General features: G+C 47.6%; 52 protein-coding genes, 2 tRNA genes and 1 other RNA gene (2 of these 55 cut by a window edge). 27 read left to right on the top strand and 28 right to left on the bottom strand.

The genetic code is table 11. The features are described 5' to 3' along the window. Window positions 1-161, top strand: the end of a protein-coding gene (locus ACZOTW_RS02340; RefSeq protein WP_428040430.1) for a hypothetical protein. 412 nt of this gene lie to the left of the window's left edge; only the last 161 of its 573 coding nucleotides appear in the window; its start codon lies beyond the left edge, outside the window; the stop codon is at window positions 159-161. A gap of 27 nt (window positions 162-188) precedes the next feature. Continuing rightward, window positions 189-692, top strand: coding sequence for a hypothetical protein (locus tag ACZOTW_RS02335; RefSeq protein WP_177747628.1), 504 nt, complete (start codon window positions 189-191; stop codon window positions 690-692). A gap of 142 nt (window positions 693-834) precedes the next feature. On the opposite strand, the gene ACZOTW_RS02330 is transcribed toward ACZOTW_RS02335, so the two are convergent. Genes ACZOTW_RS02330 through ACZOTW_RS02315 form a run of 4 tightly spaced genes read right to left on the bottom strand, consistent with a single transcriptional unit; the run spans window position 835 to window position 4,002 of the window. Then, the gene (locus ACZOTW_RS02330; RefSeq protein ID WP_177747630.1) at window positions 835-1,854 is read right to left on the bottom strand and encodes an AI-2E family transporter; all 1,020 of its coding nucleotides are present in this window, start codon (window positions 1,852-1,854) and stop codon (window positions 835-837) included. Then, the gene (locus tag ACZOTW_RS02325; protein WP_428037469.1) at window positions 1,844-2,365 is read right to left on the bottom strand and encodes a hypothetical protein; all 522 of its coding nucleotides are present in this window, start codon (window positions 2,363-2,365) and stop codon (window positions 1,844-1,846) included. The genes ACZOTW_RS02330 and ACZOTW_RS02325 overlap by 11 nt, the downstream gene beginning before the upstream one ends. After that, window positions 2,362-3,114, bottom strand: a complete 753-nt coding sequence (locus ACZOTW_RS02320; RefSeq protein ID WP_177747636.1) for a sensor histidine kinase — start codon at window positions 3,112-3,114, stop codon at window positions 2,362-2,364. The genes ACZOTW_RS02325 and ACZOTW_RS02320 overlap by 4 nt, the downstream gene beginning before the upstream one ends. A gap of 9 nt (window positions 3,115-3,123) precedes the next feature. Continuing rightward, window positions 3,124-4,002, bottom strand: a complete 879-nt coding sequence (locus ACZOTW_RS02315) for a hypothetical protein (protein ID WP_483997387.1) — start codon at window positions 4,000-4,002, stop codon at window positions 3,124-3,126. An 83-nt stretch (window positions 4,003-4,085) separates the two neighbouring features. Here ACZOTW_RS02315 and ACZOTW_RS02310 point away from each other — a divergent pair, with 83 nt between their 5' ends. After that, a complete protein-coding gene (locus tag ACZOTW_RS02310) occupies window positions 4,086-5,300 on the top strand; it encodes a purple acid phosphatase family protein (protein WP_483997386.1) in 1,215 nt (404 codons plus the stop codon). 577 nt (window positions 5,301-5,877) lie between these two features. Then, window positions 5,878-6,513 (top strand): pilin, encoded by a 636-nt coding sequence (locus ACZOTW_RS02305; protein ID WP_428040171.1) that lies wholly within the window; start codon window positions 5,878-5,880, stop codon window positions 6,511-6,513. Between the two features lie 47 nt (window positions 6,514-6,560). Here the strand turns inward: ACZOTW_RS02305 and rlmB are convergent, their stop codons facing one another. The 3 genes from rlmB to ispH are packed head-to-tail and all read right to left on the bottom strand — an operon-like array spanning window position 6,561 to window position 10,128. Beyond that, a complete protein-coding gene (gene rlmB, locus ACZOTW_RS02300; protein ID WP_483997385.1) occupies window positions 6,561-7,310 on the bottom strand; it encodes a 23S rRNA (guanosine(2251)-2'-O)-methyltransferase RlmB in 750 nt (249 codons plus the stop codon). A 7-nt stretch (window positions 7,311-7,317) separates the two neighbouring features. Continuing rightward, entirely contained in the window at window positions 7,318-8,418 is a 1,101-nt protein-coding gene (locus tag ACZOTW_RS02295) for a 6-phosphofructokinase (RefSeq protein ID WP_177747651.1), read from the bottom strand. Between the two features lie 18 nt (window positions 8,419-8,436). Next, window positions 8,437-10,128 carry a 4-hydroxy-3-methylbut-2-enyl diphosphate reductase gene (ispH, locus tag ACZOTW_RS02290; protein WP_177747654.1) on the bottom strand — a complete coding sequence of 564 codons (1,692 nt, stop codon included), beginning with the start codon at window positions 10,126-10,128 and terminating at the stop codon, window positions 8,437-8,439. A 67-nt stretch (window positions 10,129-10,195) separates the two neighbouring features. Here ispH and ACZOTW_RS02285 point away from each other — a divergent pair, with 67 nt between their 5' ends. Beyond that, window positions 10,196-12,241 (top strand): M3 family metallopeptidase, encoded by a 2,046-nt coding sequence (locus tag ACZOTW_RS02285; protein ID WP_483997384.1) that lies wholly within the window; start codon window positions 10,196-10,198, stop codon window positions 12,239-12,241. 44 nt (window positions 12,242-12,285) lie between these two features. Here ACZOTW_RS02285 and ACZOTW_RS02280 read toward each other — a convergent pair whose 3' ends face one another. Together ACZOTW_RS02280 and ACZOTW_RS02275 are read right to left on the bottom strand one after the other, a co-directional pair. Then, window positions 12,286-13,140 carry a hypothetical protein gene (locus tag ACZOTW_RS02280; RefSeq protein WP_428037462.1) on the bottom strand — a complete coding sequence of 285 codons (855 nt, stop codon included), beginning with the start codon at window positions 13,138-13,140 and terminating at the stop codon, window positions 12,286-12,288. A gap of 74 nt (window positions 13,141-13,214) precedes the next feature. After that, complete coding sequence (locus ACZOTW_RS02275; protein WP_483997383.1) at window positions 13,215-15,575, bottom strand: sodium-translocating pyrophosphatase; 2,361 nt, start codon at window positions 15,573-15,575, stop codon at window positions 13,215-13,217. Window positions 15,576-15,732: 157 nt separating this feature from the next. Here ACZOTW_RS02275 and ACZOTW_RS02270 point away from each other — a divergent pair, with 157 nt between their 5' ends. Further along, entirely contained in the window at window positions 15,733-16,962 is a 1,230-nt protein-coding gene (locus tag ACZOTW_RS02270; protein WP_483997382.1) for a protein-glutamine glutaminase family protein, read from the top strand. Window positions 16,963-17,009: 47 nt separating this feature from the next. Here the strand turns inward: ACZOTW_RS02270 and ACZOTW_RS02265 are convergent, their stop codons facing one another. Together ACZOTW_RS02265 and ACZOTW_RS02260 are read right to left on the bottom strand one after the other, a co-directional pair. Next, on the bottom strand, window positions 17,010-17,534 hold the full coding sequence (locus ACZOTW_RS02265; RefSeq protein ID WP_428044380.1) for a ferritin-like domain-containing protein: 525 nt from the start codon (window positions 17,532-17,534) through the stop codon (window positions 17,010-17,012). A 101-nt stretch (window positions 17,535-17,635) separates the two neighbouring features. Further along, entirely contained in the window at window positions 17,636-18,928 is a 1,293-nt protein-coding gene (locus ACZOTW_RS02260) for a POTRA domain-containing protein (protein ID WP_483997381.1), read from the bottom strand. Window positions 18,929-19,019: 91 nt separating this feature from the next. On the opposite strand from ACZOTW_RS02260, the gene ACZOTW_RS02255 reads away from it, so the two are divergent. After that, window positions 19,020-19,508 carry a deoxycytidylate deaminase gene (locus tag ACZOTW_RS02255; protein WP_177747675.1) on the top strand — a complete coding sequence of 163 codons (489 nt, stop codon included), beginning with the start codon at window positions 19,020-19,022 and terminating at the stop codon, window positions 19,506-19,508. 261 nt (window positions 19,509-19,769) lie between these two features. Here ACZOTW_RS02255 and ACZOTW_RS02250 read toward each other — a convergent pair. The 3 genes from ACZOTW_RS02250 to ACZOTW_RS02240 all read right to left on the bottom strand — a co-directional run bounded on the left by ACZOTW_RS02250 (window position 19,770) and on the right by ACZOTW_RS02240 (window position 21,529). Next, window positions 19,770-19,844, bottom strand: a tRNA-Asp gene (locus ACZOTW_RS02250). 80 nt (window positions 19,845-19,924) lie between these two features. Next, window positions 19,925-20,824 (bottom strand): UDP-N-acetylmuramate dehydrogenase, encoded by a 900-nt coding sequence (gene murB / locus ACZOTW_RS02245; protein ID WP_440255322.1) that lies wholly within the window; start codon window positions 20,822-20,824, stop codon window positions 19,925-19,927. 6 nt (window positions 20,825-20,830) lie between these two features. After that, window positions 20,831-21,529 (bottom strand): outer membrane beta-barrel protein, encoded by a 699-nt coding sequence (locus ACZOTW_RS02240; protein WP_483997380.1) that lies wholly within the window; start codon window positions 21,527-21,529, stop codon window positions 20,831-20,833. A gap of 111 nt (window positions 21,530-21,640) precedes the next feature. Between ACZOTW_RS02240 and ACZOTW_RS02235 the strand changes: the two genes are divergently transcribed. Next, window positions 21,641-23,185 (top strand): phosphoglucomutase, alpha-D-glucose phosphate-specific, encoded by a 1,545-nt coding sequence (locus tag ACZOTW_RS02235; RefSeq protein WP_483997379.1) that lies wholly within the window; start codon window positions 21,641-21,643, stop codon window positions 23,183-23,185. Between the two features lie 65 nt (window positions 23,186-23,250). Further along, complete coding sequence (locus tag ACZOTW_RS02230; protein WP_483997378.1) at window positions 23,251-23,613, top strand: fluoride efflux transporter FluC; 363 nt, start codon at window positions 23,251-23,253, stop codon at window positions 23,611-23,613. 68 nt (window positions 23,614-23,681) lie between these two features. On the opposite strand, the gene ACZOTW_RS02225 is transcribed toward ACZOTW_RS02230, so the two are convergent. Beyond that, window positions 23,682-24,614, bottom strand: coding sequence for a GGDEF domain-containing response regulator (locus ACZOTW_RS02225; RefSeq protein ID WP_177747716.1), 933 nt, complete (start codon window positions 24,612-24,614; stop codon window positions 23,682-23,684). A 60-nt stretch (window positions 24,615-24,674) separates the two neighbouring features. Between ACZOTW_RS02225 and ACZOTW_RS02220 the strand changes: the two genes are divergently transcribed. Continuing rightward, window positions 24,675-25,928, top strand: a complete 1,254-nt coding sequence (locus ACZOTW_RS02220) for a cation:proton antiporter domain-containing protein (protein ID WP_483997377.1) — start codon at window positions 24,675-24,677, stop codon at window positions 25,926-25,928. A gap of 30 nt (window positions 25,929-25,958) precedes the next feature. Here ACZOTW_RS02220 and ACZOTW_RS02215 read toward each other — a convergent pair whose 3' ends face one another. Continuing rightward, the gene (locus ACZOTW_RS02215) at window positions 25,959-26,657 is read right to left on the bottom strand and encodes a purine nucleoside phosphorylase YfiH/LACC1 family protein (RefSeq protein WP_483997376.1); all 699 of its coding nucleotides are present in this window, start codon (window positions 26,655-26,657) and stop codon (window positions 25,959-25,961) included. After that, on the bottom strand, window positions 26,654-27,451 hold the full coding sequence (gene murI, locus ACZOTW_RS02210) for a glutamate racemase (protein WP_483997375.1): 798 nt from the start codon (window positions 27,449-27,451) through the stop codon (window positions 26,654-26,656). Before murI ends, ACZOTW_RS02215 begins: the two co-directional genes overlap by 4 nt. A gap of 64 nt (window positions 27,452-27,515) precedes the next feature. Here murI and ACZOTW_RS02205 point away from each other — a divergent pair, with 64 nt between their 5' ends. Next, complete coding sequence (locus tag ACZOTW_RS02205) at window positions 27,516-29,006, top strand: protein kinase domain-containing protein (protein ID WP_483997374.1); 1,491 nt, start codon at window positions 27,516-27,518, stop codon at window positions 29,004-29,006. Between the two features lie 67 nt (window positions 29,007-29,073). On the opposite strand, the gene ACZOTW_RS02200 is transcribed toward ACZOTW_RS02205, so the two are convergent. Further along, entirely contained in the window at window positions 29,074-29,820 is a 747-nt protein-coding gene (locus ACZOTW_RS02200; protein WP_428064489.1) for a nucleoside phosphorylase, read from the bottom strand. Window positions 29,821-29,889: 69 nt separating this feature from the next. Between ACZOTW_RS02200 and ACZOTW_RS02195 the strand changes: the two genes are divergently transcribed. After that, window positions 29,890-31,224 (top strand): alanine/glycine:cation symporter family protein, encoded by a 1,335-nt coding sequence (locus ACZOTW_RS02195; RefSeq protein WP_428045631.1) that lies wholly within the window; start codon window positions 29,890-29,892, stop codon window positions 31,222-31,224. Window positions 31,225-31,299: 75 nt separating this feature from the next. After that, entirely contained in the window at window positions 31,300-32,214 is a 915-nt protein-coding gene (locus ACZOTW_RS02190) for a magnesium transporter CorA family protein (protein ID WP_177747739.1), read from the top strand. A gap of 56 nt (window positions 32,215-32,270) precedes the next feature. On the opposite strand, the gene pssA is transcribed toward ACZOTW_RS02190, so the two are convergent. The 4 genes from pssA to ACZOTW_RS02170 all read right to left on the bottom strand — a co-directional run bounded on the left by pssA (window position 32,271) and on the right by ACZOTW_RS02170 (window position 34,343). Continuing rightward, entirely contained in the window at window positions 32,271-33,062 is a 792-nt protein-coding gene (gene pssA, locus ACZOTW_RS02185) for a CDP-diacylglycerol--serine O-phosphatidyltransferase (RefSeq protein WP_177747741.1), read from the bottom strand. A gap of 8 nt (window positions 33,063-33,070) precedes the next feature. Further along, complete coding sequence (locus tag ACZOTW_RS02180) at window positions 33,071-33,739, bottom strand: phosphatidylserine decarboxylase (protein ID WP_483997373.1); 669 nt, start codon at window positions 33,737-33,739, stop codon at window positions 33,071-33,073. A gap of 45 nt (window positions 33,740-33,784) precedes the next feature. Next, window positions 33,785-33,867 (bottom strand) — tRNA-Leu (locus ACZOTW_RS02175). Between the two features lie 65 nt (window positions 33,868-33,932). After that, window positions 33,933-34,343, bottom strand: coding sequence for an NYN domain-containing protein (locus tag ACZOTW_RS02170; RefSeq protein WP_428040408.1), 411 nt, complete (start codon window positions 34,341-34,343; stop codon window positions 33,933-33,935). Between the two features lie 97 nt (window positions 34,344-34,440). Here ACZOTW_RS02170 and ssrA point away from each other — a divergent pair. From ssrA to ACZOTW_RS02155, 3 genes are all read left to right on the top strand, one after another. Continuing rightward, window positions 34,441-34,787: a transfer-messenger RNA gene (ssrA, locus tag ACZOTW_RS02165) on the top strand. Between the two features lie 315 nt (window positions 34,788-35,102). Then, window positions 35,103-36,512 carry a phosphoglucomutase/phosphomannomutase family protein gene (locus tag ACZOTW_RS02160; protein WP_428039781.1) on the top strand — a complete coding sequence of 470 codons (1,410 nt, stop codon included), beginning with the start codon at window positions 35,103-35,105 and terminating at the stop codon, window positions 36,510-36,512. Between the two features lies 1 nt (window position 36,513). Continuing rightward, the gene (locus ACZOTW_RS02155; RefSeq protein WP_177747753.1) at window positions 36,514-36,876 is read left to right on the top strand and encodes a response regulator; all 363 of its coding nucleotides are present in this window, start codon (window positions 36,514-36,516) and stop codon (window positions 36,874-36,876) included. Window positions 36,877-36,946: 70 nt separating this feature from the next. Here the strand turns inward: ACZOTW_RS02155 and ACZOTW_RS02150 are convergent, their stop codons facing one another. The 3 genes from ACZOTW_RS02150 to ACZOTW_RS02140 form a co-directional block, all read right to left on the bottom strand. After that, on the bottom strand, window positions 36,947-37,444 hold the full coding sequence (locus ACZOTW_RS02150) for a type IV pilin protein (protein WP_483997399.1): 498 nt from the start codon (window positions 37,442-37,444) through the stop codon (window positions 36,947-36,949). Between the two features lie 340 nt (window positions 37,445-37,784). Then, window positions 37,785-38,891: an LptF/LptG family permease gene (locus tag ACZOTW_RS02145; RefSeq protein ID WP_428040406.1), complete on the bottom strand. Its 1,107-nt coding sequence runs from the start codon at window positions 38,889-38,891 to the stop codon at window positions 37,785-37,787. Beyond that, complete coding sequence (locus ACZOTW_RS02140; RefSeq protein WP_177747761.1) at window positions 38,867-39,961, bottom strand: LptF/LptG family permease; 1,095 nt, start codon at window positions 39,959-39,961, stop codon at window positions 38,867-38,869. Before ACZOTW_RS02140 ends, ACZOTW_RS02145 begins: the two co-directional genes overlap by 25 nt. A 118-nt stretch (window positions 39,962-40,079) precedes the next feature. Between ACZOTW_RS02140 and ACZOTW_RS02135 the strand changes: the two genes are divergently transcribed. The 3 genes from ACZOTW_RS02135 (at window position 40,080) to ACZOTW_RS02125 (ending at window position 47,429) form a co-directional block, all read left to right on the top strand. Continuing rightward, a complete protein-coding gene (locus tag ACZOTW_RS02135) occupies window positions 40,080-41,237 on the top strand; it encodes a S1 family serine peptidase (RefSeq protein ID WP_483997372.1) in 1,158 nt (385 codons plus the stop codon). Between the two features lie 86 nt (window positions 41,238-41,323). Continuing rightward, window positions 41,324-46,699, top strand: coding sequence for a hypothetical protein (locus tag ACZOTW_RS02130; protein ID WP_483997371.1), 5,376 nt, complete (start codon window positions 41,324-41,326; stop codon window positions 46,697-46,699). Between the two features lies 1 nt (window position 46,700). Next, a complete protein-coding gene (locus ACZOTW_RS02125; RefSeq protein WP_483997370.1) occupies window positions 46,701-47,429 on the top strand; it encodes a ComF family protein in 729 nt (242 codons plus the stop codon). A gap of 114 nt (window positions 47,430-47,543) precedes the next feature. Here ACZOTW_RS02125 and ACZOTW_RS02120 read toward each other — a convergent pair whose 3' ends face one another. Further along, window positions 47,544-48,833, bottom strand: coding sequence for an L-cysteine desulfidase family protein (locus ACZOTW_RS02120; protein ID WP_483997369.1), 1,290 nt, complete (start codon window positions 48,831-48,833; stop codon window positions 47,544-47,546). Between the two features lies 1 nt (window position 48,834). Beyond that, a complete protein-coding gene (gene radC / locus ACZOTW_RS02115; protein ID WP_428049371.1) occupies window positions 48,835-49,515 on the bottom strand; it encodes a RadC family protein in 681 nt (226 codons plus the stop codon). A 75-nt stretch (window positions 49,516-49,590) separates the two neighbouring features. Here radC and lpdA point away from each other — a divergent pair, with 75 nt between their 5' ends. The 8 genes from lpdA (at window position 49,591) to ACZOTW_RS02075 (ending at window position 56,661) form a co-directional block, all read left to right on the top strand. Beyond that, window positions 49,591-50,961, top strand: coding sequence for a dihydrolipoyl dehydrogenase (lpdA, locus tag ACZOTW_RS02110; protein WP_483997368.1), 1,371 nt, complete (start codon window positions 49,591-49,593; stop codon window positions 50,959-50,961). Next, a complete protein-coding gene (locus tag ACZOTW_RS02105; RefSeq protein WP_483997367.1) occupies window positions 50,958-51,668 on the top strand; it encodes an RNA methyltransferase in 711 nt (236 codons plus the stop codon). Before lpdA ends, ACZOTW_RS02105 begins: the two co-directional genes overlap by 4 nt. A 62-nt stretch (window positions 51,669-51,730) precedes the next feature. Continuing rightward, window positions 51,731-52,843 carry a butyrate kinase gene (gene buk, locus ACZOTW_RS02100; RefSeq protein ID WP_177747792.1) on the top strand — a complete coding sequence of 371 codons (1,113 nt, stop codon included), beginning with the start codon at window positions 51,731-51,733 and terminating at the stop codon, window positions 52,841-52,843. Window positions 52,844-52,874: 31 nt separating this feature from the next. Beyond that, window positions 52,875-53,792: a phosphate acyltransferase gene (locus ACZOTW_RS02095; protein WP_483997366.1), complete on the top strand. Its 918-nt coding sequence runs from the start codon at window positions 52,875-52,877 to the stop codon at window positions 53,790-53,792. 41 nt (window positions 53,793-53,833) lie between these two features. Beyond that, entirely contained in the window at window positions 53,834-55,129 is a 1,296-nt protein-coding gene (locus ACZOTW_RS02090) for a peptidoglycan DD-metalloendopeptidase family protein (RefSeq protein ID WP_483997365.1), read from the top strand. Next, the gene (locus tag ACZOTW_RS02085) at window positions 55,119-55,688 is read left to right on the top strand and encodes an ATP/GTP-binding protein (RefSeq protein ID WP_177747802.1); all 570 of its coding nucleotides are present in this window, start codon (window positions 55,119-55,121) and stop codon (window positions 55,686-55,688) included. The genes ACZOTW_RS02090 and ACZOTW_RS02085 overlap by 11 nt, the downstream gene beginning before the upstream one ends. Window positions 55,689-55,691: 3 nt before the next feature. Beyond that, entirely contained in the window at window positions 55,692-56,255 is a 564-nt protein-coding gene (locus tag ACZOTW_RS02080; RefSeq protein WP_177747805.1) for an ATP/GTP-binding protein, read from the top strand. A 16-nt stretch (window positions 56,256-56,271) separates the two neighbouring features. Continuing rightward, window positions 56,272-56,661, top strand: a complete 390-nt coding sequence (locus ACZOTW_RS02075) for an SEC-C metal-binding domain-containing protein (RefSeq protein WP_428039795.1) — start codon at window positions 56,272-56,274, stop codon at window positions 56,659-56,661. 68 nt (window positions 56,662-56,729) lie between these two features. Here ACZOTW_RS02075 and ACZOTW_RS02070 read toward each other — a convergent pair whose 3' ends face one another. Further along, window positions 56,730-57,022: the 3' end of a tetratricopeptide repeat protein gene (locus ACZOTW_RS02070; RefSeq protein WP_483997364.1), read on the bottom strand. The gene runs 1,033 nt beyond the window's last position; 293 of the gene's 1,326 nt are visible here — the last part of the coding sequence; its start codon lies off the right edge, out of view — the gene reads right to left on this strand; its stop codon occupies window positions 56,730-56,732.

Here is a 57,022-nt window from a genome sequence, read left to right as displayed (position 1 = left end):
AAAATCCGCAAGTGGGGCAGATTGTATCAGAAAATATGAAGAACCCCGAATTTGCCAAAACGGTTCAGCAAATTTTTACAAATCCCCAATTTATTGAAAGCGTAAAGCAACTGCAAGGGGCAAATTTGCAAAAAAACGTGAAAAAACAGGGGAAAATTTAGTATTCTATAAGGGAATAGGAGGTCTTTGTGATTAAAATTTTTCTCAAAGCAGCCATTTTGGTTTTTATTATTTTAAGTATTTATTTTATTGTAAATCCCAGTGCGTGCTCTAACTTAATGATGGGGCGCGTAACCAATTCGCCCGATACCGAGCCGCAGATTGCGCTGCCTGCCAGCACCGCTGACCATAGCGAAATGTTTATCCCGTCCGGCGACAAGCCGCTCCGCCAGAGCGCGAGCCAAGAGCAAAAGGTGGAAGGTATTACCGATACCAATTCTTTGGCAACGGATAATGCCGGGGTGGATTATTCCCAAGAGGATATTGACTACGCTATCGCCAGCCGCTATGTGGAACTGGAAAACGAATATGCCCAGGCCAAAAAAACGACTAAGGACACGGCAAAGGAAATTTCCTATCAGGTAATGGACGATTTTGAACTGACTCCCGAAGAGTGGGAAGATTTCTTACAGCGCGCGACCAAGAGCAACTTATTTGATAAGGTCCGCCGCGACGTAGCCGCCGCTAAATAAAAATCTAATTGTTCTATAAAACGCCGCTTCTGTTTGCAGGAGCGGCGTTTTTGCGTGCTTCTTAACAACCAAAACATACAGCAACAGCCCCCGGTTTTGGCGAGGGCTGTTAATGGTGTAAAATGCGGGCTAATTGCTTGTATTAATGGGGAAGGCGGCCTGCCAAAAACTCGGCTACCGGGCGCGTATGCTTGATTTTACTTAATACAATTTTAATAGAGGCCGTAATCGGCACAGAAAGGAACGCACCGGGTACGCCCCAAACAAGAGACCAAAAGATAAGGGAAGATACAATCGCCGCCGGGTGCAGGTCCATCCCCTCGCCCAAAAAGCGCGGCTCTAATAAGTTGCCGATGACGAACTCCGTGGCGGACAATAAGCCTACGACCACAAAGAACTGCGGCCCTAAGCCGTATTGCAAAAACAGCACCGGGGTAGGCAATAGCACCGCAATAATAGAGCCTACACTTGGGATGAAATTCAGCAAAAAGACGAACAGCGCAAACAGCGCGGCTAATTTTACTTGAAAGCCAAATAAAATAGCCGCCGCAACAAACCCTGTGGCTAAGGACGCCACCAATTTGACGGATAAATATACGGACACGTTGGATAGCATTTCCTTAATAGCCGGGTTGGTAATGGGCGGAGCCTTTTTACTTCCGAGCAGGAAGAACGTCATAAACAAAATAATCAGCGTGGTGTTGGATACCAAACTAAATACTTTACTGCCGAAGTTTTTAAGCCAATTAAACACAGGCAAATCGCGCAGGTACGTTTCAATAAATTTTTGGTCTAATGTAATACCGTGTTGGTGCAGACGGGAGGTAATATCGGCAATGGTATCAATAAGATTCTGGCGATAGACCTCCGCTCCCTTTAAAAATCCGCCTACGGAATTAACGGTAAACAAAATTACTCCCGCAAAAAAAGCCGCACACAGAACAATAGATACCGTCAGCGCGAGCCACGAAGGAAAGGAAAATTTGTGCTTTAAAAATAGTGTGATTTGCGTTAAAATAGTGTAGAGAAAAACTGAAATAACCAGCGGAATTAACAGCGTCTTGGTATAGACCAAAAATGCCGTTACTACACCCGCGGCAATAATTGTCAGACAAATGGCACTGGCTTTTAAATAGTAGTAAAACGGTTTATCAGAACGCATTTTGCCCCCTGTTTTTTTCTGTTTTTTTGGCTATTTCCCGTGCTAAAAATAAAATTTTCCCTGTCAGGGCTTCCACGTCGCTTTGGCAGGAAGTAAGCAACCATACGTTTAATTTGGCGGCGGTAAAATTTTTGTAATTTTTAGCAAATAAATCATATGCGGTTGTCAGTTCATCACACGCGCGGGAAAGCGTCTTTGCCCGGCTGTTTAAACCCTTGGCGGATAAGGCCAAGTCAGCGGTCCAATCTCTGTCTTTGCTTTGGCGTGCGGCGGCACGGGCTTGTGTCCAAAAAGGTTCCCGGTCGTCTAATTGTTTGCGAAAAGCCAAGCAATAATCATTAAACTGTGTGGCAAAGGCTCCGTCTCGCACGTCTATATTTTTGCGCAGTTGCTGTAAAATTTGTTCCAACCGGCGGTTAAATTCGCGCAGGGACTGTGCCGCGGCGGCGATTTCGTCGCGTAAGAGGTCGCATTGGTGCGAAATATTAGTTAATAATTCTTCACAAGTCATAATACCGGGAAATTAATAGTAAAAATAGAGCCGAGTCCTCTGTCGGACACAACGCTGATAGAGCCGTTGTGCAGGTCCAAAATACGTTTAACCATTGGCAAGCCAAGCCCCCAACCGCTTATTTGCCCCGTAAAAAAATCATCTACCTGATAAAACGGTTCAAAAATACGGTTTACGTCTTGTGGGCGGATGCCTGCGCCGTAATCGCGTACGGACAGGGATATGCTGTCGCCGTGGTTGGCACATTGTACCTTAATAATTTTTTCCATTTTGTTATTAAATTTAATGGCGTTGGCGAGCAACTCTTGCACACACAGGCGCAACATTTCTTCGTTGGCGGTAACGCTTAACCGTTCCGGGCAATCAATCTCTACAAAGGTGCCGCGTTTAACGGAACTGTCCTCTTGCGGTCTGACAGGCAAGGCGCATTCTTCTTCCAAGGTAATGGCCTTGGAGGCGCACTCTTTGATAAGCGGTTTTAATAAAACAGATTGTTTTTCCATTCCCTCGTGTTGGGCGGTAATTACTTTGTTAAACGCCAGTAACTTATCCACCAGTTGGGACATTTTGCCCCCCTGTTTGTTGATTTCTTCCAAGGCTTTGGAGGTAAAAGGGGAAAATTTTTCCTTTCCGGCTTGGGATAAAATGGCTTCCGAATAGCCGTTAATAATAGAGAGCGGCGTTTTTAACTTATGGGAAATTAAAGTCAACGCCCGTGCATTAATGGATACATTTTCTTCTTCGGTCATATCTTTCTCCTAGAAAGAGCCTACCAACCGGACGTATAAAATGTCGCGTTTGTTGTCGTTATGCACGGTACGGACGTGGTTATAAGCCAAGTCCGCGTGGATATCCCGGGTAATGGCAAAGGTATTTCCCGCCATAAAAGAATGCTCCGGGTCAGCCGTATAAAATTCTCCGTAGCGGTATCCTAAATAAAGAGAGGACTGGCTGTCCGGCCACATCCACGTCATACGCGCGCCCAAGGCATATTTGCCCAAGTCGTGTACAACGTCATAGGTTTGGGTGGGGGCCAATTCCTGTTGGTCCATAATACCGCGGAAAGATTTTACACCCTCAATGCCGTTGGGATATTGAAAGACTGTCCCTGCGGCTTCAAAGCCGAAACGGCGGAAGAAATTTTTTGTAAGGCCCAAGGTGTAGGCAAATTGGGAGTAATCTTCGTTAGCCCATGTTCCGTCCGTATAATTCAAGGTGCCTTTTTGGCGTGCAAACGACGCTCCTAAATAAGCGTGCGTGTATAAATCGTTGACGGTATCATCTTCTAATGTCATAATCAGGCGCGTGGAAACGCCGTAAGCGGAGGAATCTTGGAAAGATTCGTTTTGACTTTTATTTTTAAAATAGTAAAAGGGTTTTAAGTCTAATTTTAAATAGCCAAAATCCAGTTCTATGGGCAAATTGACGGAATAAACGGGGTCCTTAAAGGCGTTTTCCTTTACATATTTGGCTTCTACCCCGGCCAGTACGTTCAAACTCCAAGCAGCCACCGCGCTGACACGGGCCTGGTCAAAATGTGATGCGCCGATATACGCGGCCGACACATCTACGGTGCGGGCCTGCAAAGCGGCGGAAGAAAGCAACAACAAGGTAAAAAATAAAGTGATTTTTTTCATATACCCCCATTTAACCAAATTTAAAGCGTTTGCGGTATGTTTTTTCACTATACGGAGCCGCTTTATTTGGTAGAATAAAAAATATGAAGAAACTTTCCATCTTATTTTTAATTCTTTTTGCCGCCGTGTTTGCGCAGGCGGCCCAAGTAGTCCGAGGCCCGTATATTGAGGACCCGACCCAAACCACTATGATTTTAAAATGGCAGACGGATGCGGATACCCCGTCGTGGTTGGAATACGGCCCCGCTCCGCGTTGTAACCAAATTATGACGGTTACACCTGAAAGCACCGTTCACAAGGCGGTGCTATACGGTCTTGTGCCGAATCAGGATTTTTGTTACCGTTTGTATGTAAACAATACGGCGGGCGACGGTGTGCAGGAACCGATAGAGGGTTCTTTCCGCACGTTGTTCTCGGCAGAAAGAAAGGTGGTAAACTTTTTGGTTTTAGGCCAAACGGGTGCGCCGGAGCCTTTGCCCACCGAGGAAAATCCGGAACCGGTGGACGAAGCCGCCCGTGCCCGCGAAGCGCTTGCTAATTTAATGGTAAAGGAAAAGAGCGACTTTTTAATTCACACGGGAAATATTACGGCATCCGGCTTAAATGCAGATGCCGACCGGGAATTTTTTACTCCATTTAAAGCGGTGCTTGCCAAAAATCCGCTTTTTGTGGCATTGGGCCCCAATGAATACGGTCCAAACCGCGATAGCCGCGACAGCAAGTCCTTCCTTCGCACCAATTACACGCGTTTTCACGATATGTCTTGGAGCAAGGCCACCCCAAAGTATTATTCGTTTGATACGGCCAATGTGCGCTTTGTGTTTTTGGATACCAATGTAGCAGAGGGGGCCGTCTGGGCGCCGGAAATCGGCGAGAAATCGGCACAGACCGACTGGCTGAAAAATACCCTGGCTTCGGCCGGAGAAAAATGGAAAATTGTGGTAATGAACGCGCCGGCATATTCTACTGGGGCGCGCGGCAGCCGCAACGAGGTTTTTGCCGCTTGGGGCAAGATTTTTGAAGATTACCGCGTGGACTTAGTTATCCAGGGGGGGGATGCTGACTATGAGCGAACCTTTCCAATGTACCGCGGTGAACCGTCTGCGCGCGGGGTAACGTATGTAACTTTGGGTACGGCGGCGCCGGCCCCTACCAAACGCGAGCACGGGGATTCTTCTACGGCGCGCTTTGTATCGGCGCGGCACTTTGCTTCTGTCAAAGTGGTGGACCGTAAACTGACCTTAAAAGCCTATAACGAAAACGGAAAATTGTTAGACACGTTAGAAATTTATTTATAAAACATTTTTTGAAAGCGAACCAACGGGGCAAGGATTTTTTATATTCTTGCCCCGTTTAATTTTTTAGAGAGGGCATTCCGAACTGGCGGCCCGCTAGGGTGCGGCTCGCTAGGGTGCAGCCCGCAGGGTTTCAGGATCTACCGATTGTGTTGTTGGGTATTTATAGAGAGCAAGGTCGTACTGGAAGGTTTGCCGGCGCGGAGCGTTCCAGTATCCGTTGTTTTCCTCTTTTAGAGTAACGACAGATCCTGGACTACAACTTTCCAGGATGACGGCAACTACCCAAGATGTGGATTCTGAAACCTATTAATAGACCCCGTACAGAAACCTTACAGGGTGATGCCTAGCGGTAAGGGCGGCAGTTCAGACCGACGGCCAAATTTTATAACGGCTTTGTTGTATCGCTTTTTGTTGTCATCCCGTTGTTTTTTCGTCGTTTTCTGTAAAGCGGTTGTTCTGTTTTTATTTTTTTGTTAAAATTTTAATAATTTGTAGTGTGTACCCAGGTTGTTGCTGTATAAAAATGCGTATAAAAGGCCGTTTTGGTTAAATATAAAGGCCTTAACAAGGAGAAAAAATGAAAGAGTTTAACAGAATTTGGCGTTTGTTGTCGTCATCCCCGAGAGTTTCTGTCGGGGATCCGTTGTTATTAAAAAAGGAAAACGACAGATCCCCAAACCCTGCGGGCCGCCAGTTCCTCGGGAATGACAACATCATAATACCTGTCCGAATTGCAAGTGCAGGTTTTACTTTAATAGAGTTGCTCGTCGTTGTCCTCATTATTGGCATTTTGTCCGCGGTGGCTTTGCCGCAATACAATAAGGCGGTAGAAAAAGCCCGTGTTACGGAGGTATTGGTAACCTTGCGCAAAATATCCAACAATTATAAAATGTGCGTTTTATCTGGTATGAAGGATGAGTGTGATTTGTTTGAGGATTTACCTTTTCCGGAAACAAATGAAATTATGGGCGGGGTAAAGAGCAAACATTATTGTTATACACACGCATATTGGGTAGGCTTTGCCGTATCGGAAGTGATTAACGGCAAATGCGACAGTACATTATCTACTTATGCTTTTATCCCAGACCTAGACGAGGAAAATGAAAATTCCGAGGATATCCATTGGATCTGCGCAGAAAATGACGACGCTCCTGTTGGGAAGAAAGGCCTTTGTAAATCACTTTGCGGTGGTAACCAATGCAGAGTAATGTAACAAAAAGCCCCGCGGTAAGCGGGGCTTTTTTCAAAAGAGAATTTCTTTTATTTCTTTAACTGCACTTTGGACATCATATCGTACATAATGATACCCGCCGCGGCGGAAGCGTTTAAACTTTCTACCCCGCCTTTTTGCGGAATAGATACAATTTCGTCGCAATTTTCGGCCGTCTTTTCGCGGATACCAAAACCTTCGGAACCGATTACCAATACCGCCGGGGAAGCATATTCCATTGTGTTAATGGGTTTCCCGGCCATATCGGCCCCATAGACCCAAAAGCCTTCCTCTTTCAAATCATTTAGGGCGGCAGACAGATTGGCTACTTCCACAATATTAATATTTTCAATGGCCCCGCAGGCTACCTTGTACACCGCAGGCGTAATGCCCACCGTGCGCCGTTGCGGCAGAATAATGGTAGAGAAGCCCAGGCAGGCCGCACTGCGGATAATGGCGCCCAAGTTTTGCGGGTCGGTCATTTCGTCCACGGCGAGCCAAAGGTCTTTTTTGTTGCCGTCAGCCTCATACATTGCGGTAGAAAGTTTCATTAATTTAATAGGCTGGATTTTAGCCATTACCCCTTGGTGTTTGGCATTTCTGGTTAAGCGGTCCAGCGTTTTGTTGTCAATGCGGTCAATTTTGGCATTGCACCGTTTCGCCAAGCGGATGATTTCCTCCACAGCGCGGTGGCCGGCCTTACTGTCCGATACATATAACTGCGTAACATTGCGCTTTTTGCTTTTCAGCGCTTCCATCACCGGGTGAATCCCGTAAATCATATCTAAATTATCTTGCATTTTTCCCTCAACCAATGGTGGACGAGCCGAAACTCATACCGATTTCCAACGCGGCTCTCACTTCGTCCCCGTTCGGGTCCACGCGTTTCAAATCGGAAATTGCGTCCGTAATTTTTACTTCTGTAATTTTAAAATCTCTAAATGCGGCCATATAGCCGAATTTGCCCTCTAACACCATTTCCAAAGCCTTGGCGCCATAGAGAGTGGAAAGCCAGCGGTCAAAGGCCGTAGGCGTGCCGCCCCTTTGGGTGTGGCCGAGTACGCAGGCGCGGGATTCAATTTTGGTGCGGTCTTCAATCATATTGCTCAACTTAGCCGCAATACCGCCCAAGCGAATCGGGTCCGTGCTGCCGGGCAAGGTGCGGGCAACGGTCTGTTCGCCTTGTTCGTTTTTGGCTCCTTCGGCGGCTACTACGATACTGAAATTTTTTCCCTTGCTGCGGCGTTCCAAAATGGAGTTGACGATAACATCCTCGTTATACGGAATTTCCGGAATAAGCACAATGTCGCCCCCGCCGGCCAAGGCAGAACGCAAAGCAATCCACCCCGCATACCGGCCCATTGTTTCCACAATCATTACGCGGTGATGGCTCTGCGCGGTGGTGTGCAAGCGGTCAATGGCTTCGGTGGCAATCGCCAAGGCGGAGTCAAACCCAAAGGTCTGGTCGGTGGCGGATAAGTCGTTATCAATCGTTTTCGGTACGGCTACAATCGGCATACCCATATCCACAAACTGCTGGGACATATGCAATGTGCCGTCTCCGCCGATAGTAATCAGCGCATCCAACTGGTTTTCTTTAAAATTGTGCATGGCTACGGAAGATAAGTCGCGCGGGGTTTCCGGTGAGCCAAAGGGCGGAAGTGTATAATTAAAGGGGTTGGCAATGTTGCTCGTACCCAAAATAGTTCCCCCTAAGGTCAAAATACCGGAAACGGTTTCGTCCGTAATGCGGATAAATTCGTTGCGTACAAGTCCGTCAAAGCCATTTTTCAGGCCCAAAACTTCAATGCCGTGGCGCAAAGCGTTTTTGCTTACTGCGCGGACGACGGCATTTAAACCGGGGCAATCGCCCCCTGCGGTTAAAATACCGATTTTTTTGATAGTCATATTTTTATCCCCTCCAAATTACAAATAAGCGGCTAATGCGCTTAACGCCCACAGTACAAAAAACTGGCCGTCAATCAGCGTTTCATCTTTCACGCTGCGGGTGGTGGTCTTACTATAATAATATATTACAATAAAAACGGTGTATAAATGGCCCAGTAAAAGCATTGCCACCAAGGCAGGCTTCCAGGTCATCGTAAGCAAGGTGCCCAATGCCGCCGTTAAGGCAAGCAAAATGAGCGTAACGGCCCATTTTGTTTTTGTCATCCCAAAGGCTTTGTAAAAACTTTCGCGCCCGATAATCAGGTCCTTGTTGGCAGATGTAAAACCCAGTGTTACGGAGCGCATAAAAACAAGCAGTACCGTATAAAATACCGCCAGGTATGAGGCCTTTCTTAATAAAAGATCGTTAGCATAAGCCGGTAAAAACGCGCACGCATACGCCCAGCCCAAGGCGGTTACAATGTCTTTGGTGCCGGGGAGCGATAAAAGTTGGAGTTTGAGCAAGTGCCTAAACGGATACGCAAAGCCCAAGGCTAAAAAGAGTACACCCAGCACGGCGGTTCCCTTGCCTAACAGAACGGCCATTACAGTGGCTCCCAAAGCGGCCACTATACTGGCTCCCGTTAAAAAGCGTTTGTTCTGCCCGGGTTGCGCTTCGGCTGCACGGTTAAATGCCGTCAACGCATAGACAAATAAACCCGCAAAAGCCAAAAATAACCCATTAGACGGTATGCCTTCCAGACGCATACATACATAGGTCAAGGCCGAAGCCGCGCAGGCGGTGTAAAAACAGTTGCGCACCAAAAAGTGCCATATGGCTTGCGGCAAATGGGATAAAACAGATTTTGGGTCCGGCTTTCGCAGTTCGCGTACACGGGCGGCCACCCGGTCAATGACCCAGTTGGGGGTAGATGCCCCGGCGGTAATAAAAATCTTTTTGGCCCGCACCACAGGGAGCGGGTCTATTTCGTTCTCTGTTTCCACGTGCTGTACGCTCGGGGCCAAGCCCTTGCACAAAAGGGCCAACCGTGCGGTGTTTGCGCTGTGGCGTCCGCCTACGACAATCACTAAATCGGCATTTTTGGCCTGTTCAATGGTTTCCTTTTGGCGGTCCTTAGTCGGTTGGCAAATAGTGTTGGAAATTTGGCACTCGTCCGCGTGTTTTTTGATTTCTTCGGCGGTTTCGTAAAAAACGCTTTCTTTTTGCGTGGTTTGCGAAACGACATTTACTTTTTCAAAGTGGGGGAGTTTGGCGGCTTCTTCCGGTCCGGAAACTACGGTTCCCTTGCCTTGGGTGTAGCCTAATAAACCGATTACTTCTGCGTGCCCGCCGTCGCCTACAATTATGGTGTGATAACCCTGTCCGGCGTATTTGGCAATAATGTTTTGCGCGTGCTTAACTAAGGGGCAAGTCGCATCCACTACTTCCATCCCGCAATTTTCCACTTCCTTTTGAAACGAAGGCGTAATGCCGTGCGCGCGGATAACTAACACGCCCGCTTTATCGGCCGCTTCCTGTGGGCGGTCAATGGACGTGATTTGCTTGGCAGCCAGCATATCCGTTACCTGCTTGTTGTGGATAAGCGGGCCAATGGTATAGACAGGCTTCTTCCCGGCGGCTTCCAATTCCAGCACCTTATCAATGGCGCGTTTCACTCCGGGGCAAAAGCCCGCGCTTTTTGCTACGGTTACGTCTTGTTCTTTTTCCATACTTATATTATAGGAAATTACGCGCTTGCTTTTTGCCCGGAGAGAACGGATTTTCTATAATTTACCTATGAATAAAATAATAATGAGTATGGCGGCTTTAACGCTGCCCTGTGCCGCTTTTGCAGGCGCTTACGGCGATATGTTTAAAAACGGACATCTCCGCTTTGACTATACGCCCCAAGAAATTTCCGCGTTGGAAGAACGCGCAGCGAAAGAACTGGATATCAATTTGAACTTTTTGGCCGCTATCCCGGCTGACCGGCGCGACTTTACCAATACTGTGCGCGCGTTGGAGGATGCCTATACCTCGTATTGGTTTGTGCCGAAGAATTTATCGCTCTTATCGTATTTTCACCAAGATTCTGCCGTGCGTGATGCCGCCGCTAATTTGGAGGCCAAAGGGGTGGATAAAAAACTTTCCGTTTCTGCGCGCAAAGATGTGTATAAGGCTTTAAAGGAATACGCAGACACGAACCCGCAGTTAAACCACGAAGATATGCGCTTGCTTTCCAAATGGTTGGAGCGTTTTGAACGGGCGGGTATGGCCCTGTCGGAAAAGGATGCCGAAGCGTATGCTCGACTAAACACGGAGCGCTTAAATAAAATTACCCGGTATAATGTTAATTTAAATAATTATAAAGATGAACTGGTGGTTGGGCGTGAGGAACTGGACGGCTTGGGCGAAACCTACATCAACCGTTTGGAACGCACGAAGGACGGGAAATATATCATTACGTTAAAATACCCGGACTATAATCCGTTTATGTCATCAGCCAAGAGCGAGAAAGCGCGCAAAGCCTTGCAGGAAAAATTTGCCCGCCGCGGCGGTAAAGAAAACGTAAAATTGCTGGAAGATACCGTTGAACTGCGCCGCAAACAGGCCGCTTTGTTAGGTTTTAAACGCTACCCGGACTATGTACTTCCGGTGCGTATGGCCAAAAATTACGAAACGTTGGAAGCGTTTTTAAAGAATTTGCAAAAGGAAGTTACACCGCTTGCCCAGGATGAGATGAAGGCCTATTTAAAACTACAAGAGGAAACCACCGGGCAGCAGGCGGACGAAATGACCGCGTGGAATTTGCCGTATTGGAGCAACCAGTACAAAAAGAAATATTACCAGGTAGATGACGATAAAATTAAGGAATATTTCCCGGCGGATAAAGTGATTAGCGGGATGTTTGAAGTGTTTGGAAACCTTTTTGGAATTACATTTACCCAAGCGGATTTGCCCGTTTGGCACCCGGAAGTAGTGGTGTATCAAATTAAGGATAAAAAAACGGGCGAATTGATTTCCAACTTTTATTTGGATTTGTTCCCGCGCGATGGCAAATATACACACGCCGCCACTTGGAGTTTTGTGGACCGCTTTGAACTACCGGACGGACACATGCAAACCCCTTCTGTGGTGATTGCGGCTAACTTTACTCCGGCGGGCAAGGGGACTCCGTCCCTCTTGGAGCACAGCGAGGTGGAAACCTTGTTCCACGAGTTTGGGCACGTTTTGCAAATGTCTATGGCTACTTCCAAATACGCTACACTCACGGGCGACAATGTGGCGTGGGATTATATTGAAGCGCACTCCCAACTGTTGGAAAACTGGGCGTGGCAGCCGCAAGTGCTTAAAAAGATTTCCGCCCATTACAAAACGGGCGAAACCTTGCCGGACGGGCTGATTTCATCTTTGGTGAAGTCCAAAAATGTGGGTGTGGCGGTTGCTTTTCTGCGGCAGAACTTCTTGGGCCAGTACGATTTGGCTTTGCATACAGCCGCCGAGCGCGTGGATTCTACTAAACTATATGCCCAAATGATGCACAATATCAGCGGTATCCCGATGACGAAAGGCACTTATCCGCAGGCGAGTTTCGGGCATATTATGAGTTTGACCGACCCATATGACGTGGGCTACTATGTGTATGCGTGGTCTTTGGTGATTGCGCAGGATATCTTTTCTCGCTTTGAGGAGGAGGGGCTGTTTAATGCGGAATTAGGAGCCAAATTGCGTAAGTACATCTATACCCCCGGTACGGTGTATGACGAAAACGAAATGGTGGAGAAATTCCTGGGCCGCCCATATAACGACAAGGCGTTTTTAAAAAGTTTGGGAATTAAATAAAAAAATCCGCGCTTTTATAGAGCGCGGATTTTTTATATGTAAAACTACCGTTGTACCCAGTTGTTAAGCGCAAACCAAGACAAAAGCGATATGCCTAGCAGTACCGCAAGCAGCATAATAATCCATACTCCGCGAAAGCCGCTGCCTTCCTTTTGGCCGGCCGCTTCACGCGGGGAGCAGAGTGCTTTTAGCATTGCTTCGGCGCGCAATTCGGCTTCGTCCTGCGGTTTGGGCGATAAAGTGGCAGTGGATGCCGGGTCGGTTTTTTCCAATTTAATAAGAGCGTTTTCCAGTTCGTGCAAAATCTGCATAGCACGGAAACGGAAAGATTGGTAATCTTCTACCGAAATGCAGGTGTTTTCGTGATAAACGAGTGCATTGTCGTTGAGTTCCAAATACATATTTCCGCGCGTTTTTAATAGACCGATTAAAAAGGGAGTTAATACAAGCCCCGCCGCCGGGGTGGGCGCGTGTACGCGGTAGCGGCTGTCCACCGCCGGGATATTCGTCTTCATTAACGCATATTGCGACGGTGCAAACAGCGAGTCTATCGGTGCTATTTTAAGCGCGGGAAACTGCCTCTTTTTCAGTTCAGCCGTAAAGAGCGTTAATTTGAGGGGCTTTGTTTTGGGATTGTCGTCCGTGTAAATATTATCGTCGGCTACGCGCATAAAGGCCAAATTGTCCGACCAGGTGCAGACGTTTTGGTATTGATGAAAAAATAACGTAAAAAATTCCAGCCGCCCCGCTGTCAGTTCGGTGGTTACAGTGTCTTTTTCTTTATCAAAGCGGCAGCCGTTCAGGCGCGCCATTTGCGCCAAACGGGCGGTGCGGGTGCGCGTAGTGGCCCATAAGCCCACACCCGCGCCAAGCATAATAAGAATAATCGCAATCGTCATATTCATATCATACCAAAAAACAAAAGAAAAACTCCCCGCGTTTTTACAAGCGGGGAGTTTTTAAAGCATGTTGCTTATTTAATTTCTTGGGCGGGTTTTTTGCTGGTTAAAATGGCCCAGCCTAATACCGCCAAGAGTACAATTACTACCACCCAGCCGATTTTGCCCAAGGGGGTAAAATCGTTGTGATAATTGACGATAATCGGCGCTACGATAACAGCCACCATATTTACCACCTTAATTAAGGGGTTGACTGCCGGACCTGCCGTATCTTTGAGCGGGTCGCCCACCGTATCGCCCACCACGCTGGCTTTGTGGCGTTCGGAACCTTTACCTGTGTTGGCGGTTAAGTCCGTAGGCTCGTCCTCTACTACCTTTTTGGCATTATCCCACGCACCGCCCGCGTTGGACATAAATACGGCAAGCAACTGGCCGGAAACAATAATGCCGGCTAAAAATCCGCCTAAGGCTTCCACCCCAAACGCAAGACCCACCACCACCGGGGAGACAATTCCCAACAGGGCCAAAATAATTAATTCTTTTTGCGCTGCAACGGTGGAAATACTTACGGCGCGGGTGTAGTCCGGCTGGGTTTTCCCTTCCAGTACCCCGCCTTTAAACTGTCTGCGGACTTCCTGCACGATAAGCGCGGCCGCACGGCTGACGGCGTTAATAGCAAAGGACGAAAACAGCCACGGCAACGCTCCGCCGATCAGCATCCCGACAAACACAACCGGGTTGGAAACCACAATGCCTACTTGGGACAAAAGTGTAAGCATTTTGCTTTCGCCTGCGGCGGCCCAAGCATCATTTAGTAAGCGCTGTACGTTGCTCACGTCCACCATATACGAGGCAAACAACGATACCGCCGCAATTACGGCTGAACCGATAGCCACCCCTTTGGTAATAGCCTTGGTAGTGTTTCCCACACCGTCCAGGTCCGCCATAATCTGCCGGGCCTTTTTTGTTTCGTTATCCTCTTGTCCGTGCCAACTCATTTCGCCAATGCCGTTGGCATTGTCGGCAATCGGGCCGAAGGAGTCCATCGCCACGTTGTTGCCGGTGAGGGTCAGCATCCCGATACCCGTCATCGCTACCCCGTAGAGGATAAAGTTAAACTTTTCCGCCGGAGTCAGACCGTCAATAGTACCGAAGATAAAGACGGAACAAAAGATAGACGCCGCAATTACCAGGGTGGTCCATACGGCCGATTCAAAGCCTACCGCAATACCGGACAAAATCGTAGTGGCGGAGCCGGTGGCGGTAGATTTTTTGATTTCCTGTACAGGTTTATTTTCCGTACCTGTAAAATATTCGGTTAAACGGTCAATGCCGATAGCCAAAATAATGCCGATGGTAGTGGCGGCAAACGGTCTCCACCAGCCGCCGGGGACTTGGTCCATATAGTAATAGGCCAATACCCCGAAGATGACTACGGAAATAGCGGCAGAAATGCTATACCCTTTAAAAATAGCCTTCATAGCATTTCCGGCGGAGCGTTTGGAATCTTTTACCGCATAAGTGCCGATAATGGAACACAAAACGCCGATACCGCGCACCAAAAGGGGATAAACAATCCACTCGTGATGGCCCGTAATTCTCCATAAGCCAATCCCCAAGATAAGCCCGGAAACAATGGTAACTTCGTAAGATTCAAAAATATCGGCGGCCATACCGGCGCAGTCGCCCACGTTGTCGCCTACCAAATCGGCTACCACGGCGGGGTTGCGCGGGTCATCTTCCGGAATTCCGGCCTCCACTTTGCCGACCAGGTCTGCTCCCACATCAGCGGCTTTTGTGTAAATACCGCCGCCTACACGCATAAATAAGGCAAGTAACGTGCCGCCAAAACCAAAACCTAACAGCGCGTCCGGCGCGGCAATGCCGAAAATAATAAAAATAAGCGTTCCGCCCAAAAGGCCGAGCCCGTCTGTCAGCATCCCTGTAACGGTTCCGGCACGATAGGCAATGCGCAACGCATCACCAAAACTGCGTTTGGAAGCCGCCGCTACGCGGACATTGGCATCCACGGCGATACGCATACCCAACTGGCCCACCAAAAGCGAAAAGACCGCCCCTAATATAAACGCCCCCGCACGGCCAAAAGCGGCAATGAGTTTAACTTTTTCAGGAGATAAACCCGCAAAGCGCTCCATAGAATCTTGTGATACGGGCACAATATAGACGGATAAAAACAGGCAGACCGTCAGTAACCCAATCAACGGCAAAATGGTTTTGAGTTGTCGTTTCAGGTAGGCGTTGGCACCCTCCTTAATGGCGCCCCAAACTTTTAACATTTCCGGGGTGCCGGCATCTTCGCTGATAACCTGCTTGCGCAAAAATAAGGCATACAAAAGGCCCAACACCGCAATAAACAGTACGCCGAACAGCGCGTATTGTTCAAAGGTGCGTAGGGCCGATATTCCATACCACATAGCATATCTCCTTTTGAACGGAAGTGAAACTTCTCCTATATTATAATAAATAATCTGGTAAATATCGCTTTTCCCCGGCACATAGGTCTTTTGGCCCAGACAAAAGAGTACCCAAAGCCCCTTGATATGAAGTAGTTTGTTTTCTATACTATACGTTATGAAGAGTATCAAAAGGTTTTTTATATTCGTTTGCACCTTGGGGTTGCTGGGCGTTTCTGCGCAGGCACAGCGGCTCTCGTCTCCTTTTTACACACAGTTAAAACAAAAAATGGCGGGTTCCGTTTTTGCACAAAAGAACCCCGGCTTAAACCGCTTGGCGTGGATGCGATACTATCCGGTGTCAACCCAGGTGTTTGACGAGGTGGGCACTTGGGAGCGGATGACGTATTGGTTTGATTCGTCTGACATCATTTCCGCAATGGCGGGGTATTTGTACCAAATGTATATTTCGGCCTCCGTGTACGGAGCCGCACAGGCCCCGGCGCGCTTGAACGCAAACTATTTTGGCGCGTTGGATGCGTTTGAGCATATGCGCGACCGTTTTAATGTGCAGGATAGTTTAGATTTTTATCGCAGTCATAAAAAGGAAATCAAAGCCCGTTTGGCTGATTATTTCCGTCAGGCACATTTGCCCAAATACAAGGTGGATGATTTGAAAAATGATTATGTGGAAACGGCTTTTTTAAATACCTTGAAAAACTCCGCCGGGAAAAACGGACGTGCGGGTTTTGTTTTGGCCCGGGCCAAATGGACGGCCTCTGTTCCCGGGACGGAAAAGAATTTTTTTAAAAAATATATGCAGGCGTCCTTGCAAGAGTTGAGCCGTCAGGTGGTGCTGTATGAGGAAAACGCGCCCAGTTTGGATGTTTTGGATAAAACTGCCGGACGCTATAATTCCAGTTCCAAACAATACTTGTATCGTCCCGCTACGGACGAGTGTGCCGCTTGCACATATGATTCGTGCCGCAAAATTTGCCGCGCCGTAGTCGGCCGGAAAAACACACGGAGTACAAGCACCTTGCGTTTGTATGAAATTACAATGCGTTCGCAAAAAGGGGAATACCTGGTATCGGCGGACGGAAAAAATAATTTTGTTTCGCCGGACGGCCAAAAATATCCCAAATGGCAATATCACGCCGCCGCGTTGGCGGTAATCCGGCGCGGAGGACAGTTTGTGCCTGTGGTAATAGATAAATTTTTGTTTACAGAACCGGTGGAATTTTCTACTTGGCTGAAAAAGTTTGATTCTAAAACAACGGTAATGTATTTGAAGCCCTTTCGGCTGCGGGAAGCGGACGAAAAACGTCTTGTCCGTCCGGACAGCAGAAAAGGGAAAAATATTGTGAAAAACGGCAGGACTTATACACCGTATCCCATAGGAAACTGATTTAAAAAGCCCCGCTTAGTAGCGGGGCTTTTTATCGGAAGAGGTTTTTATCCGGCGCAACAGCCGCAATCGTTTCCTGTGGTGTCTTTGATATCCAGGCCGATATCTTCCAAGTCTTGTTCGTGTTCCACTTCGTCTTCTAAAATTTCGCGGAGTAAGTGGAAGGTAATCGGGTCCTTGCCTTTTACCATATCTAACAATTTATTATAAACTTCTATGGCGCATCTTTCACCTTGAAGATTTTGCGCTAACAGAATTTTGGACTCGCTGTTTTTGGGTACTAAATAGCCGCAAGTGCTTTCTTTGTACCAATCTTGCGGTGATAAAGCGGGTGTTCCGCCCAGTTCTATAATGCGTTTGGACAGTTTTTTAGCGTGATCCAATTCTTCGGCGGCGTGTTCCTCCATTTCCTCTATCAGTTTGGGTGCGAGCACCCCCGTAGCCACTTGGGCACCTACCCAATATTGGTAATACGCCAGCCACTCATCGCAATAAGCCTTGTTTAAAGCGGTTACTAACGCTTGAACATCCAACCCTGCTCGTTGTACAATTTCTCTTCCTTTCATTCCCATATTTTTACCCCCTGTTTAATTATTGCCGGATGCGGCAAAGCCGCTCCTTACTGCCAGTATAGCAGTTAGCGCATCTTTTTACTTGGGGTAAAAAAGGTTAGTTAAAAGGCCCCGCCGATAACAAATCCGACCAAGTCCCCGCCGTCTTGCAGATTGTGGGTATAATTAATACCCAGCGGGAGTGGAAAACGCCATAATTTATAAGAAAGTGTTGCTCCGGCGCCGCTGTGGGCGCGGTATTTCCCGCCCGCATATACATAGGCATTTTCGTAAAACGGAGCCAAGGACAAAAGACCCGTATGATTTCGTAACAGATAATAAACAAACGAGGCCCCGATACCGGCCCCTCTTTCGCCGCGGATTTGGCGGTCGTAACGGCCGAAGGTAAGTAAATCGGCCGATAAAATTTCGTCGCTGAAAGAAGCCTTAAACGCGTGCTGCGCCTTGCCCTGCACAATAAACATATGGCGGTTTTTAAGTTCCAGTACCCACGCAGCATTTAGACCCAGTTTTGCAAGGGTATAATCACTTCCCGTCCAATTTCCGCCGCCAGTATAATAGATACCGGTGGCATATCCTTGGCGGACACGGGGTAAATTGCGCAGACTTTTTTCCTTATCCGTCAGCCCGTAGCCCGAAAGTGCGCCCATATTAGTACCTTGGCGGATATCGTCCGTCAGGTGAAGGCCCAAGGTAATTTGATTATGGTTACCGTTATCAAACCCCGGAGAGGAATAAGCATAGCGGACATATTCCGGGCGGATAAACGCGCGGACGGTGCGGGAAAAACGGTGTGAATAGGTAACGGAAAATTGTTCTTTTTTGGAGTGGACTTGCGCCTTTAAGTCGCTTGTGTATTCATCTTCGTCGTCGGTGGTGGAGAATACGCCAAACATATTGGAGCGGTATCCGCTGTAAAAACGTTGGTCAAAATTCAGTTTGGTGTAAGATACAGACAGATGTTCATCCCCTTGGGTGATTCCGGCGCTGGCGGTGATGCCGTCTTGGCTGCCGCCCCCAAACAGGAAGGTGCTTTCACCCTGTTTAAACAAGTTTCCTCCCGCCAAAGAAACACCTGCCGCGCTTTTGGCACCGCCGGCCGCAAAGGCGAGGGGGAAAATATAACTGCCGTCTTGGGCATTAATGGTAATATCTACTTTGTCTCCCTGCGGGGTGGCGGTAAAATCCAACTTTTTAAATACGCGCAACCGGTGCAAATCATCTTGGGCTTTTTCATAGATTTCCGGCGAAAATGTATCTCCTGGTTTTAGCAAGAATAATTTTTTAAGGGTTTCGGGCCGCATGCGCGCAGAGGAAACAGACACTTCGCCCACTTCTTGGGCAAAGGCGGAAAGGGAAAAACAAATCAGCAAAAGAGATAAAAAAATCTTCATATATAAAATTATATCTTTTATACTTACCGGTAGGTAATTTATTGCTTAAAGCATATTTGCTATAATAACCAACAAAGATATAGGAGGGATTATGCCCAGGCGCGATAAAGTAAATTATTATTTAGATTTAGCCGATGTGGTTTCCCAGCGGGGCACTTGTCTGCGCCGCCGCTATGGGGCGGTTATCGTCAAAAATGACGAAGTAATTTCTACCGGATATGTGGGGGCACCTCGCGGACGGAAGAATTGCACAGATTTGGGATATTGTATCCGCCAACAGTTAAATATTCCGCGCGGGGAACGTTACGAACTGTGCCGTAGTGTACACGCCGAGGCCAATGCCATTATCAGTGCCCCGCGTGATAAAATGCTGGGATCAACCCTCTATTTAGCCGGGCGTGAAGCCGATACCGGAGAATATATTAAAAATTCGTCCAGTTGTTCTATGTGCAAACGTATGGTGATTAACGCGGGGATAGAGAAAGTGGTTATCCGAGATACGGAAAATGATTACCGCGTAATTAATGTGCAGGACTGGGTGGAGAACGACGAATCTTTGAGTGGCACAAGGGGATATTAATTGGGCTGGTTGTGCTGGCAAAAAGCAAAAAAAGTTTCTATCCCTCTATAAAAAAGGCTTGGACGGATATTTGGCTCCCCCGCTTTATGCGGCAAAAATATTTATCCGTTTAAGCCTTGTTTATGGATAAATGCCGGATTTTCCTTATATCCAAACAAACTGAAATGAATGCGCCGTTTTTATATAAAGTGGCGCACAAAAAAATCCCCGTCGGGAGATGACCCGAACGGGGATTTTTGTAAGATAAACAAAACTAAAATACGGAGTCGACGAGATTCGAACTCGCGGTCTCTGCCTTGACAGGGCAGCGTGTTAACCAGGCTACACCACGACTCCTTTACCTGCTACATATATATTTTAACTAATTCTGCGGTTTACGTCAACACTTTTTAAAAAATTTTATTTGTATAGGGAAATTAATCAAATTTCCCCCACAAAATTTGTTCTAATTCCAATTCCACTCCGTGTTTTTCCTTTACTTTTTGGCGAACTTGGTCCATCAAAGATTTAATATCTTCCGGAGTTGCGTGGTTGAAATTGACAATAAACCCGGCGTGTTTTTCGGACACTTTTGCCCCGCCGACCGCCAACCCGCGCAGTCCCGCTTCATCAATCAGGCGCGACGCATAATCTCCTTCCGGGCGTTTAAACACACTTCCGGCGGAGGGATATTCAAGCGGCTGTTTTTCTATCCGCTTGTGTTGAATCGTGTGGCGGGTTTCTAGCAGTTGTGTAAATTCGCCTGGGGCCAGTTTAAAGGCGGCAGACAAAATAATACAGTTTGAAATGCCCTCCACGCGGCGATAGCCGAATTTTAGTTCCTCTTTCAACAGTGTTCCCGGGCGGCCTTCCAAATCTATTACGTCAAAATATTCCAAACAATCAAAAGTTTCTTGTCCAAACGCACCCGCGTTCATATATACTGCGCCGCCCACGCTGCCCGGTATGCCGGATAATTTTTCCATACCGGCAAGACCTGCCTTGCAGGCCAGTTCACATACTTTGTCTAGTGCGGCTCCGGCTTCGGCGCGGATGTGGTCTCCCTCTACGCGGATATTGTTCATTTTTTTGGTAGAGCAGACAATGCCGCCCAAGCCTTTTCCGCTTACCAAAATATTGGAACCAAAACCGATAAGGCGCAGGGGGATATTGGCAGTGCGGGCCAATTTTAAAACGAAACTCCATTCCTCGTGCGTTTGGGGATAAACATACACCTCTGCCGGGCCGCCCGCACGGTAGGTGGTGTGATTGGACATCGGCTCGTTAAAGAGGCAGTTCTCGCCAAAGAAAGTTTTTAATTCTTGTTTGTAATCCATAAAAGGTTAAAAGTTCAGCCCGATGCCGCCTTGTAAGGCGTGGTTGTCAGCCGTGTAAGTGTAAGCGCCAAACATATAGACAAACGGGAACGGTTTTACGTTTACGCCTGCCGTATAGCGTACGGCTCCGTCCTTGGTGGAGCGTTCTGCACCCAGGTTTTTGGTTTTCAGTTCGCCATAGTCGTAACCCACGCCCACATACGGGGTAAAGAACAACACGTTCATAGAGGCCACGGCGGAGGCAGAGTAATGGTCGGTGGTGTACCAATCAGTCTTGCCGCGGTCATAAAAACCAGCCAAGGACAAGTGAATCGTATCAAATAAATTGTAATGATATTTTAATCCGCCGCCCAAAGATTGAAAACCGTTCATATCCGTACCGCGCACCACTACCCCCAAATCCAGCACCGGAATTTTGGTTTCGGCAGTAATAAAACCGGCATACAGGTAATCGTCAGTAGTAATATTGTTCTTGTCGGAGGGTTTTACGGCACTTAATGTTGCCCCGATATCAAACCCCGGGAACGTAGTGCCTTTACCGGTGTGAAAATCGGCCACGCCAATCATAGCGTTAATGTCCTTATTATAGGCAGATAAGTCGGAAGCCGCGGAATAATGCGCGCGGAAATCGTCTGCGATATTGGTGGCGGAAGCGTAGCCTGCCAAGGTGAAGAAAGCGAACAAAAGGGTGAAGAGTTTTTTCATAGTTTTCTCCGTTGCGAAATTTCAAGATATATAATATGATAGAAAATGACGGGGGGATGTGCAACCCGTCCGGCGGGTACGGAGTAGAAGCCGTCCGCCCAGGAGTGAATTATGGTAAGCGAATTAGCCGGAACTCTGACAAAAGAAAGAATTGACGTAAACGCATTAAGAGAACAATTTTTTAACCCGCAAGGTACACCTGTGCCTGTGAAATTCGGCACCTCCGGCCACCGGGGCAGTTTGGGGACGGGTTTTTGTGCATTGCACGCCCGCGCGATTGCGCAGGCGGTAGCGCGGATTCATCAGGAGCAGCATATTGAAGGGCCTATTTTGGTAGGGGGGGATACGCGTTTAATGTCGCGTGATACGGCCAATTTGTGCGCGGAGGTGTTAGCCGGAAACGGACTAACCGTTATTTTGCCCGATATGCCTTTACCCACGCCGGTTTTTTCATTTGAAATTATTAGCGGACGTGCGAGTGCCTCGTTAAACGGTACCGCCAGCCACAATCCGCCGCAAGATATGGGCCTTAAATACAACCCGTCCAACGGCGGGCCGGCGGATGCTGCGGTAACGGGTCAAATTGAAAAGTATGCCAATTATTATATGGCTCATCAGGAAGAAATAAAAACCTTGCCGTTGGCGCAGGCGCGTGAAAAAGGGCTTGTGCGCGAGGCAGATTTGGTTACCCCTTATGTTACTGCCTTGTCTAAATTTATTGATTTTAAAAAGATTGCCGCTTCCCCGCTTAAATTTGCTATACATCCATTGGGCGGAAGCAGTTTGGCTTTTTACGAAGCCATTAAGAAAACCTACCATTTGGATAATATGGAAATTGTCAGCAAGGTACAGGACCCGACTTTCTACTTTATCCCGATTGACCACGATGGTAAAATCCGTATGGACCCGTCGTCTAAATATCCTATGTCGCCGCTTATCAAATTGGTGGAAGACGGCACTTACGATTTTGCCGGCGCCAGCGACCCGGACGCGGACCGTTTCGGTTGCGCGACCAAAAAGGGCGGTTTGATTCCGCCGAACCACGCCTTGTGCGTAATGGCAGATTATTTATACCGCCACCAAAAGGTGCGCGAAGCCTGTTCCATTGGTAGAACCTTGGGTACAACGTCGTTGTTGGACCGGATTGCGGCAGGGTATGGGCTAAAATTGGATGAAGTAAATGTCGGTTTTAAATATTTTGTGGAGGGCATTGTAAAGCGCAAATATGTATTGGCCGGCGAAGAAAGCGCGGGAATGTCCGTCAGCGGTTGGACCCCGGAAAAGGACGGTATTTTGGCGGTATGTCTGTTAATGGAAATTACCGCCGTAGAAGGCGATATCGCTGCGCTGTATGACGGGCTGACCGCCAAGTATGGCACTCCCTATTATACGCGTGTGGATATCCCGACAGATGAGGCCACCAAAAAGCGTGTAAAGGGCTTAAAATCGGCCGATTTTGATACGCTCCAACAAGTGGCGGGCGAACGGGTAACCCGCGTGCGTGATACGGACGGCATTAAAATTTATTTGCAGTCCTCGTGGTTGTTGGTGCGCCCTTCCGGCACGGAAAATATTTTAAAAATCTATGCCGAAACCTTTATCAGCCAGAAACACTTGGACGAACTCATCAGACAAGCCCAACGGCTGTTGGCTTAAAAAGGAAAATATTTATAGGGAGCGGTCTTGGTAGCCCGCTCCTTTTGTTTGGGTAAAATAGCAATATGATGAATTTTTTATATGTCGGTTTGGGCGACTTTGCCGGGGCTTCTTTGCGTTACGGTGTTACAGTGTTGGCCGCTGCGTTATCGTGGCGCGGGCATTGGGCTACACTCACCGTAAATGTGTTGGGGAGTTTGGCGATAGGGTTTTTGGCTCCGTATTTTGAATCTGCCACCCACCCCGGGCGGTTGTTTTTGATAGTAGGTGTATTGGGCGGGTTTACGACATTCTCCTCTTTTTCTTTGGATACGCTTACGCTGTACCACAACCGGGAATTTGTTTGGGCTGGGCTTAATGTGCTGTTAAACGTGCTGGTTTGTTTGGCGGCGGTGTGGGGCGGCTGTAAGTTGCACCAAATGTTATAGAGGTAATTTTTCTTATGAAAAAAAGGCCCGCGCCCGTTAAGAGCCGGGCCTTTGTAGTTGTTTCCAAATCAAGCGCCGCGGCGGTCCATTACATAAAAACTGCCGTTTTCGTGCTTTTTAGCCAAGCATTTAAGTTCACTGCCGATATTGCTGACCATTGCAAACGAGGTAAGCGGTTTTTTGGTGTTATGCACAATGCCGATACCGATAGAAAGGAAATTAAACTTTTCCGTTTCGCCTTTGCGGTTGGTGGAAATCATATATCCGTTGGTGCGGTCCTCTTCGTTGTAGAAAGAGGGAGCAACGGCATCTGTTTTGGACGTAATTTCTTGGGCAATTGTGTCCGCCTTATCAAAGGAGCAAACGACAATAAAATCGTCTCCGCCTATATGCCCTACAAAAGAGGCCGGGTCCTGCATTGCGGCAGATACAATAATTTGGGACTCGGTTTTTAACACACGGTCGCCTGCTTCAAAGCCGTATTTATCGTTAAAGGACTTAAAGTTGTTTAAATCGCAGTACAGAACGGCAAAAGTCCGCCCGGAGGAAATTTCCTGTTCCACGCGGGCTTGGATAGAAGGGTTCCCCGGCAGGCGCGTAAGCGGATTGCAATCCATTTTTTGCTTATTGCGTTTTAATAACAGTTTTACGCGCGCGACAATTTCGTCCTCGTCGGCAGGTTTAGTTAGATAATCGTCAATATCCAAGCCCAATCCTTCCAATTTGGTGGACTTGTCCGACACCGCGGTAAAAATAATAATCGGCGTGTGCAAATATCCCGTGCGGCTGCGGACCTCGCGGACTACGTCAAAGCCCGTTTTGTGGGGCATTTCGTAATCTAAAATCAACAAATCAGGGTTTTCTTTATAGGTTTTATCAATGGCTTCCTGGCCGTCTTCGGCTTCTATTACAGTAAACCCGGCATTGGTTAAAATTTCCGAAACTAAAAAGCGGATAGCGTGAGAATCGTCCGCCAGTAAAATTTTTGCATTGTGTTCCATAGGGATATTTAATTAAATATTCCTGTCCTGTGCAATAGCCCTTTTTCGTATAATAAATATATGACCTATGCCATTTTATTTATCGGTTTGCTCCTTGTATTGGGGCATATCTTTTCTTCTTTGTTTGAAAAAACGCGCCTGCCGGACGTGTTACCCCTGATGGTGTTGGGGATGCTGATGGGGCCGGTGCTCCATTTAGTTGACCCGCAGTCTTTCGGCCAAGCCGGCGAGATTTTTACCACATTGGCCCTGATTGTGGTGTTGTTTAAAAGCGGACTGGAATTTAGGATTTTGTCCTTGCGCGGAGCCGTAGGGCAGGGGCTTTTATTAACTACGGTTTGCTTTGCGTTGGTAACTTTGGTGATTGCGTTTCTGGCGCAGGAACTTTTAAAAGTGCCGCAAATCTATGCGCTGATTATCGGCGTGATTGTGGCGGATAACTCTACGGCTATTATTTCGCCCTTGCTTGCTAAATTGCAGGTTTCCAAAACTTCCAAAACCATTTTGTTTTTGGAGGCCAATTTAACAGGGGTTTACTCCATTGTGCTGGCGATTGCGCTTTTGTCGGCGGCCTCGCACGGGGAAACATTAACTGCGGCTATCTTGGTGTCCGATGTTATCAAATCTTTTGCTATCGGTATTGTTTTTGCGTTGGCAGCCGGAGTGTTTTGGATGAGTATTTTAAACCGCGTGCGCCGATTGGAAAATGCCATTTCGCTTACCTTTGCGTTTGTGCTGTTGGTGTACAGCGTCAGCGGCATTATCGGCGGGGACGGGGCGATTGCTACGCTCGCATTTGGCGTGGTGGCGGGGAATATGCGGCTTATCAAACGGTTGCGCCTGCCGCGGTTAGATTTCCGTAATTTGCTTACCTTAAATAACGGGGAAAAGGTGTTTTTTGAGGAAGTAGAGTTTATCTTTAAAACGCTTTTCTTTGTATATATGGGTATTTGTATGAGAATCGGACGGTTAGATTTGGTGGCTATTGGTTTTATATTAACGGCAGCCAAATTTATCTTCCGCGCTCCGGTGGTAAATTATTGTTTGTCAAAAGACTTATCCCGCGAGGATTGTTCCGCTGTTTTGGCTATGTGCCCCAACGGGCTTGTCAGCGCGGTGTTGGCGGCTATGATAGCCTCCCAACTGCCGGACGGTTCCGTGGTGCAAGACGTAATTTATGCGGTCATCTTTTTTAGCGTAATCGGGTCCAACCTGATGTCCTTCCGTATAGAGAAAGGCGGGCTTAAATGGCTTAGTGATTCCTTCTTTCGCCGGCACACAGGCCCGCAGGCGCTCCCGCCGGAAAGCAAATAAGAGTTTAAATGCCCCGTAACAGGGGCATTTTTACAAGGGTTTGTAAATAAAGGAAAGCAAATTTTGCCTAATGTGGTCGCGCCGCCACGAAAAGAAATTTTCCTTATCACAACAAGTGCAACGGTTAGGCGCGTGGATATTTTCGGGCACTAGTCCGGCCTGTTCCAGTTGCAAGCGTATTTCGGCATTTAAATCTACAAAAATCTTACCGTCCTGGTGAAGTACGCTTTGGGCTGAAAATTGGCAGGAGGTGTCCGTCTGTACTTCAAAACAGCACTTTTGGATATGCGGCCCCAAAAAGGCGAAAAGCGGATTTTTTATCCCGGCTTGTTTTAAGGCCAAAGCGGTTTTGTAGGGCAACTTTTTAGCAACCCCGCGCCACCCGCAATGGGCGAGCGCAAAAGAGGAGGCTGTATTGTCCCATAAAAATAGAGGTACGCAATCTGCGGTTAAAACAGCCGCTCCCCACCCCGGGCAGTTAGTAAATACCCACGCATCAGCCTCTTGGAGCGGTTTTTGGGCAAAAGTCCGGGCTTCGTCAGGCGAGGAAATAAAAATAATTTTATCGCTGTGCGTTTGGTGAAAATGCAAAATTTTTTCCGGCGGGATATCCAACTCCTGATAAATGGGCGTTTGGAGGGCAGTTTCGCGCATATTGCCTGTCTGGCGCGAAAGTGTCCCGCCAATTAAACCTGCTGCCAGCATTTGGTTATCTGCGTAAATTTTCATAAAAGTTTTTTTAAATGCACCGTGGATATTTTATCCGCCAGTAAAATTTGCGCCAGCCTTTTAAAGCGTTGCGGGGCATCACTGGCATAAACGGTTATGCGTCCTTTTCCTGAGGTTTGCGCTAAATGGTGCTTGCGTAGGAAAACTTGCGCGGCTTCGGCCAAGGTGTCGGCGGAGTCCACCAAATTGACTTGTGCGCCTAAAATGCGGGCTAATACTTCTTTTAGTACCGGATAATGGGTGCAGCCCAAAATAACGGTGTCGGCTCTGCTCTGTTGTATAGGAAGCAAATATTCGCGCGCAATCAGTTCGGCGGCGGGCTTGTTCGTCCAGTTTTCTTCCACGAGTGGCACAAACAGCGGGCAAGCCTGCTGAATAATATGGGCGTTGGGGAGTTTTTTTAAAAGTGCCTTGGGATAAGCCTTGCTGTTTACGGTGCCCTCTGTGCCTAGTACGGCAATATGTCCGTTTTTAGTAACGCTGACCGCCTTGGTGGCGCCGGGTTCTATTACACCCATAACAGGTACGGCAAGTTTCTTTTTCAGTTCGTCTAATGCTTGGGCCGAGGCGGTATTGCAGGCCACCACAATCAGTTTGACGTTTTGCTCCTGTAAAAAGCGGCCTATGGCCAGGGATAGGCGCGTTACGGCTTCTTTGGATTTGGAACCGTACGGCACATTGGCGGTATCGCCGAAATAAATTAAATTTTCGTGCGGCAAGGTGCGGCGCAGTGCATTTAAAATTGTCAGCCCGCCCAGCCCGGAATCAAACACGCCAATCGCTTTTTTTGTCATATGCTTATTATAGTAATTATATATCGGTTGGAACAAAGGCCTTTCTTTGTGCTAGAATATCCTTATGCTGAAAAAGGCGTTGTTTTTATTAATGGTTGCGCTGTGCTTGTCCACAAGCGCGTTTGCCGCGCCCAAAAACCAAAGTGCTCCGCTTTTGGTGGGGGGAAATTTCTCGTCGCACGCAACGCCGGCCCCCAATGCGGCTGTTTTCAATCAGGCTGCCCGCAATGCCGAAATTGCCCGCTTAAACGATTTGCTCCGCCAACAAAAATTCCAAGAGGCTATCAAGCGCGTAAATGATTTAACCGCTAAAAATTTTGTAGATAACCGCTTCCATTTGATTTTGGCGATTGCGTATGATGGCCTGACAAAATATGATGATGTTATTTATACGGCCGGACAGGCGATTGCCGTAGCCCCGCAGGACTCGCGCGCCTATATCTTGCGTGCGGGGGCCTATTTGCAACAGCAAAATTATGAGCGCGCACGGTTAGATGCGGATATGGCCTTAAAACTGAATCCCGCCTCCCGTCTGGCGCAAAAATTACAACTGGAATTAAACGAAAAAACAGCCTCTAAAACAGCCAATGATGTAACCACGCCAACAGCGGCCAAAAAGCCCGCACCGCGTTGGGTAACGCTGTACTTTTTAGCGGTGTTTGTGGCGGTATTGCTGTTTGTATATTGGCGTTATGAAGATGTCTTCCGCCAGCCGAAAAATGCTTTCAGTCGCCGCGAAGTGGATGTAAAAGAACAGTACGATTTTATCCGCCAAATCGGCGAAGGCGGTATGGGTAAAGTTTACGAGGCTTATGATAAAGTTTTAAAGCGCAAGGTGGCTATCAAACGCGTGCGCCCGGAATTGGTGCGCAGTTCTTATGTGCGCGAGCAATTTTTGTCCGAAGCGCGTATGGTGGCCTTGCTGCGCCACCCGTGCATTGTGGAAATTTATACGGTTATTGAGTCCGAAAGTGCGCTCTACCTGGTGTTTGAATATGTGGACGGGCAAACCTTGGAAACCCGTTTGGATATTGACGGACGTTTGCCCTTTTCCAAGGCTAAAAAGATTTTTGAATATGTCTGCCGCGGCTTGCACTATGCGCACTCGCAGGATATTATCCATTGCGATTTGAAGCCCGGTAACATTATGATTTTTGATGACGACAAAGCCAAAGTGATGGATTTTGGCGTTGCCAAAAAGTCCGTGGACCACGAAACGGGCGCCCGCACCGTGGCCGGAACGCCTGCTTATATGGCGCCGGAACAGCAGAAAGGCTTTATGCGCAAGCAGAGTGATGTGTATTCCTTGGCTTTGTGTTTGTATGAAGCCTTGGTGGGGCAAGTGCCGTGGACGGTAAAGGGTTTTGATATCGCCAATAAAAAAATTGTGCCGGTTTCCAAACTGGCGCCGGATATTCCCCCGGCTGTGGACCAACTGTTGGAAGATGCGCTGAAAGAGGACCCCAAACAGCGTATTCAGTCTATTGACGAGTTTTGGAGCCGATTGGAAGCCATTGAGCCGTTGCCCGAAGACCCCGAACGGACGCACTATTAAAATTGTTTTTTGTGCCAAATAAAAAGCCCCGGAGATTTGCCCCGGGGCTTTTCTCTGGCGAATAAAACTATTTCAGCACTTTTTGGGCGGCTATAAAAATATCTTCTAGTGCGCGGAAAATGGACTTTTCGCCAAAGTGCGGTTCCCATTTGTAGCGGGCTAGTACGTCGCTCACGGCAAAGGCCGCCGCGCCCTGTGCCTTGCGTTTGGCGCAAATGGCATAAAAGGCAGCCGTTTCCATTTCCACCGTTAAAACGGATTCTTTTTGATAGTGTTTTACCTCGGCTTTGGTTTCGCGGAAGATTGCGTCTGTTGTCCAGTTTCGCCCGGTATGAAAATTTTTACCGTCTGCTTCCAACTGCTTTGAAAGTTTGCTAAAAAGCGTCTTGGAGGGTTTGGCGGTCTCTTTATTGGTGTAACAGGGAGAAGTGCCGTCATCACACAAGGCTTCGCTTGCAAGCACAATGTCGGCCGGCTCTACTTCTTCTTGCAACGAGCCGGCAAGCCCGATAAACACAAATTCCTTTACGCCTAAGGCAATTAACACCTCTAAGGCCATTGCCATACCCGGCGCGCCGGAACCGAAATTGGTTACATAGCACAAATTTTGTCCTTCCAAAACGTAAATGTCTGCCTCGCAATTATATTTTTTATACTTGGCATGGCTTTCTACATAGCGAGTTAAGGAGGAAATAGGGCATAAAACAGCCTTGCCCGGCAGTTTCAGCCCGGCGGCAACGTGGTTTACATAACCGGCGGGGGTGGAGATTTCTTTTAGTGCGGCTTTTTTATTTTTTGGAAATAAGATAGTCATATTTTTGTAAAATTTTAGAGTTGTGCGCTTGCACACATATATACTATACAAAAAAGAGAGTATTTGTTTATGGAAAGTTTTACGCAGGGAATTGTCCGTTTAAACGCGTTCTTATGGGGTGCGCCGATGCTCGCCTTGATTGTGGGCATTAGTTTGTATTTTACCTGTAAATTGCACTTTATCCAAAAACATTTATTTAGCGCGATTTCTCTTTCTATCAAAAAAAGCCGCTCAGCGGGTGTTATCAGCAGTTTCGGGGCATTGGTGGTGGCCTTGGCCGCTATGGTGGGAACAGGCAACATTGTGGGCGTCAGCGCGGCGGTATCCACAGGCGGGCCGGGGGCACTCTTTTGGATGATGCTTTCCGCCTTTTTGGCGATGGCGACTAAGTATGCCGAATCGGTTCTGTCCGTTAAATACCGCGAAACAAACGAAGCGGGTGAATATGTCGGCGGCCCGATGTATGTGCTGAAAAACGGGCTTAATATGAAGAAGACCGCCCTTATTTTTGCGGCGGCTACGGCCCTAATGGGGTTTGGCGATGCGCTTATTCAAACCAATTCTTTGGCGGCGATTTACGGCTCTGTTTTTAGTGTGCCTGCTTATTTGACTACGGCGGTGCTTGTCGTGCTGACTGGAAGCGTGATTTTAGGCGGCGTGCGTAAAATTGCCGCGCTGTGCAAATGGCTGGTGCCGGGAATGGCGGTGTTGTATATAGTGTTATGCTTGACCGTGCTTATTTTGCATTGGGAAAAATTCCCGTGGGCGGTGGTTTGTATTTTTAAAAGCGCGTTTAGCGGTACAGCATTAGTAGGCGGGGCAATAGGAATAACACTAAAAGAAGCGGTGCGCTACGGCGTTTCACGCGGGGTGCTTTCTAACGAAGCCGGCAGCGGTAGCGGCGCGATTGCGGCGGCGGCTGCCCAAACACCCAATCCGGTGCGCCAAGGGTTGGTGTCGGCAACAACGGTATTTTGGGACACCCTGGTTATTTGTTTACTTTCGGGGGTAACGGTGGTAGTGGCGGGCGATTGGCAGAGCGGTACGCTGTTTGGGGCGCAACTGGCACAAAGTGCTTTTTCCACTTTGCCGGGCGGGTCGTATTTTCTGCTTATGTCGCTTACGCTGTTTGCGTTTTCCACCTTGGTTGGTTGGAGTTATTATACAGCCAAGTCGGCCCAATTTTGCCTGGGGGTAAATGTGGAGAAACCCATATATGTCTTATGGCTTTTAATGATGTGTTTGGGCGGTTTTTTGAGCCCTAAATTGGTATGGGAGTTGGCCGATACTGCGATTGCTGTAATGTGCGTGCCAAATATTTTGTCCCTGTGGTTGTTACGCGGGGTGGTATTTGGCGAAACAAAAACTTATTTAGCCCAAGAGTTGGCTTTTGCCCGTAAATAAGACGGCAAAAAACTTTACAAGGCGGTTTGTAGGTGGTATCATTTAAGTATATATCATCCGGCCCAGAGGCGTAAAATGCTTAAAAAATATGAAATAAAAGATAAAAAACTGCTGGAAACAGATTCGTCTTCCGCGCAGGTATTTTTATATACAAACCCGACGGTGGACGAGCAGCGGTTTTTGGTGGAGTCCTATCAAATTGACGAGCACACATTGGCATCTTCCCTAGACCCGGATGAATTGCCTCGTTTAGAGTTTGAGCCTGAACATATTGCAATGATTTATAAACGGCCCAAAAATTATTCCGGCAAAGACCAGTTGGAATTTAAGGTCGCTTCTGTTGGTATGTTTTTATTTGAAGATAAATTAATTGTGGTGCTGGCGGAAGATATTCCGCTGTTTGTGGGCAAACGGTTTCACTCGGTATCGTCTATTAAAGAAGTCTTTTTGAAACTGGTGTATAACTCTATTTCACACTATGTGGAACACTTGCGTATTATTCATATGATTTCGGAGGAAATTGAAGATAAAATCACCGAGTCTGTGGATAATACCTATTTGTTAAACCTGTTTAGTTTGGTAAAAAGTTTGGTGTACTACGCCGAGGCTATTACCTCCAACGGGTTTGTGTTTGAAAAAACGCGCAACCTTTCCGCCCGTATCGGTTTTGACGAAAAAGATGAGGAAATGTTGGATGACATCATTGTAGAAAATATGCAATGCAAAACGCAGGCGGATATTTATTCCAACATTTTGGCGCAGTTATTGGATGCACGTGCTTCTATCGTCAACAACAATTTAAACTTGCTGATTAAAAAACTAAACGTCATTACTATTTGGATGATGGTGCCTACGTTAGTAGTAAGTGCCTACGGTATGAACGTGGCTTTGCCGCTCTCCAACCACCCGGACGCCTTTTGGATGATTATGGGCGTATGTTTGATTTTGGTATGGCTGGTGATGATTTATTGGCGGCACAAAAACTGGTAAGTTTTACCTAAAAAACCCGGGGTCTAAATGGCCCCGGGTTTTTTAGACAAACAAATTTATTTTTCTACTTTAATGCCTCTAAATGCCCGATACAGTACGGCTAGCAAGCCGAATACTACATAGAGCGAGAACACGATAAAAATCACGTCCTGCGGGAAGCGGATCAGCATTACAACCAAAAATACAATCAGCAGTAACACCCATACGCTTAACCGTTTTTCGCGTTTGGCCTTAAAGGCGGCATACGGAATATTGGATACCATTAATAAAGACAATACAAGCATAGCAAACCATACAAAATTGTACAGGTGCGGCAAATACAAGGCTAAAAAGTGAATATTTCTTCCGCCCATATCACCCAGCATAATGCTGTAAGAAATGGCAAACGAGGCCAAAATAGCCGCCGCCGCCGGAGTGGGCAACCCGGAGAAATACTTTTTAGAACCTTGGCCTGCATAGGCCATTGCGTTAAATTTAGCCAGGCGCAAGACGCCAAAGCAGGCGTACACGCACGCAATGGGTGCGCCCCACAAGGGCTGCGTATGCAGTACAAAGAAATACATTAGCAAGGCCGGAGCCGTGCAGAAGGAAACCGCATCTGCCAAGGAATCCATTTCCACACCAAAGTTGCTTTCTGCGCCGAGCAGGCGGGCCACGCGGCCGTCAAACATATCAAATACCATTGCGAATAAAATCAGCCACCCGGCATGCGCAAAGTTTCCTTTGGAGGCAGCCAAAATGGAGAAAAAACCGCACGCTAAATTCCCCAACGTAAAAAGCGAGGGAGCCGTCATTGCGCCGGTGTGTTTCAACTTTTCAACGACCTTGGTTTCTTTATTTTCTTCCATAAAATCCTCTATTTCCACAAGCCTAACACGGTAATGCCGCCCTGCACTTTTTGGCCTTCTTTTACCAATACGCGCACTTTTTCTTTGGGCAGATATACAGCCACTTGGGAGCCGAAACGCACCAACCCCAAATGCCCGCCGATTTTAATGTCTTGCTTGGGGCTGACCCAGCACTCAATGCGCCGCGCAATAGCACCCGTGATTTGTTCCACGTGGGCAAAACGGGCGGGGTCGCCGTTTTTAAAAATTTGAATAAGGTTGCGTTCGTTTTTGTCTGCTTCCGGGTTGTTTGCAAACAGGAAAGTACCTTTGTTGTAAAAAATATCGCCGATTTTTCCGTTTACGGTCGCGCGTTGGACGTGAACGTCAAAGATAGACAGGAAAATGCGCACCACAACGGAGTTGGGGTCATCTTCTGTTTTTATGGAAAGAACGGTGCCGTCTGCCGGGCAGGCGATTTCGTCATCAGTAAATATGGTTTCACGTTTCGGGTCGCGGAAGAAGAATGCGCAGAAACAGCCAATCAGCAAGAATAAAAGGCCAAGCACGCGGAAATCAAAAAACAAAAAGACCGCAGCCGCAGCCACGGCGATTGCAAAAAATTTAAGCCCCAAAGGCAAAACTGTGCTAACCCAGCCAAAACATTTGGCAAGTGTACGGTTGATGTCTTCTAACATATTTTTTCGTACTGGTGGGTGTAATTAAATGGCAGGATTTTTAAGTGGGCAGGGGGGGACTTGAACCCCCACGACCTTGCGGTCAACAGATTTTAAGTCTGTCGCGTCTGCCATTCCGCCACCAGCCCTCTTATAGATTTATTTTAACAAAAAAACACGCACTTGTACATTTTTTTATATTGCCGCCCGAAAATTACTTGTCAAATGTTTTAAGCCCGTTGTAAAATTTACGGCAAAACAGTGTTTTTACACCTAATTTTTTTAAGGATTCTTGTAATATTCTGTCGTCGGTTACTGCAATGACGCGCTGGCCGCTTTGGCTTAAATAGTCCGCGCGTTCGTAAATAATTTGGTCGGCGCTGTCTTCTTCCGAAAAAGAAATATGCACACCCCCGCGGTAAAGCGGGCCTACTGGGCGGAAAGAGCCGTCAAAAATCACTTCGTATTGGTGCATTGCGTAATGCTCGTCTTGCGAGATATCGGCCAAAAAATCCAAAAAATCTGCGGTTACTTCTTCTTCCGTGCGGGCAAATTCGTATAAAAAACTGCGTACCAAATTCAGCCCGTCAATCAAATATATAGTCGGTTTTGTGCTTACATACATAATAAGGTTGCCTTTCTTTGCCAAAATTGTTATAAGAAAATGATACAATATAATGCTAATTCACAGGAAGCGTTCTTTGACAATTTCCGTATTTTACGGGGGTGTAATAGATTCGACGGGTATCTGTTGCCGCCCGGGAGCAAGTGCCGGTTGGCCAGGCCGGCTAAAATAGGGCCACAAAAATAACTAACGACAATCAAGTCGCTTGGGCTAACGCTTAGTCCCACCGCGCCGCTGGTGTCTTCCATACGCTAGCGGATTGCGGTCAATATATGGAATGCTGCAAAGCAGGCGCAGTTCGTCCGGCTTTGCATAAGACCAACGAACTAAACCGCAAACATGCCGCCTTGCGCTTAGTTTGCGGTTAATTAAGCAAGGCTAAACTTGTAGTGCCCGGATGGAGAAGATGTTCGGACGGGGGTGCGAATCCCCCCACCTCCACTTTTTTGCTTTATTAAAAAAGTGAAGTTTCAAAAAATATCTTGTAACTTTTTCTCATTGCAGAAAAAGTAAGCAAAAAGGTTCTTGTCCTTTTTCTGGTGGCAGAAAAAGAACGAAAAAGACCACGCAACCGGGGAACCATAAAAATTATTTTAAAGGACATTTTTACAACTCGCCTAAGCGGCTCAGACAAGTAAAAATTTTGTCATCTTTAAAATAATTTTTATAGACGGTTCCAAAGGTTGCGTTTTAAAGATAGAAACAACAATACGGAAATTGCAAGACATTATAGATTTAATATTTTTAACGGGAGAAAGTATGGCATCTGAAATTAAGTTCGGCACCGACGGTTGGAGAGGCGTGATTGCTTGGGATTTTACGTTTGAAAACGTGCGCCGTATGGCACAGGCTTTGGCAGATTATATCAACGAAAATGCTCCGGGAGAGGAAGGCTCCAAAGCCCCTAAAATCTTCGTCGGTTACGACAGGCGTTTTATGTCGGACTTGTTTGCCGCCGATATTGCAAGTATCTTCCGTGCCAACAAAATTGATGTTACTCTTTCGGCCAGCCCCATTTCTTCCCCGGTGGCCGCGTGTTTAAGTTTAAGTAAATGTTGGATGAGCATTATGGTTACGGCCAGCCACAACCCGGCCAACTATAACGGTATTAAAATTAAACTGGCGGGCGGTTCGGCTCCGGCGCGTGTTACCAAAGAAGTGGAGGAATTGCTGGACCAAAATTCCGTGCTGCTCCTTTACGGACAAAAAGCCGACAAAAAGGACGTTACCGACGTGTATTTAAAATATGTAGCCAGCCATATTAATGCCAAAAAGTTAAAAACCTTTAAAGGTAAAGTGGTAATGGATTATATGTATGGTGCGGCGTCAGGTTATTTGGAAAAGTTCCTGCCCGAAAAACAGGTCATTGCCCTGCGCGCCGAACACGACCCTACTTTTGGCGGAGAACAGCCCGAACCGGTGGAAAAGAATTTGACCGAACTTAAAAAAACAGTGGTAGCCAAAAAGGCCGCCTTGGGTGTAGCCTTTGACGGCGACGGCGACCGAGTAGCCTTAATTGACGAAAAGGGCACCTATTTGACCCCGTGTGTGATTGCCGCCGTACTGTGCGACTATTTTATTAAACACAAAAAATTAGACGGGAAAATTGTACAAACCGTTTCTATGGGTTATCTGCTGAAACGTATTGCCCGCAAACACGAAATGCTGTTTGAGGAAGTCGGTGTGGGTTTTAAAAATGTGGCCGAGCGTATGAATTTGGATGATGTGGCCTTTGGAGTGGAAGAATCGGGCGGATTTGCCTGGAAGGGCAATTTGCCGGACCGCGACGGCCTGACGGTGGCCCTGGCATTTTTGGACATTATGGCCCAAACAGGCAAAAAGTCCAGCGAACTGTGTGCCGAAGTGGCCGAAGAATATGGTGCGTCTGTATATATGCGCCGCGATTTGCCCTTGGCTAAACCGGTGGATAAGGGCGTAATGGCGGAAAAAATGCGCAAGAAATTACCGAAAAAAATCAACGGGCAGCGCATTGCCGAAACGCTTACTTTTGACGGATTAAAAATTATTTTTGAAAATGACGAGTGGTTGCTTTTGCGCCCGTCCGGCACGGAGCCGCTGTTGCGCGTGTATGCCGAAACGGCCACTAAAAAAGACACGCAGGCATTGTTAGATTTTGGGGAAAAATTAATGGCCCCGTATGTAAAATAATATGTTAAAAATCGCATTAGTAGATGATTCTGTTATCTTGCGTTCCGCCATTAAAAATGTGCTGGAATCCTCCGGCTTTGAGGTAGTGTTTGAAGCGGGCGGTTCGGCGGAATTGTTTTCCAAACTGGAAGGTAGCGGTGCGGGCCTTATCTTGCTGGATGTGTTTTTCCCGACGGAAAACGGTTTGGATATTTTGGCGAAATTGAAAAAAATGGCCCCGCAGGTTAAAGTGCTGATTGTAACGGGGTTAAGGCAAGACTCTATTTTGGAAGAGGCCGAACGCTTGGGCGCGGACGGTGTGCTGTATAAGCCGTTTGATACGGACGATTTGTTGGCGGCAATAGACCGCGTAAGCCGCTCTTAAAACCGTTTGTTTAATTTTGCTCCAACAACCAACAACAAGCCCCGGGGAAATTTTCCCCGGGGCCTATTAGTTAATGAATTGGTACACCTTCTCCACCAAACATTTTACACCAGTCTTTCTCGTTGGTGTCATTATAACATACGACAGTATTTCCTGAAATATAACCATCTCCTTGGTAAGAAGTTGTTTCGAAATGATATTTATCACACGGTCTTCTGATAGCTAAAATATATTCAGCATCTGCCCAATATTCAAAATTTTTAGTTGCAGGTCCAACAGTTGTGCCGTAATCACACATAGGTGTTTCTGTTCCTTTTATTTCAATATTTATATTGGTAAACAAATTGTTATTATTTTCCCCCTGCCAGCAATGGGTTTCGTCTTCTTGGGCTAACCTGCATAAGGCCTGTTGGTCTCGGAGGACTTTTAGGTTTTGTATGGCTTCTGCGGCGCGGGATTTTTCTACCGCCTTTTGATACTGCGGCAGGGCAACGCTGGCTAAAATACCGATAATCAGTACGACTACCAGTAATTCTATGAGCGTAAAGCCCAAGTGGTTTGTTTGCATAATTTCTCCTTGTGCTCTGTTTTGGAAAAATAGGCAAACAAAAACGGCTGCTATATTTGAGCCAACTCTAATAACCCAAAAATAACAACCGTGGCCTTCTGCCATATATAAAAATATGGCAGAAAGCACTCAGCACGAAACAAACGGGTAATTAAGCCGTTTATTCCGTGCTTAAAACGACTGCTTTTGGATTAGAGTTGAGCCGCCGGTATCCCGGCAGCGCACCGTATTCTGCATACGGTTCCAAAAACAGATGCAAATTGTATCCTAAACATAACTGGTTTAGGGCAGTTTTACAACTAAAACTATTATAAAAACTTTTGTGTGGCTTGGCTAGTGGTTAGAGTTTCATCCACTTAAATTCAAAAAATACCACCGTACTAAAAAATACCACCGGCCCCCAGCCCGCAATAAAGGGGTTGATGTAGCCGTTTTCGCCAATAGACGTAAACATAGACATCAGCCACCAAAACGTAAATGCAATCACCATAGAGGCAATAATGTTTACAATTTTGCTTTTGCGGCGTACGCTAATGGCAAAGGGCATCCCGAGCAAACACATAATCACCGTTACAAACGGCGTAGCCAGGCGCGATTGGCGCATAGTTTCCGCGGCATAGTGCGCAAGGCCGCTTTGTTTATAAAAATTAATACGCTTGGTTAAATCGCGTATGCTTAACAGTTTGTCCTCTACTTTATTGACGGACATTTCGTCCGGGCGGGTGCTGACGGGGGAATCTTCCTGTTCAAAGTGTTGTTCGGTGGTATCCATTTCGTCCACAAAGGTACGCTTAATACCGTTGGAAAACAGCCAATTTTTGCTGTCTGCGTCCCAGACCATTTGGTCTGCTACGATTTGGGCCGCAATATCCCAGGCGTCGTCGTAAGTATCCAATGAAACCTTTGTCATAGTCCCCTTTTTTAAGTCCACCTCTTTGGCAAAGAGCATTTGCGTAGGGGAAACTTTTATCACTACGTCGTGTTCGGTGTCCGGGTTGAAGGAATCCGACGGGCTGATACGGGTATAGTAAATTTTATCGGCTTTTAAATTGAGCGGAGGCACGACGAATTCCTGCATCAGCATAGTGCCTGCCACCACGATTAAAATACACATAATAACGGGTTTAAACAGTTGGCGCGGGGCAAAGCCGCCCGCTACGCAAGCCGTCCACTCGCCGTTGGAAACCATTTCGGAAATGACGGAAATAGCACCCAGCAGGCACGCCACCGGCATAATGGTTGTCAGCCAATTGGGGAAAGTTGCTAGGGAGTAGGAAAGTAAATCTAAAATCGTGGTTGTACCGTTGCTTAAATTCTTCATTTTTTCAAAGGTGTCGCCCAGTACAACCAACGTGGTAAACACACCCAAGGCAAAAAAGAACGGTCCCCAAAATTTTTTGGCGATATAATAATAAATGCGCATTAAATATTTAACCTCTTTTTCCACAGGTAATATGCCGCGCCGAGTCCAACAAAAATAGGCAGCCACGGGCCGGGATAGGCCACAAGAGCATATTTTTTACCTAAGGACAGACCTAACGTCATCAACAGGTAAAAGGAGAAAATGATAATTACACTAAACAACATACCCCAACCTTTATTAGTGCGTTTGCCCAAGGAAAACCCAATCGGGCAACTGACAAATAACAAAATAATGGGGGAGAGCGCCAGCACATTACGCATACTGATAGAGGTTTTATATTCGTTGGCGGTTTCTTCGTCCAGCGGCATTGCGCGCAGACGGCGCAATAGTTTGGTAGTGCTCATTTCGCCCACACGCAAACGGCGCGTGTGCGCCTTTAAAAGCGAGATGCTCATAGTATAATCGTCAAAATTGGCGGCGATAATAGAAGATTGGTCTTTTTCATCCAGGCGTTGCATTTGGCCGTCTTTTAGTTGCAGGCCAATGGCGGTGTCGGTCAAAATCACCTTGCCTGTGGCGGCATTGACTTTGGTGGAAAGGGCCCCGCTGTCTGCTTTTTTAATTAAGTGGATCATATGCGCCACATTGGTTTTGGTGTCTAAATCTTCCAGATACAAATCCCACTCGCCCAGGTTTAAAAAGGTCTTAGGTTCTAAATTTACCTTTGTAATTTTACTGCGGGCTTCGTTGCGGCGGTTTAAAAACTGTTTATAACTGCGCGGGGTGAGCCAGTTGCCCATAATTACTAAAATTACGGATAAAATAATGGCGCAGCACAGAAGCGGGCGGACGATTTCTTTAAACGAGAATCCCGCCGCGCGCAGCGCGATAAGTTCGCCTTGTTCACTCATATTGGTTAGCGTAAGCAAAATCGCGATTTGAAAGGCCATCGGCGCGCTTAAACAAAACACATCAGGCATAATGTTTAATAACGAAGATACTATCCACGCAAAACTGGTGCCGTACGTCATCGCCATATCCAGCACGCGGATAAAGTGGTTCATAAAGATAACAAACGTCAAAATCCCCAGCACGCCGATAAAAAAGGTCAGCAGGCTTTTGGCAATGTATTTGGTAAAAATACTGATGTGCATATATCTTATTCTAACAAAATATCACGAACCCCGGGGGAGAAATCGGGCCAAAGTGCCCAAGCGGGCTTAGGCCCTTTGGCCCTGGCCGCAAGGAAAAATAGAATTATATAATACAAATATGAGAATTTTTACTTTATTTATTTGTCTGTTATTTGTGGCGCCGGGGGCGTTTGCACAAAAGTCCTCGTTTCTAAAACGAATATTTTCGTTGAGTCGGCCTGTTGAAGTTTCCGTTAAGGTTCCGCCGTCTGCGTTGCCCAAGGCCTTATCCTCGGCGTTGACGGCCCGTCCGGTGGCGGTTACGCCTCTTTTGCGTGTTCCGGTGGTGTCTGCGCTGACGCCCGAAATTAGGGCCGTTGTAGCGCAACACAAATCGGCCCGCACCGCACTTATCAGCGAGGTGGCCAAACTAAAACCTGCCGAAGCGCATATGGGGGCCTCTTTGTTGGAAGCGCGCAATATTTTTACAGGTTCTTTAATTGGAAGCGGCTTTGTGGTCCGTTCGGGCAGCGGGCGGCTGTATGCGGTTTTATCCTATCACGTGGTAGGTGGCCCGGGCAATATGGTGCATTTGCGTGTATTTAACGAAAAAGGCGAATCCCGGGATTACGAGCGTTTGTTTGTGTCCGCTTCCGGCGCGTATGGCATTAATTCGCCGGATTCGTCTATTGTAGAACTTCCGTTGGATGCGGCCGATTTTGTTAAACCGCTTCACCTGGCCAAACAGGCCCCCAAAGAGGGGGATAAACTGGCCGCTTGGGGTAGCCCGTATGCGGTGCAGGGATTGGCGCGGCTTAGTAATTTAACGCTTCTTAACGCCAAAGGCGTTAAACTAACCATACAGAGCGAGCAGACGCCCTTTAAAATGGACGGTCTTTGCGGAAGCCCCGTACTTAACGAAGCGGGCGAGGTGGCAGGTATTATTGACGGATTTCATAAGGATTCCTTGCACTATTTTGCCGCCGATGCGCGCTTTACCCTTTCGTGGTTGATTGGCAATTACGAGCAAAATATGGTTCCAATGTTTGAGTATAAGTTAAACGGCCGTGCGGCATTTTGGGTGGCGTCCGGCGAAAGCGTAGGCGAAGTGCGGTGGTTAAACTCCCGCGGAAAGGTAAAGGAAAAAGTCTATCTGCCGCAGTACCCTGCTCCGTTTGACCCCGCCAAACTGGAAGAGTTGTTCCCTCAGGCCAAAGCCGGGGATGCGCTGGAACTGGATATTTTAAAGCACCGGGAACTGCACCGCACCGTTACGGTGGAAATAGACCAGCCGTAGGTATTTTATATCTTCACTTAAAAGGAAGCCGACGGGGCTTCCTTTTTCGTTCCCCGCCGTCAAAACAAATATTATAAAATGAAACAATGAGGCTTTATCCCCTAATTAAACTGTTGCGCCAAGCCTTGGCTGTATTGCTTATCCTGCAATTTACGTTCGCTCTTCCGGCGGGCGCGCAGTCGCTTCCGTACCGGCTGGTGGATACGGACCAGTACGATATTTTTAGGGAAGACCAGCAAGCCAAAGAGGAACAGAAACTGGCCTTGGAGGACCCGCCAGACGACGCAAACCTGTTAAAATACTCCAACGAGTTTTGGCGGCAGGCGGTTACGTCGGTGGAGGGGGCTTATAAACTGGATAAAGAGCCGGAGCCTATTCCCGATTTAACGCTTTTGAACCCCACTTTGTCCTTGCCTTTGTACGGCACGAGTATCGCTCTCACGGGCCGCTATGTGCTGGGCTTTAAAATGGCATCTAAAAAATATAAGAAAGACGACAACAACAGCGTGGACGAGCGCAGCAACAGCAGTTTTGAAATGGACCAGCAGTTGCAGTTAAAAATGCAGGGTAAAATTTTGGAACGCGTGTTTGTGGATATTGACTACGACGACCAGCGGGAAGAGGAAAAAAGTATTTCCGTGGCTTACCGCGGCAAGCCGGGGGAACTGGTGCAACTGGCTGAATTTGGCGATATCAATTTATCCCTGCCGCAGACGGAGTTTATTGCGTACGAAAAGCAACTTTTCGGTGCTAAAATGCACTTGCAGCATAAGAACGCTAACCTCTATTTAATCGGCTCCCAAACCAAGGGTTCCAGCAAGCAAAAGCAATTCGTGGGCAGCAGCGTGGCGGAAATCGTTTCGTTGGCTGATAAAGATTATATCCGCCGTACTTATTACGATTTGACCTTTGGCGGAAACGTGCCCGACAACGCGCGTGATACCGCGCTGGATAATGCCTATTCCCAATGGAAAACATATATCGGTTCCATTTCCCCCGGTTCGGAAGAAATTTATTTTTATAACAACAGCACTTCTTCTGATTTTGTGCCCATAACGCTAGATGCCACCGATTTTATGGGAAGTGCGGTTTATAATGCAAAATGGGAACTTTTAACCCGCGGTACGGACTACACCATAGACTATGCCAGTGGCATCATCACTTTTAAGCGTACCATTAAGGCGGAAAGCGTATTGGCGGTGGACTACCGCGGAACGACGGGCAACCGATTAAGCAGTTGGGGAACGCCCAATACTATTAAATTAATCAAAACCGAAAACGACCAATCCACCCTTTCGGGTACCGAGCAAACCGCTACCAAAATGGAGTTAAAGACGTATTACAATATCGGTGCGCAAAAAATTACGCCGGATAACGGAAAAGGCAACTTTATTTTGCAGTTGCAGGATGCTAACGGGCAAACTGTTACGGACCCGAATTACCTCTATCCCTCCACTATTATTATGGATTTTGATACGGGTATCTTTTATTTACAAAGCCGTCTTGAAGATAAAGGCCTTTACGGCACTACGCCGACGTCTTCCAAAAATATGACGTTCAAAATACAGTACGAGTCCACGGTAAAAACCTATTTTATTGAGGCGGACATTGTCGTCCAGTCCGAAACCGTTAAACTAAACGGACGCACCTTAACACGCAACAACGATTATTACATTGACTATACCTCCGGCTTTATTACCTTCTACAAGGGAGATGAAATTACCGAAAACTCCACTATTGATATCACTTATGATACGACCAACGGCTCTAACTCCAACAACTCCGTAATGGGGGGGCGGTTAGATTACAAACTGTTTGATAAAATCGTAATGGGGGCCACCGTGCTGAAAGAAGGCGGCGACAAACCCACCACAGTCCCGCAAGTAGGCGATTATGCCAAGGACCTTTTAGTTTATGGGGCGGACATTAACGGGAAGGATATCAAACTGGCGGAACCTTTGTCGGTGGATTTCAGCGCGGAAGTTGCCAAAAGTGTCAAAAAGCAAAACCTGTTCGGCTACGCGATGATTGACAGTATGAACGAAACCAACGAGCAGGTGGCGGGATCGCGTATATTTCGGGATTGGATTATTGCGGCCAACCCGAGCGGAAAAAGTGCGTTCTGGAATTCTATCCGTTGGGATACCCAAGACTTGCCGTCGTTAGAAATCAACCCGCACTCTATTGCCGATTACAACGATAAACAGCAAGTGCTTGTCATTGATTATGATTTTACCAAAGGAGTCAATTTTGACGGACGGGATGAAGTGTCTATCGTCTATCCGCTCAGCACCAGCGGTTTGGACTTATCCAATAAGACTTCTTTTGAACTGACTATGCTGGGCGAGACCGGCGGCCCTAAGGTGAACTTTACTTTTGGTAATATTTCGGAATATTCGGATAATTCTATGGGTATGGAAACCCAATGCAGCGGCGGCGGGCTGGCCCCCAAGACGGAAGATGTTTACTGCCGCAACAGTTTGGCGCCGAACGAGGATATCGGGTGGCCGTTTGTGGATCCGGACTACGATCCAGATCACCCAGACGACAGTAAAGTGCACCGCTATAATCCGTTTGTAAATAACGTCTATAATCCCGAATCCCAGCCTAACGGACGTATTGATACGCAGGATTTAAACGGCAACGGCAAGTACGATACGGAAAGTATCCCCTCACAGGGAAATTTCGGTTTTGCGGGGGCGGATATACCCGGTTTGGCAGATAATGTGGCGGAAAATACCGCCTGGCAGACCTTTACTGTTCCCTTAACCATTAACGATAAAAGCGAATGGACCGCGGTCCGCCACTTGCGTATTACACTTAAAAAAGGGGATAAATTAAAAGGGCAAATTAAAATTGCCAATGTGTCTTTGTCCGGCACGGCTTGGAACCCGCAGGAAAATGTATCTCCGTCCGTGTTTTCCGTTGCAGGTATTAATAACGTAGATAATGCCAATTATGAGCCTATTTTTGCAGACCGCACGGGCGACGGCCGGCAGGTGTTTAATTACTTGTACGGTTCTGTGGATAATTACAAAAAGTCCACCGGTTCCGCTAACGCATTGGACCAATCCTTAAACCTCAAATTTAATACTGCCACCTTGGGCGAAAACGAAGAAGTGTATGCCAACCGTAACTTTTCCACTATGGATTTTAGCCAACACCGCGAAGTGCGCTTTTTGCTTCACGGAGCAATGCAGCAGGGCACAGATACGCCCCTAAACCAAGACGGTACGGAATTTTTCTTAAAGGTCGGTACGGAAAGCAATTATGATAAAGTTGTGGTGCCGACCAACTTCCGCGGTTGGCGGTTGATTTCCTTAAAAATGGTGGACTCCAACGGGGACGGCATTGCCGATACCTTTGAAAACCAGTCCGACCCGTCCTATAATGTGCGGGTGGAACCCGTGCGGACCTCAAACGGAATTTTAAACTTCCAGGAAGTCAGTTTGATTTTAGCGGGGGTGCAAAAGGAAAACGGCACTTCTGGCAGCCAGGGCGAAGTGTGGCTCAACGTCATCCACTTGGCGGGTGCTATTACCAAAGAAGGCACGGCATACAAAGGCGATGTGGTGGTAAAGTGGGACGAGTGGGGCAGTGCCGGGGCTAAGTACAAATACCAGGACAGTAATTTTGAAACCCCTCTTTCCGTTGCCAAAAACCAAGAGGTTACCCAACAGGAATATTTCGTTAAAGTAAACAAAATTAAAGAATTCCCGATGGAAGCCAATTTGACTAAATCCAGCACGGTTACTCCCCTAATTACGGACTCCAAGGATTATAACACCGTCAGTTTATTGGATAAAGGCCAGGTGGACCGCCAAAGTACAATGGTGCGCGGCGATTTTATCAAGGAAAACCTGCCCAAAATCGGCGTGGAGTACACCACCGACCAGGTAAAATACGACGTAATGAAGCGCCAGGATGATGCCCGCACTTACGGGGCAACTCTTTCTCATACGGCGGGTTCTTTCAAAAACATTTCCGCCGGATATCACATTACCGATTCGTCCATTGATTACGACCGGAGCAAACACTTGGAATCGGCCAATTACTATAATACGGATGAAAACACGCAAAAAATGAATATGAAGGTAACGTATCAGCCCAATAATTCTTTTACCTTTACGCCCAGTTACAGTTTAAGCAAAAGCAAGGAGGACCGCACCCAATATTCCGCGGCGACCCAGCAGGATATCAGTTACCCCAAGGCTTTAACGCAAAACACAGGCTTTAACAGTACTTGGAAGATTAATAAATGGCTGGCTCCGTCCGTCAGTTATAATATCAGCACGCAGGAAAACAACAACTTAAACGCCAAAACGCTGACCGCTTCCGGCACTCGCGTAGAGGTGGGTGTAGGCGAGGTGAAAACCGTCAACCGCAATGCGGACGGCGGGATATCCTTAACGCTTAACGGAAATGAACTGTTGCCGAACAGTAAATTATTAAACACGTTGGTTATTTCTTCCAGTTACCGCATACAGGACGCCGATGCGTGGGCTGATGTGGACAGCGGGTTTGACTCCCGCAAGGCGCTGTGGATTCGCGGCGGTTCTTTAAAAGATGTGGGCGATTACGGCTACCGCAAGAGTTTAATTTTGCGCGATACTTTTACCTCTACCCAGCGTTGGAGCCCGCTCGCCCGCTACGAAATGGGCGGCGCGGCCGCTCCGCTTAAAACCATTTCGCTGATTAACAACTTTACCAAAACCTTGCAGTCCAACGAACAGACGGGAACGTCGTACGATTCCACCAGTTTAACCCTGCCGGATATGACCTTTTCCATTTCCGACTTGGAGAAATTCTTTTACGGCGGACGCTGGTTCAGTTCATCTAACCTAAAATTGCGTTACAGTTGGGTGGAGCAGACGAATACGGGAACTGACGAACAATACACCAAGCAATACGGCGGCGATTTGCGCTTTATGCTGTTTAACTATTTTGATACGGTGCTTAATTTTACGCGCAAAGATTCGGACAAAACCGACCTGCGTGCCGGAACCAGTTTGGAGACCGTGCACGATAGCGATATGTCCGCGCAGACGTCTTTTTATGTGGGTTCTTTGCGCGTAACGCCGAAAGTGTTGTATTCAGCACACGATAAGTGGCTGGTGGCTGGGAAAATCAGCGAAAGCACAACCACCACTACTCCCAGTTTAAACTTGCGTTGGGATTTTAATATTCCGCGCGGCATTAAATTGCCGTTTGTAAATAAAATGTATAATGCCACCAACCGCGTGATTTGGAATACCACCCTCACTTATACGGATAAAAAATCTCCGGTAGAGGTAAAGGATAACTACCAAATGTATGATGTTACCACATCACTGGATTATGAGATGTCGCAAAATTTGCGCTTTACGCTTTCCGGCGGGTTGACGGTGCTCGACCACGCCTATGTGGAAACCGAGGATTACACTGCCTACAATGTGGCGGCTAATGTAACAATTCAATTTTAATATGAAATACGGTGCGGCATTTTTTAAACTTGTGTTGCATTTCTTCCTGCCGCGCACCTGTTTTGCTTGCGGGTGCGATTTATCTTGGAACGCAAATGAACCCTTATGCACGGAGTGCCTTTCCCGTTTGGACGCACCCGGGCCGCACATTTGCAAACGGTGCGGGGCGGTGTTGAAGTACGGCGGGGCGCATTGTTTTGCCTGCCGGGGGAGTAAGGAGCGGAAATACAAATGCCGCGTAATTCGCTCTGCTTTTAAATTTAATACATCTTCCCGCTCGCTTGTACACGCTTTAAAGTATTCCCGGGCAGATTATTTGGCGAAATATATGGGTGCGCAAATGGCGGTGCGTTATAAAAACTACCCGGAACTGGCGGAGGCGGAAGTGGTAATGCCCGTGCCGCTTTTCCCTAAAAGAAACCGTACGCGCGGCTATAACCAAAGCGAACTGCTTGCAGAAAATTTCGCGCCCTTGGTGGGACTGCCGCTAGATAGCAAAAGTTTGGTGCGTATTAAAAATACGATTAGCCAAACCACTTTGGGCCGTGTGGGCAGATTAGCCAATATGAAAGGGGCCTTTGCGTATAAAAAACAGGAACCCATAAAGGGAAAAACCGTTTTACTGATAGATGATGTGGCAACCACCGGTGCCACCTTGGAGGGCTGTGCCGAGGCCTTAAAAGCGGCGGGAGCCAAAAAGGTAATGGCCTATACTTTTGCCCGGGAATAAGTTTATACGCAAAATGTTCCCAAAAGTTATTTACGCGCTTTTGCACACCGTTATCGGGGGCAGAAAAGGCAGTCCGTTGACCCGTGCGCTTTTAATTCCGCCCGCAAAACTTTTTCATTTATTGCATTTCTTCTGCATAATGTTTACAATCATCGGGTCCACGCGGCTCATCCCTACGGTGGAAATACTGCCTAAATTTTGGATCGTTTCTTCCGCAGTACGGCCGACAAAACCTTCCACTTCCGTAATGCCGTAATCGTGTATGGCCATATAGGCGGAGCGGATTGCCGCGTCGGTGGAACTGACGACTTTTAGCGCGCAACCGCTTTTTGCCCCGTCGCACAACATACCGCCAATATCGCTGATGATGTTATTAATTGCCAGCGTAACAGCGGGCACGCAGTTGCCGCGCTGTTGGTAAGTGATAGCCGCTGTTGCTCCCACCCCTGCGGCAATCGCACAACCGCAAATGGGCGCAAGTTCCCCGGTAAAGACCTTTACATAACCGTTTAACAAGTGGGACAGGGCAATACTCTTTAAAATGGTGGTTTCCTCTACTTCCATTTCCTTGCCTACTTTCCACGGTACCAAAATGGTTACGACACCTTGGTTGCCCGATTCCCCGCTGGCCATAACGGGAACGGCTTGTCCGTCCATACGCGCATCGGCGGCGCAGGCGGTTAAAATTTTGGTGGACGAAATTAAGTCCATTTGCAGCAGTTTTTTGCGTACCAGTTCTTTAATGTAAAACCCTACTTTTTGCAAGGCTTGGCCCAGTTCGGCGGCTTTTAAATTCATTTCTACGCCCTTTTTGATGTATTTTAAATCTTCGTCGTCTGCATTATCGGCGGCATTTAATAAATCTTGCAGAGTGGCTTTTTTTAGGGCATTTTTAAAATCGTGCGCTTTTTGGGCACAGTTTTCAAGCGGTAAATGGTTTACTTTTATTTTATCCCCGCACGATAAATACGCCACGTCCGTATGGCTTCCTGCAATAACACATTTGGCGGTTTTATGGTTTTTGCCTGTTAGTGTACAGGCAATGTAAAAGCCGTGCGCCTGCGGGGCAACTTCCATAGTCAGCAAATGCTTTTTTAGCATTTCTTTGGCTTGGGCCAAGACGGTTTTGTCAGCGGCGGATAAAATTTCCATATTCAGTTCCGGCTTGGCTAGTAAAATTCCCATTGCACCGGCTAACAGATTCCCCTTTTCGCCGTCCGTATTGGGTATTCTTACCCCCATACCGTTCTTATAGGTTCCGGCATCTAACTGAAATTCGGCTTTTTCTATGTCCGCCCCCAATTCTTTGGCGGCATACGCGGCGCATAACGCTACGGAAACCGGCTCCGTACATCCCATAGCCGGATAAACTTGATACTTTAAGACTTCTTTTAAAATGTTCATATTATATTTTCCCGTTTGCTTTTAAACTATAATGAGCGCCCTTGCCGATAATAATGTGGTCGTGTACCGAAATGCCAAAAAGTTCCGCCGCCCGCAGTACCTCGCGTGTGAGTTCTATGTCCTCCTGCGAAGGGGTGGCATCTCCCGACGGGTGATTATGCACTAAAATAATGGCAGGGGCTTTGGCCGCTAGGGCGCACTCCACGATTTTGCGCGGCGAAACGGCCACCCGGTCAATCAATCCAGAAGCAATCGTTTCCGTGCCCATAACCGTATTACGCACAGAAAGATAAATCACTTCTAAACACTCCTCCTGCTTTCCGGAAAGCGAAGCGTTGCAGTATTCCAGCACCTGTTGCGGGGTGCGGATAGTTACGCGTTGTTTTACTTCGGCAAGCGAATATTTTTTAAATACAGCGCGAATCAGTTTTAAAAACTGTGCCGTTCCGGGGCCTACCCCGTCTATTTGCGAAAGTTGGTCCGGTGCCGCGTCCAGCACGGCGGCCAACGAGCCGAATTTTTTAAGCAGAGCCCAAGCAATCGGTTTGGTGTCTTTGCGCGGCACGGCATAAGTTAAAAGCAGTTCCAGGGCTTCGTGGTCCAGGAAACTGTCCAACCCTGCCGCCGCGAATTTTTCACGGATGCGTTCACGGTGTCCGATATAAGAAGGGTTATTTGGCATAGTGTTTCTCGTTTTTTATTATACTGTTTTTAATGCTAGAATAAATATAATCAAAATGACGTATAAGGGGGAAATATGAAACATATCGTCGTAATTGGCGGCGGGCCTGCGGGGTATCCGGCCGCATTAAAGGCTTCTTCGTTGGGGGCCAAAGTTACGCTGGTTGAAAAAAACAAAGTCGGCGGAGTGTGTTTAAATTGCGGTTGTATTCCGTCAAAATCTTTATTAGATGCCGCGCACCGCTTTCATACGGTTAAAACCATTTCAGCCTTGTGTGCGGACGGCGCACAGGAACAGGCAGATAAACTTTTTAAGTTGCTGGATTGGGCAAAAATCCAATCCCGCCAACGCGCCGCTACTCGTAAACTGACGCAAGGGGTGTCTTTTTTGCTTAAAAAAGCAGGTGTAGAGGTAATAAATGGGGAGGCTTCCTTTGTAAACGAGCATACGATAAGCGTGAAAAAAGCGGACGGAACGGAACAGCAACTGGAAGCGGACGGCGTTATTTTGGCAACCGGGTCCGAAGCCTTTTTCCCGCCTCCGTTTGACCAAATAAAAGATAAAATTTACGATAATTCCACCCTTTTTGATATGCCTCATCTGCCCAAAGAGTTAGTGATTGTCGGCGGGGGGGTAATCGGGTGTGAAATGGCCGACTTTATGAACGAACTGGGGGTTAAAGTAAGCATTGTGGAAATGCAGCCGCGCTTGTTGCCGCTGGAAGACGAAGGAGCCGCCCGCGTGCTGACACAAGCCTTTGGAAAAAGGGGTATTCAACTTTTCACAGGTGTAAGCGCGGAAGGAGTAACTTGCGAAAACGGAACTTATACGCTTACGCTTTCCAATGGGCAAACCGTAACGGCTGATGCGGTATTAGCCGCTATTGGGCGCAGTGTGAATTTAAGCGCGCTTAAAATGGAAAATATCGGCGTAACCTGGAACCGCAAAGGGGTACAGGTAAACCCGCAAACATTACAGTTAAAGGGCAATATTTATGCCGCCGGAGATGTAAACGGCCTTTTCCAACTAGCCCACGCAGCCAGCCGGCAAGGTGAGGTGGCGGCTGAAAACTTGTGCGGCGTTCCGGCGGTTTACCATAACGAAGGTGTGCCGCGCGCCATTTACACATCGCCCGAAATTGCTTCTATGGGTCTTACGCGCGCACAAGCCGAAGCCAAGGGACTGCCTGTTAAAACCCATAAGGCTTTTTTGCTTGCCAACGGACGTGCCGTTGCACAGGACCAGACAGAAGGATATTACGAACTGACCAGTAATGCCCAAACCGGAGAATTGTTGGGCGGTGTATTTGCCGGTGCGCACGCGGCGGAACTTATCCACGCAGTAAGTGTGGCCTTGGCCGCCAAAATGACTGTGGCACAGTTAAAAGAAGTAATTTTTGCTCACCCCACCTTTGCCGAATCTATCGGGGAGGCATTAAACAGATGAATCTCGTAACCATTGTGTTAGTACGCCCGCGCGACCCCAATAACATTGGGGCCTGCGCCCGGGCAATGGGAAATTTCGGGTTGTCCGACTTGCGCGTAGTGGACCCCTATGAACCTGTTTGGCGCGAATCTGTCAGTGCGGTTGGGGCGGGCGATATTATGCGGCAGGCTATAAAATGTGCAACCTTGGACGAAGCCTTGCAAGATACGTCCTTTTCTTTGGCCGCTACGGCTATTAAAAACCGCGAAATCAAGCAGGAAATCGTTCCGTTGCCGGTGTTAAACGAACGCTTGCAAACCGCTCCGCAAGGGCGTGTAGCCTTGGTGTTTGGCAACGAAAAGAGCGGCCTGTCTGGCGAAGATATAGAGCGGTGTGATGTGGTGCTGAATATCCCTACGGTCTCCAAACAGCCGTCTATCAATTTGGCCCAAGCTGTTATTTTGACTTGTTACGAACTATCCCGCCGTCCTGATTTTAAGGCGATCCGCCGCCCCGGCAAAGCACCCGCAAGTCCGACGGACGCGCAAAAGGAAATTTTTATTTCATCTGCGGACATTTTGTTTGAAAAGTCCGGGTTTAAGACCGATTTTTCGTCCGCCCAACGCAAGGCGCTTCTGCGCCATATGCTTTCCCGGCAAGGGCTGAGCCGGGAGCAGTTGTTTTTCTTAAAAAAATGGGCCGATAAATTGGCAGACAAACTGCCGTAAATAGCCCGGCCAAAGGCCGCCATATTTGTTAAAATATAACTAAGGCTTACAGGGGGGCACAAATGGATTATAATATCCTAGTTATTAACCCGGGGTCCACCTCGGACGATATTGGCTATTACCGCGGAAATACATCCGTGTTTGAGGTTACAGTCCGTTATTCGTTGACCGACTTGGAACCGTACGAAGGCAAAAACGTTACCGAACAGTTGCCCCTGCGCCGCAAATTGATTTTGGATTACCTGCTGGACCACAAAGTTCCGCTGGAAGAAATTGATGCGGTTATCGGCCGCGGCGGATTTATTCACTCCGTAGAAGGGGGTGTGTATGCCGTCAACGACCAAATGGTCAGCGACTTGGAAACAGGCCGCTATGGCGGAATCCACCCCAGCAATTTAGGCGGCATTTTGGCGCGTGATATTGCCCAGTACGCAGGCTGCCCCAGTTTTATTGCCAATCCGGTCGTAATTGACGAAATGCAACCCGTGGCCCGCTATTCGGGTATGCCCGAAAATCCGCGTATTTCCATTTTTCACGCATTGAGCCAAAAGCGCGTGGCCCGTTTGATTGCGGGCAAATTGGGCAAACCGTACGAAAAAATGAATTGTATCGTTTGCCACGGAGGTGGCGGCATTACCGTGGGAGCGCACCGCGAGGGAAAAGTGGTGGACGTAAACAACGGTTACGAAGGCGACGGCCCGATGACCCCGCAAAGAAGCGGCGGTACGCCAAACTCCGCCCTGGTGCAAATGTGCTATTCGGGCAAATATACCTTGCGCGATATGCGCCTTAAACTGCGCGGAAAGGGCGGATTGGTGGCCTATACGGGCACTTCCGACGTAAAAGATTTGGAAGAATTTATCCGCACGGGTGAAAAACGCCCCGGCTCGCTCATTTGCTGCACGCGCGAAGAAGCCAAACTGGCCGAAGACGCAATGATTTACCAAATTGCCAAATACATTGGGTCAATGGCCGTAGTGTTAGAAGGAAAAGTGGATTTTATTGCTCTTACGGGCGGGCTGATGTATAGCAAATATATACCGCAGGCTATTAGCACTTATGTCAGTTGGATTGCCCCGGTATATGTGTTCCCAGGCAGCGAGGAAAAGGACGCCCTGCGCGAGGCTGCCCGCCGTGCGCTGGATAATCCTAAAATTGTAAAGAAGTACAGTTGATTTATAAAGTTAGTCTTGTAAGGAGAAAAGTATGAAATTCAAAAGTTTTGCCGATTTGATTGAACAAGTAAAAGGGAAATCAAACCGTGTAGTAGTGCCGGGCGCAAACAATAAAGAAGCGTTGACGGCTATCAAAATGGCCGACCAAAACGGCCTTATTTCCCACGGTATTTTGATTGGGCCGCTGGCTGCCGTCAAACAAATCGTAGCCGAGGTAGGTCTGGATGACAGCAAATTTGAATTTATTGATTGCGAAGATGTTCCTACTATGTGCAAACTGGCTGTGGACCAAATTTTGGCCGATAAAGGCGACTTTTTGATTAAAGGTCTTGTGGATACCAAGTATTATATGAAGGCGATTTTAAACAAAGAAGCCCACTTGGTGCCGGAAGGGGCACTTTTGTCCCACTTTGTGCTGTTCAGCACGCCGAAATACCACAAGCCTTTTGCGGTAACTGATTCCGCGGTTGTGATTGCCCCTACCCTGGAACAAAAGGCTAAAATTATCCAAAATGCAGTGAACACTATGCACAAACTCGGCTTGGAAACGCCGAAAGTGTCTTGCGTGTGCCCGGTGGAAAAAGTAAACGAAAAAATCCCCTCTACTGTGGATGCGGCGGCCTTGGCGCAGATGAACGCGGAAGGAAAAATCACCGGCTGCACGGTGGAAGGACCGTATGATTTATATATTTCTCTCTCGCCCGAACGCGCGGCCGAAAAAGGTATTAAAGGCAAAGTAGTGGCCGGAGATGCGGATATTTTGATGTTGCCGGACTTGGATGCCGCCAACCCGCTCTACAAAGCCTTGGCTTTCTTTGGCGACCATATGGAAGCAGCAGCTGTACTCGTCGGCCCGAAAATCCCGGTCATTTTGCCTTCCCGCGCGGATGACCCGAAAGTGAAACTCAATGCTATTGCATTGTGCTCTTTCTTAAAGGACCAAAAATAGTTTAGAAAGGGGCGGCTTAACGGCCGCCCCTTGTTACGCTTATGAAAGAAAAATTCCTGGCTTTTATCCAACAGCATTACCGCCGCTACCACGATATTTTATTTTACACGCTTACGTTGAGTGTAATTATTGTGGCAACGGGAGTGGCGTTGCATATTTCGCACATCAAAGATGCGCGGGAACTGGAAAACTTGCGTGAGCGCGAAATTCCGGTGCAGGAATTTACCATTAAAGAAAAACCGATTTATGTAGCCTTGCAGGAAGCGGGTCTTTCTAACCAAGAAGTGGCGCAAATTGTGGGCAAACTTTCCACAGTGGCTGATACGCGCAAACTCCAAAAGAACGATGCCTATTCCCTGTCGGTAGATGCCGATGGGCATTTTATTATGCTGCTTCTTACGCAAGGTTTTAAACGCTATTATGTGGCCAATGTGGCCCACGTGGATGGTGCATTGGTGGCGGGGGTAAGCGACGTGGAAATTAAAACCCGCATTAAAACTGCCGCCGGAAAAATTAAAGGCTCTTTGTTTAACTCTATGCTTGCCCGGGGTTTGCAAGTGCCCCTCATTTTAGATTTTACGGATGCTTTTTCGTGGACGATTGATTTTAACACCGATACCCGCAACGGCGACGAGTATGCCGCCCTGTGGGAAGAAAATTATACAGCATCGGGCGAAATAACCGGCCAAGATTTGCTCGCCGCTTCTTATAAAAGTGCGGACGGCGGAACGACTTACGCTTTTTATTTTGAAGATGATTTTTATGATGAAACGGGCAAAATGAGCAAAAAGATGTTCTTGAAATCTCCCATCAGTTTCCGCAATTACCGCATTTCGTCGCGCTTTTCTTATGGGCGGTTACATCCTATTTTAAAAATCCGCCGCCCGCATTTGGGCATAGACTATGCCGCCCCCGCGGGGACCCCGGTTCAGGCTGTGGCGGACGGGACGGTAAAATTAGCCGGATATAAAGGCGGTTTTGGCAATTATGTGGAAATCCGCCACGCCAACGGCTATATGACCACTTACGGACATTTAAAGGGCTATGGCAAGGGTATTAAGGCCGGGGCCAAGGTCAAACAAGGGCAGACGGTGGGATATGTGGGAAGCACGGGCCTTTCTACGGGGCCGCACTTGGATTTCCGCGTTAAAGAAAAAAATAAGTTTGTAGATTTTTTGAAGATGAAAAACCGCAATTCCACGGTGCGGGATATCCCCAAAGAACAACGCAAAGAATTTGAGGACTTAAAAGTGTTATACTTAAAAGAATTAGAAGCAGCCCAAAAGGCGGCCTTTGCCCCTAAAAAGGACGCCGCGGAGGACAAAAATGAAGCATAAAAAAATCGCCATTACCGGCGGCCCCAATAGCGGTAAAACGACAGCCCTGTCGGTGCTGAAAGAAACCTTTGGCCCGCAAGTGGAACTCGTGCGTGAAGCCGCCACAATGATTTTTAGCGGCGGATTTCCGCGGCAGGATAACAGCCGCGCGCATATTGAAGCCGCCCAGCAGATTATTTTCGTAGCCACGAAGGAAATGGAAGAATTGGCGGAACAGACATCCGAGGCACCGCTTATCGTGTGCGACCGCGGTACAGTAGATGCATCCGTTTATTGGCCGGACGGCCCGGACGCATTTTTTGCGCATATGGGCACATCCTTGGAAGCGGAACTGGCGCGCTACGATGCCGTACTGCACCTGTCGCCGCCGTCCAACCCGGCCTTTTACCAATCTACGCACGTCCGTACGGAAACTTTGGACAAGGCATTTGAAATTGACCGCAAAATTTTAAAAATGTGGGAAAAGCACCCCAACCGTTTAGTTGTGGGCGGTACCGAACACTTTTTTGAAAAAGCGGAAGCCATTAAAAATTTTGTAGAAAAAATTATTAAAGGATAACTTATGAAAAAAATCGTTTTAACCGGCGGCCCCAGCGGCGGCAAAACCACGGCTCTTTCTATTTTGAAGGAAACCTTCGGTAACAAAATTGCCCTCGTGCAGGAAGCCGCAACCTTGATTTACAGCGGCGGTTTTCCGCGCAAGGACAACAGCCCTGTGCACATTGAACACGCCCAAAATATTATTTTTTATACTGTGCACCAGTTAGAAGAATTGGCCGAAAAGACCTCCAATGCCAAAATAATGGTATGCGACCGCGGGTCTATTGACGGAGCGGTGTATTGGCCCAAAGGCCCGGAAGATTTTTTTAAATCTATGCACAGTTCTTTGGAAGCGGAACTGGCGCGCTATGATGCGGTAATTCATTTGTCTCCGCCGCCCGAGAAAGATTTTTACCAGGCCACCAACGTCCGCACCGAAAACTTACAGCAGGCATTTGACCTGGACGACCGTATTTTGAAAATTTGGGAAAAGCACCCCAACCGCTTGGTTATCCCGCGGGAGAAACATTATTTTGAAAAGGCGGAAATTATTAAGAATTTTGTAGAAAAACTTATTTCCGAATAATTAGGAGTTGCACAATATGTGGAATCCATTTAAGAAAAAAGAAGAGACAGCGGCCCCGGCGGCCGAGCCGGCTAAAAACGGCAAAAAGGAATCTATTGAGGAGCGCATTGAGCGGGAGATTGATTCTCTGCCTGCTATGATTAAAAGTAAATTGCAGGATCCGACCATCAAAAAGCGCTTTATTGATATCGCCAAACGTATGGAAAAGGACGGGGTGGACTTTAAAAGTATCCGCCAAATGAAGAAGTGGATGAAGAACCACGAGGCCGAACTCCGTGCGGAAAACGGTACTGCGCCCGCCAAGGTGGAAACGGTGGTTCACCAAGGCCCCCGGATTGGACGCAACGACCCTTGCCCGTGCGGCAGTGGCAAAAAATATAAAAAATGCTGTGGTGCCGGAAAATAACGGCTTTTAAAGGAATAAAAAACCGCCCCGGGGAAATTTTCCCGGGGCGGTTTTAGGTTTAAGTTATCTTATTTCTGCAATCTGTTTAAGCGGCCTTGGGCACGGGAAGATAATTTGTTGGTGGGATGATTAATAATCAGCCGTTTGTATATTTCTATGGCTTGCGTGTTTCGGCCCTGTTGTTCGTAAGCGGAAGCCAAATCAAACATAATTTGCGGTGCACGCGGCCCGGCGGGATGCGCCACGAGGGCTTTTTCCAATGCCTGCATATATTTGGTTTGGTCGTGCATACGCTTTTTGGCTACATTGGCGGCTTCCAAGAGAGAGAACGTGCACTTTTCTTCGTCCGCACTAAACACAT

The organism is Candidatus Avelusimicrobium sp. (assembly GCF_056976295.1).
This window is presented reverse-complemented; position numbering and strand designations above follow the sequence as displayed.

Excerpts from the sequence above, each read along its gene's own strand:
- ACZOTW_RS02330 (WP_177747630.1), bottom strand. The coding sequence starts at position 1,854 with ATGCGTTCTGATAAACCGTTTTACTACTATTTAAAAGCCAGTGCCATT.
- ACZOTW_RS02325 (WP_428037469.1), bottom strand. The coding sequence starts at position 2,365 with ATGACTTGTGAAGAATTATTAACTAATATTTCGCACCAATGCGACCTC.
- ACZOTW_RS02320 (WP_177747636.1), bottom strand. The coding sequence starts at position 3,114 with ATGACCGAAGAAGAAAATGTATCCATTAATGCACGGGCGTTGACTTTA.
- ACZOTW_RS02315 (WP_483997387.1), bottom strand. The coding sequence starts at position 4,002 with ATGAAAAAAATCACTTTATTTTTTACCTTGTTGTTGCTTTCTTCCGCC.
- ACZOTW_RS02310 (WP_483997386.1), top strand. The coding sequence starts at position 4,086 with ATGAAGAAACTTTCCATCTTATTTTTAATTCTTTTTGCCGCCGTGTTT.
- ACZOTW_RS02305 (WP_428040171.1), top strand. The coding sequence starts at position 5,878 with ATGAAAGAGTTTAACAGAATTTGGCGTTTGTTGTCGTCATCCCCGAGA.
- rlmB (WP_483997385.1), bottom strand. The coding sequence starts at position 7,310 with ATGCAAGATAATTTAGATATGATTTACGGGATTCACCCGGTGATGGAA.
- ACZOTW_RS02295 (WP_177747651.1), bottom strand. The coding sequence starts at position 8,418 with ATGACTATCAAAAAAATCGGTATTTTAACCGCAGGGGGCGATTGCCCC.
- ispH (WP_177747654.1), bottom strand. The coding sequence starts at position 10,128 with ATGGAAAAAGAACAAGACGTAACCGTAGCAAAAAGCGCGGGCTTTTGC.
- ACZOTW_RS02285 (WP_483997384.1), top strand. The coding sequence starts at position 10,196 with ATGAATAAAATAATAATGAGTATGGCGGCTTTAACGCTGCCCTGTGCC.
- ACZOTW_RS02280 (WP_428037462.1), bottom strand. The coding sequence starts at position 13,140 with ATGACGATTGCGATTATTCTTATTATGCTTGGCGCGGGTGTGGGCTTA.
- ACZOTW_RS02275 (WP_483997383.1), bottom strand. The coding sequence starts at position 15,575 with ATGTGGTATGGAATATCGGCCCTACGCACCTTTGAACAATACGCGCTG.
- ACZOTW_RS02270 (WP_483997382.1), top strand. The coding sequence starts at position 15,733 with ATGAAGAGTATCAAAAGGTTTTTTATATTCGTTTGCACCTTGGGGTTG.
- ACZOTW_RS02265 (WP_428044380.1), bottom strand. The coding sequence starts at position 17,534 with ATGGGAATGAAAGGAAGAGAAATTGTACAACGAGCAGGGTTGGATGTT.
- ACZOTW_RS02260 (WP_483997381.1), bottom strand. The coding sequence starts at position 18,928 with ATGAAGATTTTTTTATCTCTTTTGCTGATTTGTTTTTCCCTTTCCGCC.
- ACZOTW_RS02255 (WP_177747675.1), top strand. The coding sequence starts at position 19,020 with ATGCCCAGGCGCGATAAAGTAAATTATTATTTAGATTTAGCCGATGTG.
- murB (WP_440255322.1), bottom strand. The coding sequence starts at position 20,824 with ATGGATTACAAACAAGAATTAAAAACTTTCTTTGGCGAGAACTGCCTC.
- ACZOTW_RS02240 (WP_483997380.1), bottom strand. The coding sequence starts at position 21,529 with ATGAAAAAACTCTTCACCCTTTTGTTCGCTTTCTTCACCTTGGCAGGC.
- ACZOTW_RS02235 (WP_483997379.1), top strand. The coding sequence starts at position 21,641 with ATGGTAAGCGAATTAGCCGGAACTCTGACAAAAGAAAGAATTGACGTA.
- ACZOTW_RS02230 (WP_483997378.1), top strand. The coding sequence starts at position 23,251 with ATGATGAATTTTTTATATGTCGGTTTGGGCGACTTTGCCGGGGCTTCT.
- ACZOTW_RS02225 (WP_177747716.1), bottom strand. The coding sequence starts at position 24,614 with ATGGAACACAATGCAAAAATTTTACTGGCGGACGATTCTCACGCTATC.
- ACZOTW_RS02220 (WP_483997377.1), top strand. The coding sequence starts at position 24,675 with ATGACCTATGCCATTTTATTTATCGGTTTGCTCCTTGTATTGGGGCAT.
- ACZOTW_RS02215 (WP_483997376.1), bottom strand. The coding sequence starts at position 26,657 with ATGAAAATTTACGCAGATAACCAAATGCTGGCAGCAGGTTTAATTGGC.
- murI (WP_483997375.1), bottom strand. The coding sequence starts at position 27,451 with ATGACAAAAAAAGCGATTGGCGTGTTTGATTCCGGGCTGGGCGGGCTG.
- ACZOTW_RS02205 (WP_483997374.1), top strand. The coding sequence starts at position 27,516 with ATGCTGAAAAAGGCGTTGTTTTTATTAATGGTTGCGCTGTGCTTGTCC.
- ACZOTW_RS02200 (WP_428064489.1), bottom strand. The coding sequence starts at position 29,820 with ATGACTATCTTATTTCCAAAAAATAAAAAAGCCGCACTAAAAGAAATC.
- ACZOTW_RS02195 (WP_428045631.1), top strand. The coding sequence starts at position 29,890 with ATGGAAAGTTTTACGCAGGGAATTGTCCGTTTAAACGCGTTCTTATGG.
- ACZOTW_RS02190 (WP_177747739.1), top strand. The coding sequence starts at position 31,300 with ATGCTTAAAAAATATGAAATAAAAGATAAAAAACTGCTGGAAACAGAT.
- pssA (WP_177747741.1), bottom strand. The coding sequence starts at position 33,062 with ATGGAAGAAAATAAAGAAACCAAGGTCGTTGAAAAGTTGAAACACACC.
- ACZOTW_RS02180 (WP_483997373.1), bottom strand. The coding sequence starts at position 33,739 with ATGTTAGAAGACATCAACCGTACACTTGCCAAATGTTTTGGCTGGGTT.
- ACZOTW_RS02170 (WP_428040408.1), bottom strand. The coding sequence starts at position 34,343 with ATGTATGTAAGCACAAAACCGACTATATATTTGATTGACGGGCTGAAT.
- ACZOTW_RS02160 (WP_428039781.1), top strand. The coding sequence starts at position 35,103 with ATGGCATCTGAAATTAAGTTCGGCACCGACGGTTGGAGAGGCGTGATT.
- ACZOTW_RS02155 (WP_177747753.1), top strand. The coding sequence starts at position 36,514 with ATGTTAAAAATCGCATTAGTAGATGATTCTGTTATCTTGCGTTCCGCC.
- ACZOTW_RS02150 (WP_483997399.1), bottom strand. The coding sequence starts at position 37,444 with ATGCAAACAAACCACTTGGGCTTTACGCTCATAGAATTACTGGTAGTC.
- ACZOTW_RS02140 (WP_177747761.1), bottom strand. The coding sequence starts at position 39,961 with ATGCACATCAGTATTTTTACCAAATACATTGCCAAAAGCCTGCTGACC.
- ACZOTW_RS02135 (WP_483997372.1), top strand. The coding sequence starts at position 40,080 with ATGAGAATTTTTACTTTATTTATTTGTCTGTTATTTGTGGCGCCGGGG.
- ACZOTW_RS02130 (WP_483997371.1), top strand. The coding sequence starts at position 41,324 with ATGAGGCTTTATCCCCTAATTAAACTGTTGCGCCAAGCCTTGGCTGTA.
- ACZOTW_RS02125 (WP_483997370.1), top strand. The coding sequence starts at position 46,701 with ATGAAATACGGTGCGGCATTTTTTAAACTTGTGTTGCATTTCTTCCTG.
- ACZOTW_RS02120 (WP_483997369.1), bottom strand. The coding sequence starts at position 48,833 with ATGAACATTTTAAAAGAAGTCTTAAAGTATCAAGTTTATCCGGCTATG.
- radC (WP_428049371.1), bottom strand. The coding sequence starts at position 49,515 with ATGCCAAATAACCCTTCTTATATCGGACACCGTGAACGCATCCGTGAA.
- lpdA (WP_483997368.1), top strand. The coding sequence starts at position 49,591 with ATGAAACATATCGTCGTAATTGGCGGCGGGCCTGCGGGGTATCCGGCC.
- ACZOTW_RS02105 (WP_483997367.1), top strand. The coding sequence starts at position 50,958 with ATGAATCTCGTAACCATTGTGTTAGTACGCCCGCGCGACCCCAATAAC.
- buk (WP_177747792.1), top strand. The coding sequence starts at position 51,731 with ATGGATTATAATATCCTAGTTATTAACCCGGGGTCCACCTCGGACGAT.
- ACZOTW_RS02095 (WP_483997366.1), top strand. The coding sequence starts at position 52,875 with ATGAAATTCAAAAGTTTTGCCGATTTGATTGAACAAGTAAAAGGGAAA.
- ACZOTW_RS02090 (WP_483997365.1), top strand. The coding sequence starts at position 53,834 with ATGAAAGAAAAATTCCTGGCTTTTATCCAACAGCATTACCGCCGCTAC.
- ACZOTW_RS02085 (WP_177747802.1), top strand. The coding sequence starts at position 55,119 with ATGAAGCATAAAAAAATCGCCATTACCGGCGGCCCCAATAGCGGTAAA.
- ACZOTW_RS02080 (WP_177747805.1), top strand. The coding sequence starts at position 55,692 with ATGAAAAAAATCGTTTTAACCGGCGGCCCCAGCGGCGGCAAAACCACG.
- ACZOTW_RS02075 (WP_428039795.1), top strand. The coding sequence starts at position 56,272 with ATGTGGAATCCATTTAAGAAAAAAGAAGAGACAGCGGCCCCGGCGGCC.